A 57,671-nucleotide genomic window follows, 5' to 3' on the forward strand; every position below is an offset into this window, starting at 1 on the left:
CGTTGATGCTGATGCCAAAAAACTGTATGAACTCATTTGGCGTCAGTTTGTGGCATGTCAAATGACGCCTGCAGAGTATGATTTAACCACGATGTCTGTTGCCGCAGGTGAGTATACATTGAAGGCCAAAGGCCGAGTGATGCGTTTTGATGGTTGGACTGCGGTTCAGCCTTCGGTGCGTAAAAAGAATGAAGAAGATCAATCATTACCAGCAGTTGCAGTTGGCGATGAGATTAATTTAGTCGCGTTAGATCCGAAACAGCACTTTACTAAGCCACCGGCACGTTTTAGTGAAGCAAGTTTAGTAAAAGAGCTAGAAAAGCGCGGCATTGGTCGCCCTTCAACCTATGCTGCGATTATTTCAACCATTCAAGACAGAGGGTATGTGCGTGTTGAGAATCGCCGTTTCTTTGCTGAGAAAATGGGCGAGATAGTGACAGACCGTTTGGTTGAAAACTTTAATGATCTAATGAATTTTGACTTTACTGCAAAAATGGAAGGTCGTTTAGATGATATCGCAGAAGGCGAGCGTGTTTGGACGCAAGTGCTCGATAAGTTTTATGCAAACTTTTCTCAGCAGCTAACAACAGCTGGTGGTGAAGAAGCAGAAGGCGGTATGCGTCAAAATGTCATGGTTGAAACTGATATAGACTGCCCAACGTGTGGCAGAAAAATGGGTATTCGTACTGCGTCTACAGGCGTGTTCTTAGGCTGTACAGGTTATAACTTACCACCAAAAGAGCGCTGTACAACGACGATGAACTTGGTGTCTGGTGATGAAGCCGTTGCAGCTGATGTGGAAGATGTTGAAACCGAAACCTTAATGCAAATGAAGCGTTGCCCAGTGTGTGAAACTGCGATGGATTCATATCTTATTGATGAAACACGCAAGATACACGTTTGTGGTAATAATCCGGCATGTGACGGTGTGGTTGTTGAGCAGGGTACCTTTAAAATTAAAGGGTATGACGGTCCAGTTATCGAGTGTGATAAATGTGAATCAGAAATGCAATTAAAGTCAGGCCGTTTTGGTAAGTACTTTGGATGTACCAATGAGGAATGTAAAAACACCCGTAAATTGCTTAAAAGCGGTGAAGCTGCGCCACCAAAAGAAGATCCTGTTCACCTGCCTGAATTGGAATGTGAAAAATCTGAAGCCTACTTTGTGTTGCGAGATGGTGCATCGGGGATCTTTTTAGCGGCGCATACATTCCCGAAATCTAGGGAAACCAGAGCCCCTAAAGTCGCTGAACTTAAGCGTTTTAGAGATCGGATCTCACCAAAGTTTTACTATTTGGCAGATGCACCTGAACAGGATGATGATGGTAACTTGGCCGTTATTCGTTATTCTCGAAAAACGAAAACTCAATATGTTATGACTGAAGTTGAGGGCAAAGCCACTGGTTGGAAAGCGACGCTTGATAAAGGTAAGTGGGTGATCGAACAAAAAGTGACTAAAAAGAAAAAGAAGTGATTTTAGTCATTAAAAAATAAAGCCGGGTTTATCCCGGCTTTATTGTATCTGATATAGGTTGGCTTTTGGCAATGTATTAAAGTGCAGAGTGAGAAAAAGTGCGAGGAGCTTTGGGTGGTTAAAAGCGAGGTGCTTAGCTATCAAGTTGACATTGTGCAGAGGCATCATTACTCTCATGTTTCTGTAATGATACACAGACCAAAACTAAAGCCAACTAAGCTGATGTTTAATGCAATTAGGAAAAATTAATAATGCATTCAGTAAAAAAATTCAAATCAGGTCTAGCACCGTTATCTATACTTTTTACCTGTTTAGGTATGAATGTGGGTGTGTTAGCAGACACGCATATTGACGAAAAGCCGACATTAACACCGTGCTACGTAGAAAATCTCGCAGATAGGTTACTTTGTGGCAGTATTAAACGGCCACTCTCAGATGATAAGGCAGATGCTGGCGAAATTGACATTCATTTTGCAATTATTCCAGCAATTAAACAAAGTAACCCCACGGAAGCGGTGCTAGGTTTTGCTGGTGGACCAGGACAATCCGCGATTGAATTGGCTGCAATTTTCAATCGAAATTTGCGTTACGCACGTGAGAATCGAGATATTTTATTAGTAGATCAACGTGGTACTGGGAAATCGTATAAACTTCAGTGCGAATCAGATGATTTAGTTGCTCAGTTTGCTTTTAATGATATGACAGCAGACCTGAATCGTTTAGGAAAAGAAGATACACTCCGTTGCAAAAGCGAGTTGAATATCGACTTAAGTTACTTTTCTACCCCCATAGCAGCGAAAGACTTTGAAGCGGTTCGTAAAGCATTAGGTTATAAAGGCCTGCACTTGTACGGTGTTTCTTATGGGACGCGTATTGCGCAAGAATATACTCGGCAGTTTCCTGATGTGGTATTAACTAGCACATTAGATGGTGTTGTGCCGATGCAGCAAAGCTTATCAGCGATAGGCAGTGCAATTGACACATCAATGGCTGCGCTTTTTACGCGTTGTGCATCAGATAAAGCGTGTACAAAACAGTTCCCTAATTTGGATAAGCAGCTTGAGGTGTTGTTAACTCGGCTCGATGAAGCACCGGCAAAGGTTACAGTGAGGCACCCTCGTACGCATGAAAAAGTTCAGCTGGTAGTTACAAGACTAAAACTATTTTCAGCGCTTCGGATGGCACTATATAGCCACAGCACACGTGCTTTGATCCCTTTGACGATAAAACAAGCTTTAGCTGGTGATTATTCACCTTTGGTTGGGTTACTGTCATCATCCGATATGAGTGACAGCATGGCACTTGGGATGCATAGCGCTATTGTTTGTGCTGAAGATTGGCCTCGGCTAACCGCCGCGTCAAGACAGCAATATGAACAGAATTATTTTGGCAAACTGATGATTGAAGGGCTGGATGTTAGTTGCCCAATTTGGCAGGCTCAAGCTGTTGACGAGCGTTTTTATAAGCCATTAAATAATGATACGCCGACTTTGTTACTCTCTGGAGGAGTCGACCCTGCAACACCGCCTAAGTGGGCGGACTTGACGATGGCTGAAATGAAAAATGCGCGCCATTTAATCGCTCCGACTGCAACCCATGGCGTGGTATCACAAACATGTGCGGCAAAACTGGTCAGCGAATTTATTAATAAAAAAAGCGCTGAGACATTAGATGCCAGTTGCTTAGAGAAAAATAACACAAAACAATTTTTTATGAATTTAAATGGCGCGATACCGCACGTAGATGTAAGCAATGATCCTGAGAAAAAAGGAGATAACTCATGATATCAGTCAATAATTTAACGAAGAAAATTGGTTCGGTGAATGCGTTAAACGGTCTGAGCTTTAGCGCCCAAAATGGCAAAATAACAGGGTTGCTAGGGCCAAACGGTGCAGGAAAAACAACCTGTCTTCGTACGGTGTTTGGGTTATTAAAAGCAGATAGCGGTAACACAGAAATTGATGGGATTGATGTTGCTAAAGATCCAATGCAAGCAAAGCAGCAGTTGGGTTTATTCCCAGATCCATGTGGTTTATATGAGCGTTTAACACCTCGTGAATATGTCGAGTTTTTTGCACAACTCAGTGGTATGGATATCGATGGTGCCAAAGAAGCAACAACTGACGTGTTATCGAAGTTGAAAATGGAAGATATTGCAGATAGGCGTTGCCAAGGTTTCTCGCAAGGGCAACATATGAAAACTGCACTTGCCCAAGCAATTGTGCATAAGCCCACCAATATTATCTTAGATGAGCCCACTCGAGGACTTGACGTAATGAGTACACGTATATTGCGTGATTTGCTGCAGATGCTAAAAGAGCAGGGGCACTGTGTGCTTTTTTCGAGTCATGTGATGCAAGAAGTCGCGGCTTTATGTGATCACGTTGTGGTGATGGCGAAAGGTAAAGTAGTCGCAGAGGGATCTCCCGAGTCTTTATGTGAACGCACAGGCAAACAAACGTTAGAAGAAGCATTTATAGAACTGATCGGCAGTGATGAAGGAATAGCAGCGTAATGAAGTTACTTACTGTATTGTTTAAAAAAGAAGTGCTGGATGCAGGCCGTGATAAACGCTCAGTGATGGCTGGATTATACTATGCGATAGGCTCGCCTATTTTGATGTGTGTGTTATTTTCGATAATGTTAAAGCAATTTGCATCTCCGGACGAGCTCAAGATCACAATTAGTAACGCAGATGTGGCACCATCCCTCATTCAATATCTAGATGCTAAAGAAATAAAGCATAGTACAGATGAAGATGTTAAGGCTATAACCTTAGAGATCAGCGAGAATTATCGGCAAAAAATGAGTGAAGGGCGCAGTGCCCAAGTGACGATTATTGCGGATAAATCTGATGATAAGTTACGCAAATCGATTGCTCAATTAGAACGATCACTGATGCAGTACAACAGCGAAATTGCGAGTCTTAGACTATTGTCGAGAGGGATTGACCCAACAGTAATGCGAGCCGTTAATGTGCAGGTGAATGATCAGGCAACCCCAGAGTCAAAAGGGGGGATGTTTCTAGGTATCGCGACCTTGTCTATTGTTCTTACACTGTTTTACGCGGCGATGAACCTTGCGATTGATACCAGTGCAGGTGAAAGAGAGAGAAATTCACTGGCGCTGCTACTGAGTCATCCGTTGAGTAGTATGCAAATCGTATTGGCCAAGTCAGGCGCAATTGCAACATACTCAATGTTAGGGTTAGCACTCATTCTTGTGGTGTCTAAATTTGCTTACGCCATGGTGCCATGGGAGCAATTAGGGTTCAGTGTAAACCTCGGTATTGATTTTATATTGCTATGTATGGTGATTGGATTACCCATTGCGCTCATGTCTGCCAGTTTACAGGTATTTGTTTCTTTTATGGCTAAGTCATTCAAAGAAGCGCAAACGTATGTGACGATGGTATTGTTTGTGCCAATGGGGTTGAGTATGGTAACGACGTATGACATTGGTACTGAGGTTGTTCAGTGGTTACCGATTGCCGCCCAGCAACACGCTATGATTGAGTTTATTAAAGGTAACCCGTTACCGGTGCCACAGCTAGTTATATCTACTATAGTGACTTTGGTACTCTTTGCTCTGTTTAGCTGGCTAAGCAGTCGTATGCTAAAAAGTGAGAAGGTGGTATTTGGCTTATAGCTGACTTTATTTGACATAAAGCATGAAAAAGCACTGCAATTGCAGTGCTTTTTCATGCTTGGTTATCCACAGAAAAAGTGGATAACTTGTCATTAAGTTGGGGTTGGTTAAGTTATATTGTTAATTGTATCAGCGAAATATTGGGGATTGAGGCTAATCATAGATTATGAGCATAGACAGTTATTCCACCAATCGCTTAAATTTGCTGCAAGGGCTTAAATTATTTTGTTAAATATGCACGCTAACTAGTTTTGTAAATGGAGTGGTTGAATGATAAAAATTAAGCTGGGTGTTGCTGTTATTGTACTTTACAGTATAACAATCGGGATGTTGTCTTTTAGTACTGCAGCGCTTGAAAAGCGAGAAGTCTACGTTCAAGCTTCGGCTGGTAGCTTCAATGATGCCGCAATAAACCAATTATTTGCGCAGCAGAGTGCTTTAAAAATGCCAGTGAATTTTGCAGGTACGCCCAGTCATACCTTTGAGCAAGCACATAATACAAATACATGGGCATTTAGTGCTGTTGAAAACTCAACGATTCCAGGAAAGTTGGTGGATGCGACTATAACAGCGGTACAGCAATACCGCATAGTTGATGTCATTGGATTTATAACGACGCCAATTGAGATGTGTGCACTGATGCATATTGATGATGTTAATAATAATAAGGAGATCAGTGTTATTGCATCACACCCAGCAGCACTGAAACAAATTAAAGAGTGGAAAGCCAAGGTAGGTGTACCTGAGCTGGCCGTACCAAACGGAACATCTGCAGCGGCTGAACGAGTGTCAAAACGGCTATTGGGTATAGGCGGTGTCGCAGTTGGTTCTTGTGTTTTGGTGGAAACGTACCCGCACTTATCTGTCATAGCAAAGGGCATTCAAGACAACAAACACAATGAAACAAGTTTCTTATTGATGAAAGTTAACAAGCGGACTGAGATGATCACCATAAACCAAGCACGGAAAGCGCTAAGTCATGCAATTACCCTAGGTAGAGCACTCTAAGCAGGGTTAGGTACTATCAATTCATGACTCAATCCATGAGTTACACGTAATAAATAGGGGTTAAGCTGTGATTCTGGTAAGATTGAAAATATCTCACAATCGTGTCGATTGTGAAGAACTAATTGAGTGATCAGGATCTGTTTTGAATAATAATGATGTTTTACGACGTGTACGTTATACCTTTGATTTAAGCGATAATCAGGTAATAGAAGTGTTCTCCCTGACGGATGTTAAAGTGACCAATGAACAAGTGACAGGCTGGCTCAAACAGGACGCTGAAGAGGGTTTTAGTGTGTTGGCTGATCTAGAGTTATCGTCGTTTCTTAATGGCTTTATTGATTTGAAGCGCGGTAAACGAGCAGGTGAGCAAGCAAAGCCAGAAAATAGCTTGAATAACAATATGATTTTTCAAAAACTGCGGATTGCACTCAACTTGAAAGCAGAAGATATATTAGACCTTCTGCAATTGGTCGATGTTCAAATGAGTAAACATGAGCTGAGTGCATTTTTTCGTAAACCCGGTAATAAGCATTATCGAGTATGCAAGGATCAGATGCTCCATCACTTTTTACAAGCACTTCAGTGTCAATTTAACCCATCGGTTGACAATGTAGAGTGAATGAACAGCGCAGAGGCGATACACCTCTGCTACTGCAATAAACTTCATAGATATTCAATACCTGATTACAAATCTCCATACTGATGACGCGTTGTGTAGTATGGGTGTGGTTTTGCTCTTAAAGCCGAGGTTATAGGTCCCAAAAAGGTTGAGTCATTGATAAGTCAAATTGATTTAATTTCGTCGTGTGATTTTTTGTAACGGATAGAGTTATTAATTTTTCTTGCGCTGCCTTCCCATATAGCAGGTTATGAAATTGGAGCGTGTTTTTCTGATAAGTTACGGGAAACATACCCATAATTATAATGTCTGTAATTTCAATCAGATCACTATTATTTTGATATTTATGAGGGCGTTGTGGTGCAAGCACGATGTTGTTTAAGAGAATCTTTTGCGTATGCGCCATAGTGAATATGGCGTTTTTTATTTGTGCGATCAATGATGAACGATGATTGTTGAACTCAATCAGTGTGACTTTACCGTCTTTATCACTATCCAACCCATCAAATGCTGAAATGGGTAATGACAGGACCAAGTACGCCCCCGCATTGTTAAAATTTAATGTTCCATTTTGCGCCACCATTAAGTGGGCCGAGGACGTTTGAGGTACAAATAGGCTCGTAGAGAATATCAGTATGGCGAATAAGTTAAAAGGCAGTGGTATATTCATGAGTGGCTCCTTAATCGAATCACTTAAGTGAAGCTATTTAATTAACACAGGCGTATTTTATAAAGCGCCTTTAACACAGCGTTGAAAGTATGGGTAACTATCTGTGGCGTAATAGTGATAAATACCATTGGGGAATTCAGGCGTGACACCTTCTCGGCCGTTGCACTCATCTAAATCACCAGAGCCCGCCACGTAAACCCAATCCTCGGCAAATGTACCCAAAGGGTACGTATCAACGGAAGGGCGGGTGCTACTTATGTTAGTGATCAGCTCATAACTTCCTTGTAGTGTTTTTAACGACGATGAGCTGTCATTTGCATCTGTGTAACCATATCTTGCGTATATAGGGAAGCCATCAGCAGCCCAGCCAATTAACGTCATGGTGGTTTCACTTCCGCCACGCAGTGCAATAAACCCCTCAGGCATGCCATGGTAGTGATAAGCGCCATTGGGTTGTACATGTGCATTGTTTTGGTCTGTACCAAAGTTAAAACTCGTTTGACCGAGTGCTTCAATATGCCAACTTCCGGTGTTACCAACCAAACTACAACTATTACCTGAATCATCACAAGAGCCAGCAGTGTTTGCGTCAATTTTTACGCCGTTGAGTACATACCCTGTTGCGCCTTGTGGTCCCCCTAATGTCGTTGCTGTTACGGTATGTGCTGGGGTTAAGGTATACGCAATGGAAACAGACTGCTCAGTTATTTCATTAGGGTTGTTTTGATTTGGAAAAGTACCGACGATATGATCTGGAATACCGTTTGCGACCAGCGTTCGTTGTGTGCCAGTACATGCCCAGTCGGCGTTACTGGAGGTAGACACCGATTCTGAACTATTAAACTCATTGTAATGATAATCACACAAAATGGCGTCTGTTGAGTTGCTGCTTGATGTACCTGTGTCTGTTGATATTGGGGTTGTAACTGTGGTGTCGGCACTTTGGGTTGCGGTGCTGCTTGCGCTAGTAGAAGGTGTGTCGCCACTACTGGAACCACACGCAATCAAAAAGACAGATAGGCTACCTATAATGGCGTTTACGATACTATGTTTGGGAAAGTATGATTTTTTCATGTAATAAAATCCTCTGCAAAGTGGGCATAAGCAAACAATAAAAATGAAATGTGCAAATAGTATGCAAGGGCATTTACTGATTGTGATTTATTTCTATCCAGTAGATAGTTATTTTCACTCGTAATATGTTTTGTCTGATTATTGATAGTATTTGTCATATTGGATAAGTGACGGGTGAGCTTGTTTAGTTATTATCATGCTAATTAAATCGAAATGGACGATGGGAACATACATGCACATTCACTTTTTGATACATGAATCATTCGAAGGACCTGGCGCTTTTGAACATTGGGCTGTCGATAATAGGTTCCATATAACGCGTACAAAATTTTACGAGGGGGAACGTTTACCTGAGCAGCTTGATTTTGATTTTTTGGTGATTTTAGGTGGACCACAGTCACCAAAAACAAGCGTCAGTGATTGCGCACATTTCAATGTCATTGAAGAAGTGCGTTTTATACGTGAATGTATTGCTTTAAATAAAGCCATTGTGGGTATTTGTTTAGGCGCACAATTGATTGGTGAAGCGCTGGGCGCTAAGTATGAGGTTAGTCTTTACAAAGAAATAGGTTACTTACCAGTCACAATGACAGCGGCAGGTGAAAACAATGTATTATTTGATCATTTCCAATCAACGGAAGTGGTTGGGCATTGGCATAATGATATGCCTGGGTTATTACCAACCTCAAAAATACTGGCGAGTAGCTTGGGCTGTCCAAGGCAAATCGTTGAATATGCAAATCTAATTTACGGTTTTCAGTGTCATTTAGAGTTCACCCAACAATGTGTAGAGTCGCTAATTATCGCGTCCTATGACGAGTCGCTATCGAGCACGCATCAGTGGGTACAAAAAGCAACAGATATACTGACCTTTGACACACAGCATATGAATAATTTACTCAGTGAGTTTTTAGATAAGTTATCATTGAAATACCAACGCACGCATGGTGATTAAATACTCGCAAAACTCAGCGTAATAAAGGGAGGATTAACGGAAGTGGAAGTATTACTATATATTGCAGCATGTTTACTTATTGCAGTTGCAGGTGCACATTCTTATTTGGGAGAGCGCTACATTTTAAGTCGACTATTCAAGCGAGACAATCTCCCTACACTTTTTGGTGGCACTGAATTTACCAGACATACATTGCGTTTTGCATGGCATTTAACCTCTATCGCATGGTGCGGTTTTGCTGCCATTTTATTTGTATTGGCGCAGCCTAGCATTACTAAAGCAGCCATAGCGAACATTATAATGGTGACGTTTACCTTACATTTTTTAATGGCTTTGCTTGGTTCAAAAGCAAAGCATCTATCTTGGTTGGTGTTTTTGTTAGTTGCGCTATGTTCAACGCTTGCAGTGCAAATAGGTTAAGTATTTTCAACGACGCATGAGTAGCACGAGCATATAGCTAATCTTTTTATTGCTTCCTGCAATAAGGAGCGTTTTTTAGCGAATATAATATGGTAGACAACCTTATTTTCAGTCACTTAGTTTGCTTTAATTACTGTATTTAGAGTAAATCAAGCGCCTGTTTGATAAACGCGATTCAATTATAAACACACCATAAGGATGATGAATGCGCCTCTTTTTATTACTCGTAAGTTTATGTTTTATATTGCTGAAAACTTCGTCAGCAAATGAGCCTGTGCAAAATGCGGGTCAAAAACACATTCAGCAATTGAGTGCAATTCAAACAAAAATGGCTGTGTTAGATGAACAGTTAAAACAGCAAAAAAAACATGCCAAAGGGATTAAACAACAACTGGGAGGTGACTTCAAAAAGTTGGAAGAAACACAAACTAATTTAAAAATACAGTTAGCCAACATTAGTAATCAGATCATTCAGCAAGAGAAGGTTTTAAATTTTCAACTTGCTAAGCAAGAACAAAGTCAAAATAAAGAATTGAACGTTTTTGATGGGCGTATATCCGATTTATCTTATGAGTTAAATTTTTACAGTATCCTGATAACGATAATAGCTCTGATTTTAGGTTTTTCTACTTCATTTATTGCCATTTATAAAGCGAAAAGCGAAGCAAACACCGCCTCAGAAAAACATATGTCAGAATGGTTAAAAAACAACAGTGATGAATTAATAGCGCAAGCACAAGCAACATTCCAAGAAATCAATCAAGAGCTAAAAGGCAAGTTTGATAAATTTGAACGTGATGAAAGTGAGCGGATGCAAAAATTCTCTGAAATCAGACAGGTGAAAGCAAAATTTATCGATTCTTTAATGCTCGATACACAGTATTTAACGTATAAAAGTTTCGAACATACCAATTTGAGTGTGGGTGACTGGCTTGAGATTGGTACTGAATTTTTCTCTAACAATCAATTTAGCCTTTCTATCATCGCATGGGATGCCATAACTTCAAATATTTTTGAGGAAGTCGATGACTTAACCCTTGCAAGTGCGCTGTCTTATAAATCAGCATGTCTTGATAAACTAACGCAGCCTGAAGCAGAAATTAAGACCTATGATGAACTCATTACTCGATTCATTGATTCAGAGCATGAAACAATACAAGAACGGGTTGCAGCGGCGATTCTTAATAAAGGAGTGACGCAAGGTCAATTAAATCAAGCAGAAGAAGAAATTAAAACCTATGATATTCTCATCGCTCGTTTCAGAGAATCAGGCTATCTTGAAGTGCAAGAACAAGTTGCTAAAGCGATGCTTCATAAAGGAACTACACAGAGTGAATTAGCGCAGTTTGACGATGCAATTAAAGCCTATGAAGCGCTCATCACTCAGTTTAGCAAGTCTGAGAACGAAGCTGTGCTAGAGCAAGTTGCTAAGGCAATGCTTAATAAAGGGGTAGTACACGGCCAATTAGATCAATCAAAAGAAGAAGTTAAAACCTACGAGGCACTCATCGCTCATTTTAGTGAATCAGACAACGAAGCCGTGCAAGAGCAAGTGGCTAAAGCAATGCTTAATAAAGGGATCACACTAGGCCAATTAGATCAGTTAACAGAAGAAATTAAGACCTATGAAGAGTTAATCGCCCATTTTAGTGAATCAGACAACGAAGCCGTGCAAGAACGAGTGGCTAAAGCAATGCTTAACAAAGGGGTTAGGCAAAGTAAATTAAACCGACCAAAAGAAGAAATTAAGACCTACGAAGAGTTAATCGCCCATTTTGGTGAATCAGACAACGAAGTCGTGCAAGAAAAAGTTGCTAAAGCAATGCTTTATATAGGGGTTTCGCAAGTTCAACTAAACTTACCAGATGATGCAATCAAAACCTATGAGGAGCTCATCTGCCGCTATGGTGATTCAAATAACCCAGAAATAACGGCAATAGTGGCACAAGCACAAAAGCGTTTAGATGAGTTATAACCCAACTAGCGCTATCAATGTAGGGCTTAGTAAGTTTGATGAAAATAAAGGTAAAATAAGCCTATTTTTTAGGTTTTAAAGGCACAAGTGATGATGTAAACAGCGAATGTGAGCCGAGAATGTCTGAAGTTATCCACAGATTTTGTGGGGAAGGTGTGCATTAAATAATTTATCTATCTAATAAATAGAGTGTTTACGATGCTATATTTGTACGAGATAATAAAGTGATTGCTACACAAGATATATACTACAAACTTAACAGTGACACTAACTGTGACATTTTAAAATAAAAAGTATAAAGCTTGTTCATTGTATTTTGTTTTATAAGGAGTTTTTATTTAATGTGTGAGCTATTGGGTATGTCTGCGAATGTACCGACAGATATCTGTTTTAGTTTTTCAGGCCTATTAGAGCGCGGTGGTAATACGGGGCCGCATAAAGATGGCTGGGGGATCACGTTTTACGAAGGCAAAGGCTGTCGTACATTTAAAGACCCTGAACCAAGCTGTCAATCTGAAATCGCCAAATTAGTAAAAGCTTACCCAATTAAGAGTGTGTCGGTTATTAGCCATATTCGCCAAGGCAATCGCGGCCGAGTGTGTTTAGAAAACACTCATCCTTTTACCCGTGAGCTATGGGGAAGAGAGATCACCTATGCACACAATGGGCAGTTATCTAATTACACTGATCTGAAACCATCCTTTTATCGCCCTGTGGGTAATACAGACAGTGAATTGGCTTTTTGTTGGCTGCTAGATAAAATTAGAGAGAAGTATCCTAAAAAACCCTCAAATATGGCGGTGGTTTTTCGATATGCGGCTAAGTTGGCGGCGACATTGAAGGACAAAGGTGTATTTAATATGCTACTGACTGATGGAGTATACGTGCTGGCATATTGCACCAATAACCTGCATTGGATCACTCGTAGAGCGCCATTTGGCAAAGCCACTTTGATTGATGCTGATATGGTGGTTGATTTTAAAGAAGAAACCACGCCAAATGATGTAGTGAGTGTAATTGCAACACGGCCACTCACCAATGATGAGCAATGGCAAAAAATGGAGCCTGGTGAGTTTGTGTTGTTTAAACTGGGTGAAAAAATATAACGGCTATCATGGCGTATATCTTTTTAGCTAAGTGTAATTAGAGACAATAAAAATAGGCGATACCGCAACTCAGCAAGTTACGGTATTAATGTTGAATCACTTACTTAATGTCGTACTTGGTCATTTGAACTTGAAATTGTTCAATGCCTTTTTTCCCTTTGTACATCTTTACCAACATATAATCATATTCTGGCGCCAGCCATACCGTTGCTTGACGTTTATCGTTGTCATATAACCTTTTTATTCTGATGGTTTTGACATTGCCTATGGGCAGGGTGATGGTTTCTTCACCCTCAACTTCAAAGTCATAGTTGCGCTGATTGCCTTTTTTATCCACAATCGGGTAACTCAGCTTAGTTTTTCCCGCTTTAATATCACGACGTAGTTGAATTTGATAGGTTTGCGCATCTTGTTGCTCGGTTTGCCACGTAATATCAAGTGGGTACTTCTTTTTGTTTGACGTAATGGTTTTCTTTGTGTGGTCGAAACTGACTGTATATTCTTTATCAGGCCCCGTACCGCTGCGAGTCATATCATAATGAATGGGCTGGGTGCGGTTATTGTCAAACGTAAACATCGATATTTCTGTGCGTTTATCATTAAAGATCATCCACTTAATATCACTTTGGTATTCTAGCTGATATGTATTTTCATCAATTTTACTGAGGTCGCGAGTGGCGGATCCTTGGACAGAGCCTTTACGAAGAATTTGGTATTCTGCGTGGTACGGAGTGAGTGTATTTGCAAGTAATGAGCATGAAAAGAAAGCGCTTAACCCGACAAGCCAAGCGCTAATTTTTTTATTCTGGGTACGCTGTGCCTTGAATTGGAAGGGGTTGGTCATCAAAAACGGCATAATCTGCTTCCATTGTTAGTCTGTGTTCGCTGAACCATTTGACCACCAAAGGATAAATAATATGCTCTTGCTCATGAACGCGCTTAGCGAGTGTGTCTGCTGTATCATTGTCTAAGATAGGTACCTTAGCTTGTAATACAACGGGTCCACCGTCTAGCTCTTCCGTTACAAAGTGTACGCTTACACCATGAACATCGTCTTTAGCATCTATTGCTCTTTGATGGGTATTCAGCCCTTGATACTTAGGCAACAAAGAAGGATGAATGTTCAACATTTTTCCCTTAAATTTTTGCACCAAGTGTGGGGTTAGAATACGCATAAATCCAGCTAATACAACTAAATCTGGATTAAAAGAGTCAATTAATGCGGCCAGTTCAACATCATAGTCTTCACGCGATGGATAATCTTTATGGCTCAGAATGCAGGTTTCTACTCCTGCATTTTGAGCACGAACTAATCCATATGCATCAGCTTTATTGCTGATCACAGCGCAGATCTCGCCATTAATATCGTTGTTTTGGCAAGCATCTATGATGGCTTGTAAATTAGAGCCACTGCCAGAGATCAATACAACTAAGCGAGATGGTGTCATTAGTCTTTACCAGCAACGATTTCTACTTGTTCTTCACCAGCAGTCGCATCTTGAATTTCACCAATATGCCATGCTTGCTCACCTTGTGCGTTAAGTATGTCAAGGCTTGCTGCTAATTTGTCGGCAGGAACTACTAAGATCATACCTACGCCACAGTTAAATGTACGGTACATCTCGTGTGTACTGATGTTGCCGTTTTCTTGTAACCAATTAAAGATTGCAGGCCATTCCCAGCTATCGCCTTTTACTACCGCTTTTGCTGATTCAGGTAACACGCGTGGGATATTTTCCCAAAAGCCACCACCTGTAATATGCGAAAGCGCATGAACGTCAACGTCTTTTAGTAATTCAAGAATTGATTTTACGTAAATACGGGTTGGTTCAAGAAGGTGTTCGCCCAGCGTTTTACCTTCAAATTCGGCATTCGTATCGGCACCAGACACTTCAAGTACTTTACGAATTAAAGAATAACCGTTTGAGTGAGGGCCACTTGAAGCAAGTGCGATTAATTGGTTGCCCGCAGCTACTTTAGTACCATCAATGATTTTAGACTTTTCAACAACACCAGTACAGAAACCAGCCATGTCATAGTCTTCGCCTTCGTACATGCCAGGCATTTCAGCAGTTTCACCGCCGATCAGTGCGCAACCTGACAGTTCACAGCCTTTACCAATACCAGTTACTACATCGGCTGCTGTATCAACATCTAATTTACCAGTTGCGTAGTAGTCCAAGAAAAATAGGGGTTCAGCACCTTGGACAATCAAATCGTTTACACACATGGCAACAAGGTCGATACCTACAGTGTCATGTTTTTTTAGGTCAATCGCTAGACGAAGCTTAGTGCCAACGCCGTCAGTACCAGCGACTAGTACAGGCTCTTTATAACCAGTAGGAAGTTCGCACAGTGCGCCAAAACCACCGATCCCACCCATTACTTCTGGACGACGAGTTTTTTTCACTACGCCTTTAATGCGCTCAACTAATGCATTACCGGCATCAATATCTACGCCTGCGTCTTTGTAGCTAAGAGACTGTTTTTGATCGCTCACGGGTTTTCCTCAAAAAATTGCTTTATGGATTGCTTAGAAACGCGCGTATTTTACAACAATTGACTAGGGGCGGCTAGCGTAAATATGACAGATCCCACCAGCAAGTGGTTGCACATATTTGTTTTTACTATATTTACTATTAATAACAATGGATTAGCTTGTGAATGCGATTTGGGTGGAGGTGGTAATTTGTAAAGTAGGGACATTGACAGGCTGGTTTCATATGTGTCTTATGGCAGACACAGATGAAACCATTTAATTACAGACTAAATAAAATACGTATGGAGAGAGTTAGCTGGTATTTTATTTAGGTGATTATGCTTTAGCCGTGAGTATTGCACGCAAAGGGGCTGGGTAACCTTCGATGGTTTTAGTGTTATCTTTAGGATCTAAAAAATCGGCTAATGATTCAGTTTCCATCCAAGGTGTTTGACGCTGTTCATCAAGTGAGGTTACATCGTTATTCACCACATTCACGTCTTTGAAGCCAACACGCTCTAGCCATAGGGTCAGTGCTGCGGTACTTGGAATGAACCAGACATTACGCATTTTAGCGTAGCGATCAGTTGGTACAAGTACCGTATTCACATCCCCTTCGATCACGAGTGTTTCTAATACGAGTTCGCCACCGGGACGTAATTGTGCTTTCAGTTGTGATAAAAAGTCGATCGGAGAGCGTCGGTGATACAGTACACCCATAGAGAATACCGTATCAAAACTTTTCAATGCAGGTAGTTGTTCAACCCCTAATGGCAGTAAATGAACACTTGGATCTGGGTTGAAGTGCTTAATCGCTTGAAATTGTGATAGGAATAAATCTGAAGGATCAATACCCACAACGAAGTTTGCTCCCGCACCACGCATACGCCATAAATGATAGCCAGAACCACAGCCAATATCGAGCACAGTGCGCCCTTGTAACGGACTGATATGCTCAACCAGTCGATCCCATTTCCAATCGCTACGCCATTCGGTATCAATATGAATACCATGAATATTAAAAGGACCTTTTCGCCACGGCATCATTTTCTTTAGCAAATGGGTTAATTGCTTGGTATGGCCGTCTGAGAGCTCGTTGGCTAACCCGAACTCGACTTTATCTGTTACATTGATGTGCTGCGTATTTGATTCAGGCAGATTTTTGAGTACTTTTTCCCACTTGGGCCAGTCCCCGTGCTGCGCTTCTTTTTGCCAATGACTTAATTGAGCTGGAAGTGTTTCTAACCAATGACTCAAAGCGGTTTTCGCAATGGCGGCATAAAAGTCTGTAAACCAAGAATTCATATGGACTCCGTTATTTGATGGCCACGAGTGAGCAAAAGTTAAAGCATTGATACCAAACTTGTGTTTGGCTAAAACCAATATTATGTAATCGCTCAATGTGTGTTGATAGGGGATCTGGGCGCATAACATTTTCTATGGCGGTACGCTTTTGACTTATTTCTAATTCGGAGTAACCGTTGTGACGTTTAAAATCGTGGTGTAAATCAATGAGTAAGTTATCAGTTAAATCATTTTCACCTTTCACTTTTTCACTTAATAATAATACCCCACCAGGTTTCAGGCTAGCATAAATGTGTTTAAGCACAGCTTCTCGTTGTTCTTGCGGAATAAACTGTAAGGTAAAATTTAACGCTATTACACTGGCATTTTCTAATGTAAGCTCGGTGATATCACCTAATACCACATTAACCGGCACATCAGATTTAAAGCCTTTTAAATGCAGCTGACAACGCTCAACCATGGCTTTTGAGTTATCGACGGCAATGATTTGGCAATTTTGCTTTTCGATATTACGGCGCATGCTTAACGTAACGGCGCCAAGTGAGCACCCTAAATCATATAGATTCGAATTACTTTGTGCATATTGACCCGCGAGTTTACCCATCGTACTTACGATTGTCGCGTAACCAGGGACTGAACGCTGGATCATATCTGGGAATACTTCAACCACGTTTTCGTCGAAGCTAAAGTCTTTTATTTGTTGCTCGGTGGCATAAATACTGTCTTTGCCAGTCACAATTTATCTCTCTTTCTAAATAATCTCGCTATTTTAGCATTTTATACTGGATAGTCAGTGATAATTTCAGTAGCTTGGCTACTATTAATGATAAGAAGTAAAAAAGAGACTAAAAATGGCGAGAAATAAAGTGATTAGCACAGAAGATATCCTATCCACATTGTGCAACTCGGTGACTGAAGTATTGTCTTCCGCAAGTGGCAATAAAATTGCTTATTCAGCAATGGTTCAAAAAATCACGCGTACGTGTATGCGCCCAGATATAGGCTGTTTTGTGTTGTTTGATGGCGGTTTTACGGGGTTGGTAGTGACTAACTTTACCGCGCAATCGGCAATGGAAATTTATCAAGATTATATGCGTAACATGGGTATGCCTGAAGAAGAAATAGCACATAGTCACTTATCTGATGATGTATCAAATGTGATGGGTGAGTTGATGAACCAAATTGTGGGTGATTTTACAGGTAAAGTGCGTACGCAGCTACACACATCTATCACGCAAAACCAGCCAAAAATGATGGCAATAAATAAACAAGTGCAAATTTCTGTTGATACAACCATGGATAGACCGCAAGCACGTCGCGTGACATTTACCACACAAAACCAAAATATATTTTATTTAGAGCTTGCGATGGATAAAACTGAGTTTATTAAATTACATGATTTTGATATTGCTGAAGCTGCGGACCCAGATGCAATTATTGCTAATCAAGCTGCTGAGAGTAAAAATAAAAAGTCGGCGGCGCCTGAAGAAATAGACAGTGATGATGACTTTATGGCGGAACTTGGGTTATAAAGTGGCTCAAGCCCAGTTGTTTGTAAATGATTAACAATTGATTTTTAAGGCAATTTTAATAAAGTTGTTTTTTAACACAAAGGTGAGATGCACTTTTTGTTATCGAGCAGCTTTGTCAGTTTAGGGCTTGTCATTCATTGGTGAATGTGAGCTATGTTCTTGGGGCATGTTGGCTTTTTACGTTAAGTTACTTGTCATAAAAGCTTAAACCTTGTTTTTGTAGTACCAAAAATAAACGTAAGTCCAATTCTAACTGATGGTAATCAGGCTCCATATGACAACATAGCTGATAAAAAGCTTTGTTATGATCTTTTTCTTTAAAGTGCGCTAATTCATGAATAATCAACATTTTTAGGAGCGGCTCAGGGGCACATTTGAGTTGTTCGGCAATGGCAATTTCGTGTTTGGCTTTGAGTTTCCCTCCGTGTTGTTGGCGTTTAAAGGTATGTGTACCAAGTGCGTTTTGTACTAAGTCTTTTTGTTTTTTATAACCGACGCTTGACAATTTTGGTGCATTTTTTAAATATCGTTGTTTGAAACGATTAGTGTACTCAAATAGGTGTTTTTCAGACTTTAGCTGATGCGCAGTGGGGTACTTATTTTTAAAGTAATCCACGAGTTTGTTTGAGCTGATGAGTTGTGCTACTTGTTGCTGAATGTTGTCAGGGTAATGTTGAAAATAATCTAAAAAGTTCATAAAATGGCAGGTTGGCTAAAAGTCAGTGGTATTATATGCTATTGAATATTCAGAAAACGAGTAGTTTTAATTAATATGTATAACGCGAGTTGTTTATGTGGTGCCGTAACAATAGAAATACATGGCGCTATTACCGACATTATTCATTGTCATTGTTCTTTATGTCGAAAGTCTACAGGGAGTGCGTATGCTACCAATGGCTTCGTAGACACTGAACAGTTTAAAATTACGCAAGGCATTAATCACATAGCGCATTTTGAGTTTAAAACTGGTAGGAAGCGCCATTTTTGTCGTCATTGTGCATCACCCCTATATAGTTCTAACGCAGAGAATACGAAGAAGGTGAGGCTGCGATTGGGGATCTTAGATTCACCAATAAGTGAGCGGCCCATATCTCACAACTTTGTGACATCTAAAGCTGATTGGGATGAGATTAATGCGGATTTACCTTTAAATTACAGGTTTGAAGCGACTAGAAGCATAAAATAGCCCACTTGCTGTGAGCTATTTTGGGGTAACATGATTAATGTTCAGTCTCTAATGTGCAGCAATCTGACGCGCGTGAATTACCGCCTCGTTGAATGAGGTGTGCATTTGCTTGTCGTGTTTCATCAGTGCAGCAGATGTGATCAGCGGAAATACCGCCGGCCACCTTTTTCGTCGCAGCACTTGGGAGTAAATTTGTATCTTGAGATAGTGTTTTAATGTTCTTTTTTTGTAGTTTTAATAACATGTCTATTTCCTTGATGTTTTTTTATTCAAGGGCAGTTTATGCATGTTGCACTTAAAAAAGCAATGTTAAATCAGAATAAGTCATTTTGACTGGGTTCCAAGTTTGCGGGGAAGTCCCCTAATATCGCTGCAGGGTGTGCTAAATCGGCGATAAATTGTTTGGCCAACAATGGCGCATCAAAATTATCGGCAGTATGAAAAAACAAATAGGGTGTTTTACCATCGTTTAACCAGCCTCTAATTTTATCTAACCACGGGTGATAGAGCTTTCTATTTGCTGCTAAGTCGGAGCAGCCAACATATCGAATAATAGGGGCATTTGCAGTGGCTATAACATGGAGGGGGACTTTCGGCTTCTTTCTTTGTGCATCAATGATAGCTGCAGTATTGGGTGGTTCGCTAAAAAGTGGGCGAGTATCCATCATGATCCGGTTGTATTTTTGTGTCATTAAAAACTGATTAAATCGCATTTCATTCTCTCCCTTATCAAAAAAGCCGAGGTGGCGAACTTCAATGCCTAACGGTAGGTCGCTAGGTAATAAGCGAGTGAAGCTATTAATGGTGGCGAGAAAATCAGGGCTACAGCTTTTAGGTAGCTGCAGCATAATTTGGCCGATGTTTTGATACAAGGGCTCAAATAGTGTAAGCCACGCGAGTAACTCACTTTGACAATGCTGTAATGCCATATCGTGGGAAAAGCGTCGCGGTATTTTAAAGGTAAACTTAAAGTGCTCTGGTACGTTTTTTTGCCACTTGAGAACTGTCTCAGGGGTTGGATCTGCGTAAAAGCTAGTATTGCCTTCTACGGAGTTAAAAATGTGACTGTATTGCTCGAGCATCTGTTTTGGTTGACAGTCACGTGTGAAAAATCGACCTTTCCAATGTGCTGAACTCCACTGAGGGCACCCAATATAAAGCATAAAATACAAGATCCGTGAACGATAAAGTATATTAATTGTATCAAAACACATTAATCGATGGGAAATTTGCATACTTGTGTCGATCAAGGATGACTTTAAGGGGGAATTTTATATAATTGGCGGTAATTTTTTCAAATTAACCTTATTGGTTGCAGCACGATGCAGCCGACTAACAGGAATACTATGCGCTCGATATATTGTGGGAACTTAAATAAAAGCCATGTTGGCGAAGAAGTAGAACTATGTGGCTGGATAAACAAACGCCGTGATCTAGGTGGTTTAATCTTTATCGATTTACGAGATCGTGAAGGCCTAGTTCAAGTGGTGTTTGACCCAGAAATAGAAGGGTTAATGGACACTGCAAATACACTTCGTCAAGAATTTTGCGTGCAGGTAAAAGGTACTGTTCGAGCGCGCCCTGATAGCCAAGTAAATAAAGATATGGCAACAGGTGAAGTTGAAATACTCGGTACAGGTTTGAACATAATAAACCGCTCAGAGCCATTACCTCTAGATTTTAATCAACAAAACTCAGAAGAGCGCCGTTTAAAGTACCGTTATTTAGACCTTCGTCGTTTGGAGATGAGCGACCGTATTAAGCTAAGAGCAAAAGCCAGTAGCTTTGTCCGTCGATTCTTAGATGGAAATGACTTCCTTGATATTGAAACGCCGGTATTAACGAAAGCAACACCTGAAGGTGCGCGTGACTATTTAGTACCAAGCCGTGTGCATAAAGGCAGCTTTTACGCGCTACCACAGTCACCACAACTGTTTAAACAGTTGCTGATGATGTCGGGTTTTGATCGTTATTATCAAATAGTAAAGTGTTTCCGTGATGAAGATTTGCGCGCAGATCGCCAGCCAGAGTTCACTCAAATCGATTTAGAAACTTCGTTCATGAGCTCAGATCAAGTGCGTGCTATGACAGAGCGTTTAGTGACTGAAATGTGGCAAGATCTCCTTAATGTGGACCTAGGTGCATTTCCTGTTATGGCCTACAGCGAAGCAATGCGTCGTTTTGGCTCTGATAAGCCTGATTTACGGAACCCGATGGAATTGGTAGATGTTGCTGATTTAGTCAAGGATGTTGAATTTAAAGTCTTAGCGGCACCTGCTAACGACGAAAAAGGCCGTGTTGCAGTGTTAACAGTACCTGGTGGTGCCAAACTTTCTCGAAAGCAAATTGATGAATACACTAAATTTGTTGGTATTTACGGTGCGAAAGGTCTTGCTTGGATGAAAGTGAATGACCGTGATGCGGGCATTGAAGGGGTTCAATCACCGATTGCTAAATTTTTAAATGAAGAAGTGATCAACGCTTTACTTGAGCGTACTAACGCAAAAACTGGCGATATTATTTTATTTGGCGCAGATAAGCGTAATGTTGTTAATGAAGCAATGGGTGCATTGCGCCTAAAGGTAGGTCTAGACCTAGAACTTACTCATTTAGATAAGTGGGCGCCACTATGGGTGGTTGACTTCCCGATGTTTGAAGAAGACGATGAAGGCACATTACATGCGGTTCATCACCCATTTACTGCACCAAAAGATATTTCTGCTCAAGAATTAGAATCAGCGCCAGCTGGCGCTATTTCTGATGCCTATGACATGGTAATCAATGGGTATGAAGTGGGCGGTGGTTCGGTTCGTATTCATACTGCCGATATGCAAGAAGCAGCGTTTAGAATTTTAGGTATAGAAGAGCAAGAGCAACAGGATAAGTTCGGATTCTTACTAGATGCACTGAAGTACGGTACACCACCACATGCTGGCTTGGCATTTGGTTTAGACCGTTTAGTTATGCTGCTGTGCGGGACGGATAATATTCGTGATGTGATTGCGTTTCCTAAAACTACACAAGCATCTTGTCTATTAACAGATGCACCAAGCGTTGCAAATCCAGATTCGCTGAAAGAGTTGGCAATTGCAGTAGCAAAGGTTGAAAAAGAAGTAGTTCAATCTGATGGTGAGTAGTCGTTATTAAGGAATACGGGTACCAAAAAAAGGCGACTAGATATAGTCGCCTTTTTGTTGAGGGTTGACGTATTTAACTGGTAATTCATACAGTATTTTGGCATGATGCAAAAAAACGATGTAGGATTATGCTTTGGCAACTATTTTGGGTATTGACCCCGGCTCTCGATTTACAGGTTATGGTGTAATAGTGCATCAGGGGAGTAAATTTCAGTATTTGGGTAGTGGTTGTATAAAAATAGGTGAGTTTGATTTTCCGACCCGTTTAAAAATGATTTATCAAGGTGTGACGCAGTTAATAGAGCAGTTTCAACCAGACAGTTTCTCTATTGAACAAGTGTTTATGGCACATAATCCAGATTCAGCCCTAAAACTCGGTCAAGCACGTGGTGCCGCTATTGTGGCCGCAGCGATGCAAGATATAGCGGTGCATGAATACTCTGCTAGGCAAGTGAAACAAGCTGTAGTAGGTAATGGTGGGGCTAAAAAAGAACAAGTCCAAGAAATGGTAAAACGCATTTTAAAATTGCCAGGTACACCACAAGCTGATGCTGCAGATGCATTAGCAATTGCTATTTGTCATGCTCACTCAGAGCAAAGTTTAATTCGTTTGGCTGGTAGTGCAACAAAAACTGTGCGCCGAAGATTGAGGTAAAGTAAATGATTGGAAGACTAAGTGGGACTTTATTAGAAAAGCAGCCGCCTGAAATATTGCTTGATGTATCGGGTGTTGGTTATGAAGTACAAATGCCAATGACGTGTTTTTATGAGTTACCAAACTGCGGTGAATCGGCTGCGATTTACACACACTTTGTCGTCAGAGAAGATGCACAGTTATTGTTTGGGTTTAATCATAAAAAAGAACGAGCGTTATTTCGTGAATTAATTAAAGCCAACGGGGTTGGGCCCAAACTTGGCTTGGCGATTTTGTCAGGTATGTCTGCAGAGCAATTTATCCATTGTGTAAATAACGAAGATGCAACAACGCTTGTTAAGATCCCGGGTGTTGGTAAAAAGACAGCAGAACGTTTGGTGCTTGAAATGAAGGATAGACTTAAGAATTTTGGTCACGATTTACTAACCCCATTCAGTGATGGTGCGGTTATTGCTCCACAAGAAAACCCGACAGTTCAAGATACTCCGGCAGATGATGCCGTTGCTGCATTACTGGCTTTAGGTTATAAATTAGCACAAGCACAAAAAGCAGTGAAGGCCGTTTCAAAACCAGAAATGGGGACTGAAACACTGATAAAAGAAGCTCTTAAGTCAATGATGTGATAACCCATGATAGAAGCAGACCGATTAATTGAGCCTGAAGCTCAAGGCAATGAAGATAATGTGGATAGGGCAATTAGGCCCAAATTACTTGCCGATTATACGGGTCAAGACCATGTAAAAAAGCAAATGGCCATTTTTATTGAGGCCGCTCGCTCAAGAGAGGAAGCTTTAGATCATTTATTGATTTTCGGTCCTCCAGGTTTGGGCAAAACGACATTGGCAAACATTGTCGCAAACGAACTCGATGTCAATATTAAAGCGACATCTGGACCGGTACTTGAAAAAGCAGGAGATCTGGCTGCTTTATTGACGAACCTTGAAGAAGGTGATGTGTTATTTATAGATGAAATACACAGATTAAGCCCGCAAGTGGAAGAAATACTGTATCCAGCTATGGAGGATTACCAATTAGATATTATGATTGGGGAAGGACCTGCGGCACGCTCTATTAAGTTAGAATTACCGCCTTTTACATTAATTGGTGCTACAACCAGAGCTGGTTCATTAACGTCTCCTCTACGAGATCGATTTGGTATAGTTCAGCGACTGGAGTTTTATTCAGTTCCTGATTTGTCTACTATTATTTCTCGCTCTGCATTTTACTTAGATTTAGGAATAAGCCCTGAAGGTGCCGATGAAGTCGCGCGTCGCTCCAGAGGGACGCCTCGTATTGCGAATCGCTTGTTACGACGTGTAAGAGATTATGCACAGGTTAAAGGTGATGGCAAAGTAAATGCCGATATTGCGAATTTAGCATTAGAGATGGTGGATGTTGATAAGCGTGGTTTTGATTATATGGACCGCAAGTATCTGATGTCCATAATTGAGAAGTTTATGGGGGGCCCTGTTGGCTTAGATAATTTAGCGGCAGCCATTGGTGAAGAGCGTGAAACCATTGAAGATGTTATAGAACCATTTTTAATTCAGCAGGGTTTTATTCAACGTACGCCAAGAGGGCGTATTGCCTCCAATGCGGCATACTTACATTTTGATTTGGTTATACCTGATAGGTAAAGGTTTACGAGGCAAACACTAAACAATGGAAAACTCAGCTATTTGCTGAGTTTTTTGGTTTTAGACATGGGTTAGCTACCTTTGGGCTTAATTTTTAATTTTCAGAGGTTTAAGTATGAATATAGGGGAGTTGAGCCAAAAAAACGGAATTTTGGACAAAAAAAAGCCCGCAAAAAATGCGGGCAAAACAACAAGTTGAAGGAAGTAATCCAGGGGTTGATAAGTTAACTCAGGTTTTATCCTTAGCGCTCTTATCACAGCAATACGACAAATCAGAATCCTATTGCTAGCAACTGTGCTTTTGCATATATAGATGCTGTGTGCTCAGTACAGGGTGTATATTAAAGAGGTTTTAGGAATACATCAAACTAGAAAAATTATTTTTTCACATTAGATTTTTTAATCTGGTTGTTTTTTTAATTTTGTTTAGTGGTGAATGATTAATCAATAAATTAACTTAACATATTGATAGTAATGTATTTTATTATATTTGTTTTTTGTTTTGTATATTAGTTTATTTGTTGTTAATTGGTCTTACCATTGTATTTTTGGTGGTTTATTCTTATTAAGTGCATAAACTAAATGTTTTATGCAGCTAGCATTCATAAATACGCGTTTATTATTCACGGTACATTTTGATTAAATTAACTACCTGTAGTGTCTTTATGTAGTAAATGTTATTTTTCGGTTGGTTTATCGCCAATTAGCGTAATTTCATGGTAATGAGATTGTCAGCGTAACTATGTGTGGGTAAACTAACTGAACCTTTATAGTCGCTTACAGTCAATGTTGTAACGAATTGTACGGGTATCTATATCCGACACACCATTTCTTAGGAGTATAATAACGTGGAATCGGGACTAAATTTTGTTGATCTTATTTTAAAAGCCAGTGTGCTAGTTCAACTTGTGATGTTGGCACTTGTAGGCATGTCTATTGCGTCTTGGGCGATTATATTTCAGCGTAGGTCAATTATCTCAAACGCGATGATAGATGCGAAAAGGTTTGAACAAAAATTTTGGTCCGGGATGGACTTGAGCAAGCTTTATAATGAAGTGACGGCGAGAGTAGGGAACCCTGAGGGGTTAGAAGCGTTATTTGTATCTGGCTTTAAAGAGTTTGCAAGACATAAGAAAAACAGCACTCACTCGACTGGGCTTGTAATTGAAGGCACGCATCGCTCGATGCGGGTGGCGTTATCTCGTGAAGTGGAAAAGTTAGAGTCAAGTTTGTCTTTTTTAGCCACAGTTGGCTCTATTAGCCCCTATGTTGGCTTATTTGGTACTGTATGGGGGATCATGAATGCGTTTATTGCATTGGGTGAAGTAAAACAAGCCACTTTGCAAATGGTTGCACCGGGTATTGCAGAAGCACTTATCGCAACTGCAATGGGTTTATTCGCGGCAATTCCTGCGGTTATGGCTTATAACAAGTTTGCAAAAAATGTTGAGAAGCTTGAGACTCAATACATTAACTTTATGGAAGAGTTTGCCAATATACTGCACCGCCAAGCTGCAAGCTCTGCTGAGGTAAAGCAACATGTATCAGCGTAAAAAGCGCCGCCCCGTCGCAGAGATTAACGTGGTGCCCTACATCGATGTGATGTTGGTCCTACTGATCATATTTATGGCTACGGCCCCCCTTATTACCCATGGTGTTAAGGTCGATTTGCCTCAAATGCAAGAGTCTGATTTAGTTGAAACAAAAGATGCGCCACCGATTATTGCATCGATTGACGCTGAAGGCAGATACTTTGTAAGCGTGGGCACTGATCCAGAAGCGCCGATGGACGCGGTTGAAGTGGCGGCTGTTATTAAACTAAAGCTACAACAAAACCCAGATACACCGGTCATGATTAAAGGTTCTGGGCATGTATCTTATCAAGAAGTGTTATTGTTGATGGACTTTCTTAAAAATGCAGGTGTGCCGTCGGTTGGTCTTATGACGAAATCTTTTGAGGAAAGCTAATGGGTGCATTGCAAAGCGGAATTATAAAATCAGTGTTACTGCATTTTGCTTTGGCGGGAATGCTTTTTGCGTCCGCCAACTTTCATACCCCAGAACCAACGGTAATGGAAGTGACTTTAAACCCTGAGCTGAGTGAGCCTAGGGAAGAGAAAGTCGTCTCAGCAATTTCTGTTGATCAAAGTGCTGTGGAAAAGAAAATTGCTGAGTTGAAAAAGCAAGAGCAGAACAAAAAGCGCGCTGAAGAAAAACGTATCAGAGATTTAGAGCGACGGGCAAGTCAAGCAAGAAAAGACAGAGAAGCAGAAGCTCGCAGAATTAAAAAGCTAGAACAGCAACGCAAAGCAAAAGTGGCGGAAAAGAAAAAAGCGGAAGCGCAAGCGAAGAAAGCCCGAGAAATTGAGAAAAAGCAACGTGCTCAAGCAGATAAAGCGCGTGCTGAAAAATTAGCGGCAGAGAAAGCGGCTAAAGCGGCATCAACCAAGCGTAAAGCTGAAGAAGATGCACTGAAAAAAGCAGAAGATGCCCGTAAACTTCGTGAAGCTCAAGAGAAAAGAAAAGCAGAAGCTGCAGAAAAAGCACGTCAAAAGGCATTGCAAGAGCAGTTAATGCAGGAACAACTAGCACAAGAGCAAGCTGCACGTAATAAATTACGAAAACAACAAGTATTATCAGAAGTTGATAAATATCGCGCACTCATAATGCAACGTATTCAAGCTAATTTACTGATAGACGAAAAAATGAAAGGCAAGCAGTGTCGAGTGAATATTCGACTAGGGTTTAACGGCCTAGTTACAGATACACGCTCACTTGGTGGCGATAAACTGGTTTGTGAAGCGGCACTGCGCGCGGTGCGTATGGCTGATACATTACCAGTTTCGAAAGAAAAAGATGTTTTCGAGCAGCTTAAGAACATTAATCTAACAATTAAACCCAATTTATAAAGGAAGTCTATGTTCAACCGGATAAAAGCATTATTAGTTATTGTTGCTTTTGGCATGCAAGGGCTGGCAAATGCCGCGCTTGAAATTGTGATAACCGAAGGCGTTGATAGTGCGCGGCCTATCGCTGTTGTGCCTTTTAAATATGAAGGTGTTGGTGAAAAACCGATGCGAGTGAGCGAAGTCATTGCAGCTGATTTAACACGCAGTGGTAAATTTAAGCCTCTGTCGTTTACTGAACTACCTCAATTGCCAAGCACAGATGAAGAAGTGGACTATAGCGCTTGGGTAAATAAAGGGGTTGAAGCGGTTATTGTTGGCACTGTGACACAGCAACCCGGTGGGCGTTATTTGATCAAGTATGAATTAATTGATGTGATCCGGGCACAGATCACCGGCGGAGAGACACGCATGATGAGTAATGGTCAACTGATGAAAAGCCAAGATCATGTGCAAGAAGCACGACAAAGTGTGATATCCAGTGACGGTTTTAGGCAATATGCGCATCAAATCAGTGATGTTGTGTATGAGTCACTTACAGGAGAGCGAGGTGCATTTCGGACTAAAATTGCCTACGTGATTGTGCGCGACGAGGCAGATAAGCCTTACCAGTTAGTTGTTGCGGATTATGATGGGTTTAACGAGCAGGTGTTATTACGTTCTAAAGAGCCTTTGATGTCGCCGTCATGGTCACCTGATGCCAACAAATTAGCATACGTTACGTTTGAAAATCGCCAATCACAAATTTATGTGCAAGATATTTATACTGGTAAGCGAGATCTCATCACGAGTTACCCTGGTATTAATGGTGCGCCACAGTTTTCTCCTGATGGAAAGCAATTATTAATTGTACTATCTAAAGATGAGGGAGGGGCCACAGAGGTTTATCAATATAACTTGCAAACACGCACAGAACGCCGTTTGACACGTCATCGTAGTATAGATACTGAGCCAAGTTGGCACCCAAATGGCAAAGATATTGTGTATACGTCTGAAAGGGGTGGTAATGCCCAGATTTATAAGTTAAATTTACAAACTGGTAGGTCAAAGCGTATTACCTTTGACGGCGATATGAATTTAGCCGGTTCGGTTACCCCTGATGGGAAGCATCTGGTCATGGTAAATCGAACAATTGGTAAATATCATATTGCTAAAAAAGAATTGAGATCTGGACTGTTTCAAGTATTAACGCGAACCCGTTTAGACGAATCTCCGAGCATAGCGCCAAATGGCTCGATGATTATTTATAGTACGCTGCATAACAATAAGCAGGTATTGGCTTTGGTGTCTATGGATGGGCGGTTTAAAGCGCGACTTCCGGTTTCTGATGGGCAAGTGAAAGCTCCTGCCTGGTCGCCATTTTTACAGTAATTTTGCTGGTTAGAATTTAAGATATAGGAATATACTCGATGCAACTTAACAAAACATTAAAAGCTTTATTAGTGGCTTTGCCAGTAATGACGCTGGCCGCGTGTAGCTCATCTTCAAGTGTAGACGAAAGTGCTGCAAATGAAAGCAACCAAGCAGCAACACAAGAAAATAATAACGTTGACGTGAATACTATTTCACGCGTTAAATCAGCAGAAGAAAAGCTTCGTGAAAAATATGAAGCGCTTCGTCAAGAGCAGATCATCTACTTTGATTTTGATAAATCAACAGTGCAGGGTGCGTATGCTGAGCTTTTACAAGCACATGCTGATTTCTTGGTTAAAAACCCAAGTGTAAAAGTATTGGTTGAAGGTCATGCTGATGAGCGTGGTACGCCAGAGTACAATATTGCGCTTGGTGAAAGCCGTGGCAAAGCGGTTGCTAAATACCTACAAAGCTTAGGTGTGTCTGACAGCCAAATTTCAGTTGTGAGTTATGGTGAAGAAAAACCAATGGTTAAATCTCGCACTGAAGAAGCTTTTGCTAAAAACCGTCGTGCGGTTTTAGTTTACTAATTTGATAAGAGATATTATGAAGCCAAATCATATTTTGGCAGCCATAATGATTCTGAGCGGGAGCACCCAAATTTTGGCTGCTCCCGCTCCTGTTTCTACGGCTGCAAATACGCAATCTTCGATTGAGCAACGTATCGCACAATTAGAAAGCATGATGAAGACTCGAAACCTGCTACAAGTTGAACTACAGCAGCAGTTAGGGCAGCTACAAGATGAAGTAAGCCAAGTTCGTGGCGTAACGGAAGAACAAAGTTATAAGCTTGAGAAAGTATTACAGCGCCAACGAGAGCTATACCAAGAAATAGAAAACCGTGTTTCAAAGGTGTATGAACAAGCAAGCACGGTGGCGGTGACTGAAGAGGTTGTAGACACATCTCAAGCCATTAGTAATGACTTGTCTGAAAATGAAGCGTACGACAAAGCGGTTGCGCTTATTATGAAAGATAAGCGTTATGATGCAGCGATCCCTGAATTTCAGTCATTTTTGACGAACTTTCCCACATCGGTATATATACCTAATGCGCACTATTGGCTAGGGCAGCTATTATCTATTAAGAATGATGATGAGAATGCCATAGTGCACTTTAAAACGGTGGTTGATAATTTTTCAGAATCGAATAAGCGACCTGAAGCGATGCTTAAGCTGGGCACCTTGTATGAAAAGCAAGGAAAGGCAGAATTGGCGAAAACGGTATTAACTACTTTATTGAATGAATACCCAAGTACCACTGCTGCAAAAATGGCCACAGAGCGTTTGTCGAAGATCTAAAAGCTCGATTTTTTGCCACTATGGTTTAAAATTAGGCGCTTAGGCATAAAAACTGAAAAAAACTACGTATTTAAGTTGCACTCATTTTTTAAATAAGTATTATAAGCGCCCGCAGCAGGCGATTGGTTCAAACCAAACTGCTGCAACTAAGTGGGTCATTAGCTCAGTTGGTAGAGCAGTGGACTTTTAATCCATTGGTCGATGGTTCAAGTCCATCATGACCCACCACTTAGTTTGCAAAATAGTCAGTAGTATAAGAGCGGGTCATTAGCTCAGTTGGTAGAGCAGTGGACTTTTAATCCATTGGTCGATGGTTCAAGTCCATCATGACCCACCATTTTGCAAGTTAACTTAAGTGATATTCAGAGCGGGTCATTAGCTCAGTTGGTAGAGCAGTGGACTTTTAATCCATTGGTCGATGGTTCAAGTCCATCATGACCCACCATTCTTTGAAGATATTGATTTCCCGAGCGGGTCATTAGCTCAGTTGGTAGAGCAGTGGACTTTTAATCCATTGGTCGATGGTTCAAGTCCATCATGACCCACCATTCAATATTAACAAAACTGATATCCAGAGCGGGTCATTAGCTCAGTTGGTAGAGCAGTGGACTTTTAATCCATTGGTCGATGGTTCAAGTCCATCATGACCCACCATTTAAGTTAGCAGTACTGATAGTTCGAGCGGGTCATTAGCTCAGTTGGTAGAGCAGTGGACTTTTAATCCATTGGTCGATGGTTCAAGTCCATCATGACCCACCATTTTGCAGTTAAGTAGTTTGATATCAGAGCGGGTCATTAGCTCAGTTGGTAGAGCAGTGGACTTTTAATCCATTGGTCGATGGTTCAAGTCCATCATGACCCACCATTCACTATGTTAACAATCCTGATATCTAGAGCGGGTCATTAGCTCAGTTGGTAGAGCAGTGGACTTTTAATCCATTGGTCGATGGTTCAAGTCCATCATGACCCACCATTTTATGTTAACAGTCAAGATTTCCAGAGCGGGTCATTAGCTCAGTTGGTAGAGCAGTGGACTTTTAATCCATTGGTCGATGGTTCAAGTCCATCATGACCCACCATTTCTAAAAAATTTCATATATTCTTAATTTTTCTATACCAAAAGCGTCATTGACTATGATTGTTGCGTCTATTTACGTATAATTCGCGCTAATTATGCAATGTGGACTATAGTGGTCGAAAAATGAGTCTAGCTGAACAAATCATGCCTGAGGATTATATCTTTCCTCCAAAACCTGCGCCATTAACTACTCAAGAACAAGATGAGTATAAAGCGAGGATCAAAACCTTACTAAAAGAAAAGAATGCGGTACTCGTAGCGCACTATTATACCGATCCTGAAATTCAAGCCTTAGCTGAAGAAACCGGTGGGTGTGTTGCTGATTCTTTGGAGATGGCCCGTTTTGGTGCAAAACATGACGCTGATGTGATTGTGGTTGCCGGTGTGCGTTTCATGGGGGAAACAGCAAAAATATTGACCCCTAACAAAACGGTGGTGATGCCAACCTTGGCGGCAACGTGTTCGTTAGACGTTGGTTGTCCAATTGATGAGTTTTCGGCATTTTGTGATCAACACCCGGATCGTAAAGTAGTGGTGTATGCAAATACCTCTACAGCGGTAAAAGCGCGTGCTGATTGGATTGTAACATCGTCATGTGCTTTAGAAATTGTTGAACACTTAGATGAGCAAGGCGAGAAGATCATATGGGGCCCTGATAAGCACCTCGGCGCTTATATCCAGAAGAATACCGGTGCAGACATGATCATGTGGAATGGTGCCTGTATCGTTCATGATGAGTTTAAAACAAAAGCACTCAAAGATATGAAAGCCTTACAGCCTGAAGCCGCCGTGTTAGTGCACCCTGAATCGCCGGCAGAAATTGTCGACTTGGCTGATGCAGTAGGCTCTACAAGCCAGTTGATCAAAGCCGCGCAAACAATGGACAACAAACAGTTTATTGTTGCGACGGACCGCGGTATTTTTTATAAAATGCAGCAGCTTTGCCCAGATAAAGAGTTTTTCGCGGCACCAACCGCAGGTGAAGGTGCAACGTGTAAAAGTTGTGCCCATTGCCCGTGGATGGCAATGAATGGCTTAAAGGCGATTGAAGAGTCATTGATCAGCCCGGAAGGCAAAGAAGTGTTCGTTGATATGTCATTGCGTGAAGGCGCATTGCGGTCATTAGATCGTATGTTAGACTTTTCAGCGTCATTAAAGCGTTAAACTGACTGTAAGTTGAGCAGTTAGTTCAGCTAAAGCAAAAAGCGCTTGCTAAAGTGCGTGGCTTTTCATAGTATTAGCCCCGCACTTAGGTGTATCGGAGAGGTGGCTGAGTGGCTGAAGGCGCACGACTGGAACTCGTGTATAGGCTAACCCCTATCGAGGGTTCGAATCCCTCCCTCTCCGCCATGTTTTATAGAAAAGCGCTGTATAGCGCTTTTTTGCACTTTAAGGTCTACCTCAGCATTTTTAAGAAACTCCCACCTACGCAGCAGGCTTTGATTCATCCAATTCGCCAGCTTACCATGTATGTCTTTTAGCAGTTTTCAGACCGTATTTAGTTAAATTTCATCGGGTAAATTTATAAAAAGTACTACAGCGATAGTATGGCTCTGATCCGAAGAAAACGTGATGTTGAACTCAGAGGATGCTTCACTTTTTTATTAAAAGACTTAAAAGTAAGTCACCTCAGGTTTGGGTAAGGGTTTTGGAATAGAAAATGTTTTGAAAACACACTTACGTACAATCCAATGATAATATTTTTTTCAATATCAAGGCGCTTTTATGCAGTCATAGCGGGCTATTACAAATGAAAGCAACGCCGAGAGTGAGATAAATAGCTTTATTGGGCAAATTCGCTTATCCGGAGCTGAGGTTAAGTAACAAAGCCCCACTTTTTACAAAGTAGGGCGCATACACTACCTAGTTGTACTTGATGAGAATACAAATGAATAATATGACGCATAGGACACACTATTTGCGGTGCCTGTGGACAACAGGGTTCTTGGCGCTTTACTACCAGCGAGCTTCAGCTTGTTGAACGCATCAACAACAGCAGTTTGAGTTTGCGAAGCCGTCGCGGCATATTTGTGGCAATCCATGCAGCTGTCCTTGTTTTGCACAAATGTCTCCAACGTGGTATTTGCAACAATGCGTGTTCCATTGCTAGGGGTGATGTCTCCAGTTGTCAATGGGGGTGTTGCACCCGCTTGAATCGTACTTGGGTTATTAGGCCATTGCACATCAATAAGGCGATAATAGTTAAACACAGAATTAGCTGGTAATAAGCTCCAAGCGTAAGCATTGACATTGTTAGCCGTTGACTCAACAGGAGTAACCCGATTGACCTGCAAGGGAGCCGAATAAGGTATACAGTTATCTGGACTGCGCGCAGAGGTCGTGTCACATGGGATTTGTGGGGCCATATTGGGCGTCCAATTAGGCTTACACTGATAGTAAATGTCTTGCTTAGGATCACACTCAGGGTTATACAAAGTATAAGACGGGCGTGGCTTGCGATTTGGGTTACTAGGTAAATTAACCGTATGTTTACCGGCATCAGGTGTGTTATCAACCTGCTCGAAGGTTGTCCAAAGCATTTGGGGCGCGCCAGGTAGATGTCTAATAATATGTAGTCCAATAAGACCGACGGTGACAGGTCTGTCTTGCTTTATGGTATTTTCGTCTGCGCCTGGTGTAAGTAGCACTGCCTGAGTGGTTAAGTAGCGATAATTCAATGAACCATCTTCGGGTAATTTGATCCAAGCTGCTTTGATTTCCATCGCACCAACATTACCGCCAAATATCTTAGCTTTGCCCTCACAGGTCTTATCATTGCTATAGCCCGAAGGTAAACGAAATCCGCCAGCCCCTTGCGCACATGCGATTTGACCGGCCGCCCAGGTTAAGTTTTTACCAGTTGGATTAGCATTGTAAATATAGTCCACTTCGTCGGGGTTTAAACGAATATCATAATACACGAGGTTGCCACGTTGATCAGTTAACCACTCGCCGGTTGCTTGACCTATTGAACTTAAATCAAGGGCCCCTGTTTTTGACACTCGATGCAAAACCAACGGGCGTTTTTGCTTGACCTTTTTTGCTAAGCTATTGGTTTGCGTACTGCTAAAAATTTCTGTTGATTGCAAATAGCTTTCCCATACAGTTAAGTCACTGAGGGTGGGGTTACCAAATGCACTGGCTGTTGAACTGGCGTTTGGATAACCCGGGTTATTAGGGTCTGCTGGCCAGTTTGCATAAATGAATTGCTGCCACGCCGTACAATCGGCGTTAGTTTGATTGCGAGAATTAAAATTATTCGGGAGCTGTGGAGTAAGCGTTACTTGGTTTGTACCAAAAGCAGTGCATGGATTAGTAACGGGATCAGCCATGGCTGTTTGTCCATTTACACCAAGTATGGCGAGTAAGAAACACAGCCTGCGCATAAAGGCCCTTGCGGGCCTGACATATCGGTTATGCATTACCTGGCTCCTTGATTTTTGGCTGCACGTGTATCAAGGACGCCATGGTTTGTGGTGGCACGCCTGTATAACTCACTTCTATTGCTCTTAAGCCAGCCACTGATGATTCTTCAGTGGTAACAGCAAGTGAAAGCGAGGTATATGTACCTGGACCTGAGTTGCCTGGGACGGCGTAGGTCACCGTATTTTTATCTACTACGCTGACAGTGGTCGTTGGATCATAACTCCCATCACTTGATCCGGTTAGCACTTTGACGATTGGCTGAACACCCGCTGGAAGTTTATTGACTGTGAGTGCAATATTTACAGTAGTGCCAGCCGTTGCGACAGCTGGTACGATAACACTGTTGCTCGCTAATGAAAGCTCTGAGCCTGCGGGGTTGGTTTCATTTACAGCATAATAAGCATCCCACACATGTTGCTGCATTGCTTGCAGTGGCGCACCAGCGGCAGATGGACCTGCACAAGGAACCTGAGGGGGCATTGTGCTCGCACTTAGAGGTCTTGCAAATAAACCGATGTCTATTTGTTCCGTTATTTGTGATCCCCATTGAATTGGCGCGCCATTAATCTCAATATCTGCAAGCGTCAGTGTTGGGTCCATTGCTAACCATGCTGATGGTATTTGGCAAATAGCATGCAAAATTAAATTACCTGGAAATGCAGAGCTTGTAATAGGGTCGTTAACTTGTGTACTCCCCCTGATTATTTGCCAAATGTCAGACGCTTTTGCATCAGCAGGGACATTAACCCCTTTCTTTACTCTGCTTGAAAATGTCCATGAGTCTAAACTTTGTGGTTGCTGAATATATAAGCCAAATGGATTGGCTAGATTAACCTTAAAATATTCGTTCTCAATGAACTGTCCACCGACTATCTGGTTAACCGTTTGGCCGATATGTGGATCGCTATGGCGATATGCTTGACCGAACTGACCGCAACAAAGGAGTTGTTGTTGACTTTCGTTGCCGCTCTCATATTGTGGTGTTGAGAAGCCAGCCAACCCTATTTCTGTTTGCAGCGTATTAGGTGTACTTGTTAAGTGCATAACCCCACCATTCATATTGGTACTCTGACGGTTTGAAATAGGACTATTGTTCCACTTGTTCAAAGGGTTATAAACCGGGTGGCCACTAACAGGGTCAACTACTATATGGCCGTGTTGATCTTTTAGTGTTAAGTCATCAACCGATACTGTGATCTGGCAGCTTGCTGGGGCGTCAAAGTTAAGTGTGTCTTGATAAAGTCTGGCAACAGTGTCAGGGCTTACTGACCAAAGCGCATGCCAGTATTCAGGGTTTTCACAGGCAAAATCTACTCGTGTGATGTTACCCTCCTCATTTTTTTGAACAGCCCATTCGCAATACTCATCTTGCCAGCCTCTAGGACCATAAGGCAAAAATGGGTTTAATGTACCGCTCCAGTCTGCTTCTGGACAGAAAACGGCGGGGATATCTTGTAATGCTTGAGGCTGGCCGTTGCTTGCGTAACTTCCTGTATCTGCTAACTCTCGTAGTTGAGTTAACGACAAATTGTATGGGTTAGGCGGACTTACAGGCGTGGAAGCCGAAAAGTATTGCTGTAAACGCCCGGGAAAGGCATTCCAAGTTACGGGTGCAGAAGCGGTGCCATTTGGAATTGTGGTTGTCGCTGGGTTATAAAAGTAAGCCTCACTACTGGGCGTTGCTTGCTCCACAAATGCATATAAGTAGGTGTTCCAAATAGCGTTAAGTTGTGCTTGTTGAACAGGGCTATTGCTTAAATCTTGTATAAAAGCGGGTGTGTTAAAGGTTAAGTTGATGGAAATATCATCATCATTATTGCTGTGTAATTTAGTATCAGTCATTGCAAATCTCCTTATTGAAAGGGGGGGCTACGTTGTATTTTCAACCTGTAAAACAACGACAGTTGAAAATTAATAAGCTGTTTACGTGCCTACTACCGTAGTAGGTAAATTACAATTTGCGTATTACACGGGATTACAGTAATGCGACTAAGGGTTGGGCGTTGCTATTTAAAGGGGAGTCAGGTTCCCAAAAGCTTAGTAGCGATGTTTACTCATAGATTGCATCTTAAGAAAATGTGCAGTTGAACTCTGTTGATGACTAAATAGTTACGTCAATAAAAATACAGCTAAAACAAAGCTCACATGCACAACAGGTTTATCACACAAGACCCACATATTGCAGACTCGCTGATTTGGCTGAGCATATTACAAGCACTTATCACGCGTTTTAGCTGCGACAGTGCAGCGAATATGTTTAAGTGTGCGATCTCGATATTTAGAGCGTAAGTGCAGTTATCTTTGGTAGGCTAATATTTTGGATTACATAGCGCATTGACGGTGGAACCGTGAGGTATACTGCGTTCCTTAAGAACTACGCTATGAGTGATTGTTAAGAAGTATTAAATTCTTTCTTGTTTATTCGGCCGTTTAAGGATAATAAATAAGAAACACGTAGTGTACTCTGTGTCACGGGTTTTGATTAATCAGTTAATAAATTAGCCAATTAAAAAAGGATATAATGTGAAGTGTTTAGTGGTATTAGCACACCCTTTAGATAACAGTTTATGCCAGCATTTAGCGGACAAAACAATCAGTCACTTAAAATCAAAGGGCTATACAGTCACGGTAAAAGACTTGTATGCAGAGCACTTTGATCCGGTATTGAGCAAAGAAGAACGCGCAAGTTATTATCAGTCAACATTTGACACACAACAACTCACTACAGATATTGCACAGCTTACTGAGGCTCAGTCATTGGTGCTTATTTTTCCAACTTGGTGGTTTGGATTTCCTGCTATTTTAAAGGGGTGGTTTGATCGTGTTTGGGCGCCAGGTTATGCCTATGAGCATGCATCAGATTTCGGGCCAATCAAACAATGTTTAACTAACTTAAAAGAAATGAAAGTCGTCACCACATTAGGCTCTCCCTGGTGGGTTGATACATTTATTCTAAGAACACCGGTGAAAAAAGTGCTTAAGTTGGCTTTATTGGGGGCATGTGCGAGTAATTGTAAATTTCAAATGTTGTCTTTATATAAAAGCGAGCAATTGTCTCAACAAAAAATTGATAAATTTATAATGAAAATACGATCAAAATTCTAATCGGCGATATGTAAAGAGGTGCAGCGGTAACCTAGTAAGGCTACATGTTTTCATACCGCTAAAGGTTGCAGTATACTGGCGGGCATCGACATTTAGAATGAGTAGAACATGATTGTCTTCAAAACGAACTTTGGTGATATTGAAATTACGTTAGATTTTGAAACCACGCCAATTACAGCAAAAAACTTCTTACAATATTGCCAAGACGGTTTTTATCAGGGCACTATTTTCCATCGGGTTATTAAAGGCTTTATGGTACAAGGCGGTGGATTTACCGCTAAAATGAAAGAAAAACCGACACGTGATACCATCGTTAATGAAGCAAATAAAGGGTTGAAAAATACACTAGGTACCATCGCAATGGCACGCACTGATGCTCCACATTCAGCTTCTGCGCAATTTTTTATTAATGTTACTGATAACGCGTTTTTAGATCACTTCGCGACGACCAATGAAGGGTGGGGGTATTGCGCCTTTGGTAAAGTAACAGCGGGTATTGAGGTGGTCCACGCGATTGAAAAGGCAAAAACCGGCATGGTTGCAGGGCATGATGATGTACCATTTGACCCAATAGTGATTGAAGCAGTTGAAATTAATACGTGATCATTGACAGGCTTCACAGCAGCGCATGGCGCTATGCGACGTGAAATGAGTTGCAAGGGATATAAATACAACCGGTTTATATCCCTTATTCTTTGTGTGTTAAAAGAGGGTTTTAACACATGTGCTTGCTACAGAACTCTTAGTGCCCGTAGAAGCGAATACTCCAGCCGGTTAAGTTTCCAGGTTGTGTATTGTTTGATTGAAATTTATCAGCACGTTGTGGCAAATTTACAATTGAGTTATCAATAAATGTCCCACTGGGAACATCATACGTTCTTTCACTCCAGCTGTCTTTTGCGTTGGTATCAATAATCCGCAATGTCCAATCCCCTTTAGCAGACTCGCCATAAAAATGGTTTGATAGCAGTAATGTGTTTTCAAACTTAGACCCTTCAAGGTCGGTGCCTGCATGCAATAACACACTGCGTGTGTTACTTGGAGAGATGAGTTCAACAGATAAGTCACCAAGGCGTTCGTGGTCTAGATTGAGACGTACTTGAACCCCTTCAATCGTTAAGCTTTCTGTTTGTGTATGGACTGAATCTGTGGCACTAAAATCGTCATCAATTGTTGTGTCAGACGTGGTCGCAACATCATATTCTCGTATTTTCAATGCAGGTAAAATAGGACCTGTTTGCAGTGCTTTTTCTACAGCTGCATCTACATTGACTAGGCCGAAACCGTAATCGTTATGAAACGCTAGACCAGCCCCGTTCACTTGCCAACTAGGGATAGCCTCGAAATCAGCGATCATACGGGCTTCACTATCAGCATGTACTTGTGTTGCCGTCGTTATCATAAGGTGTTTAACGTCACGCCATGATAATTGGTGATTCGCTGACATGATCAGTGCTGTGGCTCCTGACAAGGCTGGCGCTGCGGCTGACGTACCATTCATGCCATTCGTATATACCGGGTATTCACATTGGTTTTGAGCTTGATCTTTACACCATTTTGGTAAGTCAGTGGTAACAATTGCAGGGCTATGATCACCGTATTCGCCTGCCGGTGCAGCCAGTAATACAGCAGAACCGCCTGAAGAGTAATTCGCTAATGTGCCATTGGCATTCAGAGCAGATACTGTGACATTCCAAAAGTTAGCATTACCAGGGTCGGCAACGGACGTGTTATAAGCCGGTAAGGCATAAGCATTAGGATAAACCAACGTCAGCTCACCTTTTTCACGGTCGCTCCATCGGCCGCCAATGAAGTGATCGTTCCCCGCAGATTTAATAGAAATAGCACCGCGCCCACCGTGGCTTTGAGTTGCAGCAGTTTGTTGTACACTGGAGATATTGTCGAAAAAGCCACGATATGTATTGTAGATTGTCGGATCACTAAAGGTATATCCAATACTTTGGTTAATAACTCGTGCATCAGTGAATTTATTCATTGGGTGCACAGCGCCATCCATGTCCATAACCGATCGGATGGCTAAAGCTAAGCTCGGAACATTTGCTTGGTTACCAATTAAATTTGCACCGGTTAAAGTCGCATAAGGTGCGACACCACGTCCTCCTTTATCATTGAACGCTGATGCAGCGGCAATACCAGCCACCATGGTGCCGTGGTTATCGACTCGGTTTCGTCCAGCTGAAAAATATTGGAATAGGTATGGGTTAGGATTAGCTGTGTCACCTTGGGTGACGTTTGCAGTAAGGTCTGGGTGATATGTTGCAAGTCCATCGTCTATGATTGCAATGTTAATGCCTTGGCCAAAAATACCGCGTCGATGAGTAAAATCTAGGTTTAGGTCAATACCTGCTTTACCAGGGTTTGCAGCCCCAGCGGTTTGCCCTGTGTTTTGTAAGTGCCATTGCTGGAATACGAGCGGATCGCCCTCGGCTAATTGGTAGGTGTATTCCCATACATGTTTAGAGGGGTCATAGCTCTCATCATTATTATTGAAGTTTTGTGCATGGGCTTGACCAAGCGCTAATATCATCCCGGACACAATTAAGTTGAGCTTATTTTTTAAGATCATGGTAATTTCCTGTCTACGTTTTATTATTGGTTGTAGTTAAAAACGGTAACTATTTTAAGAAATAACAGAAATCGGGAAAATATGAGGTAATTTTTAATTGTTTGGAACGATTTTAGGTATAGTATGGACGAAGACTGTTTGCTGAAAGTACAGCTGAGTAAGTACTATTCATTGATACGATTGGTGCCAAATTAGCATTCAAGAGACTGCGGTAACAGTGTTTAGCGTTGTGAATATGGCCAGGGTTAAGGAAAGTATTATCAAGCCAAATATAGGTTTGTGATTTGATTGGAGAGTGGAGTATGTCATTGGGAGAGTTATTCGCGCTTTTTGGTGCGATGTTAGTTGTTGCACTGGTACCGGGGCCAGCGGTATTTGCAGTTGTGGCAAGAACGTTTTCATCTGGGTTTAGCCGAGGTTTGATGATGATCATTGGGATCACATGCGGTGATTTCATTTTTATATTACTGGCGTTATATGGCTTGTCTGTGATATCCGAAATGATGGGGACTGCTTTTTTATTTATTAAATATGCCAGTGCTGCGTATTTAATATGGCTAGGATGGAACTTGTTAAGGTCTAAGCCCACAGAGCAAGATACGCATGAGTTGCCAGAATCTTCCCTGTTCACAAACTTGATAACGGGTTTAATGATAAATTTGGGTAACCCAAAGGCGATCGTTTTTTATGTGGGACTGTTTCCTGCATTTATCAATGTCAGTCAGGTAAATACCGTTGATGTTTTATCAATAATGGCCGTTGCAACGGTTGCTTTTGGCAGTGTTAATTTATGCTATGCATGGTTGGCTTTAAGGGCGAAAGGGCTGATAAAAGCTCCTAATGGGGTATCCCTAATTAATAAGTTGGCAGGTACAGTTATGGTGACAACGGGTGGCATAGTTGCTGTTAAAGCCTAGTTAACCTCAGCTCTGGATAAGCGAATTTGCCCAAGAAAGCCATTTTTCTCACTCTCGGCGTTGCTTTCATTTGTAATAGCCCGCTATTACTGCATAAAAGCGCCTTTATATTGAACAAAATATCATCGTTGGATTGTACGTAAGTTTATTTACAACAATATTTCCTATTCCAAAACCCTTATCCAAACCTGAGGTTAGTTAAAAATACAGAGGTGAGGGTAACGAATACAATCGCGTCGGTTGATAGTATAAAACCATTCACCTTAAGCAACAGCGGAGCCACTTATTCATTATGACTAAGTGGCTCTGTCATGTTAGTTAAATGTTTTGCTGAAGCCCATATAGTAAAAGCGGCCTCTAAACGAATAGAGGTTGTCATCTGTTGATGTACCATTGGCTTTTAAAAATGGCGGGTTTTTATCAAATAAGTTGTGAACACCAAAATGAATGTCAACATCGAGATTATCTACATAATAGCCAGCTTGGAGATTATGGAATAAGGTTGAGTCCATTATATCGTCAGAGGCAGCTTCAATTTTTGAATTATAGGTTGCGTCCCAAGTAATTCGGTAGTTGTCTATAGACCAGTCAACTTGCGTATTTACTTTATATTCAGGAATACTGCCAAATGCAGAGTCATACATTCCTACAACATCTCGAAATGCGGTATCGCTGGTATCTTGAACCTGAAACTCGTTCATATAGGTTGCATCTAGGTTGAATCGCCAAGTACCAAGGTTGTTTTCCAAGAGATAATTGATATTTAAATCAAAGCCAGACAAATTGCGTGATGCAATATTGTTGGATGAAGAATAAATGGTTTGAATATATCCAGTGCCATTATTACTGCGAATAACAGCATTCGCAAACTCTGGGTTACCGCTGACAAATTGATCGACAACATAGCGAGAACTGGAGAATACAACGTTAGATTGCTCTATCTCAAAGTAATCGAGCGTAATCGAAAGGTCATCTAGCGGCGCTAAAACAAGCCCTAAGGTCATGTTGTCAGACTCTTCAGGCTTAAGTGCTAGATTTCCACCGCCGATAATATCATTACTTTGAATTTCATTTTTGCTGAACGCGGGGTTTAAGTTGGCACACCCTGCAATACTGGTGTTAACGTAGTTTGAGTCGTTATTTGGGTTGCATGGGTCGTAAATATTGGTATTGATGCTGGATGTTCTGCCTTGATACATTTCAGCCATGGTTGGCGCTCTAAACCCTGTACTGTAACTTCCGCGTAATTTTAAGGATTCTATAGGCTGGTAAATAATACCAAACTTAGGATTAGTGGTAGTTTGGTCTATATCACTGTAATCACTATATCGTACAGCAGCTTCCAAATTGAGATCTTCAAAAACGGGAATAGCCAGCTCCATATAATACTCTGTAATTTCTCTGACTGGTGATACAACCGGTGTCACAGAGCCGCCCCAAGACACATCGAATGTCGCTGTACGCTGAGCTTGGTCAACGGTGAGAGAGAGTTGATCTTCGCGATATTCTGCACCAGCCGAAAACATCATTTCGCCTGCAGGTAGCTGCATTACAGGGCCTGCAATACTCGCTTGAATAAAGCTTAGATCATTTTTGTTTGTTCGTGACGGTGCAGTCGTGTTGATAAAATCTAACATTTGTGGAGTCACTGAGCCTTCAGGGCCAAAGACGTTGAGCGCGACACAATCAGGGTCGGCAGCAGTTTCACACTCGTTCGACAGTGCGCGTTCAATTTGTATTAATGAAGGCTGCGGGCCTCCTTCTTGAACTAGTTTTGCGCTTTGACTTGAATATACTAATTCCCAATCGTAGTCTTCAGCGACCATGCCTTGAAGGCCAAAAGTGTACCGTTGAATCGTATTGTTTGATTTATATATGCGAGACCCATATTCACTAAAGCGTTTAGCGACATTACCCGCAATGCCAAACGGGTTGTATTTTTGCTGCGCACCAACACCAAAGTGGTTGCCATCAGCATCAGGGTAGCGTTTAAAGGCATTTGGTGTATCTACATTGGTACTATACCAACCAGTATCAGTGCCCGGAGGCGCTTGATTACCTTGCACAAATCCATCGTGAAATGACAATTCAGAGAAAAAAGTGACATTGTCGGATAGCTGATAATCGACAAAAGCGTAAACACTGGTTGTTTTGTTGTCGTTGGCACCAGATTGCGCTTCTCGATAGTTATAACCTTCTTTTGTGTAATCCCATGCGATAGCTTGGCTTGGATTCGCTGCATCGGGCACGGTCCAAGTGCCATCACCTAATCCAAAGCCCGTTAATTTTGGATTGGGTGCTGTTCCAGAGCGACCATTACCACCACCAAGATAACTTTGATCCGCATCTTTTGTCATGTAGCGGTCTTTTTCTTCCCATCCGTTGTTATTACTTGTGGATGCTGCAATTAAGATGCTGGCTTTGTCGGTAGATATACCTGTCACAAAGCCGACTTTTCGCTCGTCAGCATCTCCACGCGATGAACGACCATAATGCCCCGTGATTTTAAAACCCTCATACCCTCGACTGGTGATGATATTAACTACGCCCGCAATGGCGTCTGAACCATAAATAGCAGACGCCCCATCTTTTAATACTTCAATTTGTTGAATAGCTTCAAAAGGGATGGATGAAAGATCAACTAAGCCGTCTTCATCAGAGCCTACGAGACGTCTGCCGTTTAGGAGGACAAGTGTATTAGTGGCTTCGATACCACGTAAAGTGGCTGTTTGAATGTTGTTGCTGCCTGCGCTACTTTGATTGTTTTCTGTTCGTCCTGTCAGTGCAGGAAGACGCCTTAAAGCAGAGCTGACATCGCTGATCCCAAGGTTCGTTAAATCCTCTTTACTTACCACGGTGATTGGTGATGTTGACTCAACTTCTGCTCGCGCAATTCGGGAGCCTGTAACCATTATTTTTTCAATTTTTTGCGAGTCTTCTGCTGCGATAGTCGGTGTTGTCATGCTCGCCAGTATGGCTAAAGAGAGCGATGATAGTTTAAATATTTCAGGTTTTTTCATAGTAAGCCCCAATTCCTTGTTTTGTTATGCAGATTGCTTTTTATTGTTTTGTTTCACATCGTTTTGTTTGTTAGGTGTCGATAGTGAAGTTGCAATATGACATATTGAATACAATATACACAAGTAATAATGAGCTTAAAATATGACCTGTTGATAGAGTTTATCCGTTCTAAATACAACTAAATAAAATAAAATCAGTATGTTAAGGTTTATTTGTTTTCCTTGTGTTTACGTGGAGAAAATGAGAGTTGTGCATCTTGCCCTGCGGGCACCATCTGGTATTGGGGCTTAATGAAGTTAGTATGGACAACACCTAAGCTTTTGGGAAAGCGAATATTTAGCAGATGAATGGATGAGAGTGAATGTTCAGCGCTTACGATAAACTCTTTGAATTTAGGATGTGATGGTGCGGTTTTAGGATGTGATATTGAGACTTGTTTTAACGTAACAGCTTGGTTATTAAGTATCAGTGATGTTTGTGATGTTATGATTTCCCCTAAAAAAGTATCTTGTTGCTTTTTATTCAATTTTAACGGCATGATGCGTTCGATGTCGCCTAATAACCATGCTTCGCTGTTTTGTAATTTCGCTGTCCAACGTGCTACATCGACCCAAATGCGGATCTCAAGGTGTCCATCTCTGAGCGTGACTCGGGCATTGGTTTCGTGTAATTCATGAGTCGTCACAGAGGGGGAAAACAGCACCGAATAGCTGAAAATGAAAAAAAATAACCACACTGAAAAACTGTGTTTAATATAAAAAGTGGCGCTTTTCGTCATAGCTACCTCAGTTGTAGGTGTTTTTTATAATACGTTAGTGGAACTGATGCACGGCGATATATATAAGCATCACATAAAACAGAGATCCGCGCTTCAATCAAGCTCTGCTTGGTTGATATGCCTAGTTTGTGGAGCTCGGCAAAAGGTACCACTTTCAACTATGCCACCATTACTGACTGTTTTCTGCTCAAAATCATAGCAATAGGCTTGTGTACTTGAAGGGGTATACGTTACATAATATTGCTGCCCATTATAGGTATAACTCATGGTGCGGCTGCCGGTGTTACTGATTGTATGGGTTAGGTTTTCAACACCCCCTTGTGGGGGGGTGAGGTTTGCTCTTATGGCGCTATTAGGGCCACTTAGTGGGGCAACTCTAGGTAGAATATTGGTATTAATTTCGCCAATAAGGCACTGAAAAATGTAAGGTGGTTGAATAGATGTGTGATATCGATACCCAAAACTCTCATCATTTTGTCCGTTACATACATCTAGAGTGCCTGAGCTTATCACACTCCCATCAGGGTTATTATGACCATATAGGGGATAACCATCATAGGCCCATCCAATAATTGTTTGATCAGTGATACCTACAATACTATTCATCATACAAGTGGGGGCGGTGTGGTAGTGGTAATCGTCTCCTCGACCAGCATGACCACCACAGTTATCAAGTTGACCCGTAGCAACGGTGTCTTTGCTTGGATCGTAATTATATACATCTAATTCTCCAGCGCTCGAGTAATCATAAATGGGCACACCGTTAACAGCGACTCCTAACGCGGCATCCATAGTGGTTAACTTGCTTGCACGTTGTGGCAGCAGTTTTATCGGAGCCGCATAATTCGTTGCTGGTACGGGGATCTGCTCATTGGTGCCCGTAATACCATTCATTAAATCATGAGTTGGATATGTATCAGATGATATATACGCGTGGTCAGTATCACAGGTCACATGTACTTTACTATTAAATCCAGAATTAACAACAGACTGCTGAATCATTTCGCATCGGGTTAGATCCGTCTGTATATCCCGTTCGTAGTTGACTGAAAGTTCACTTGACACCAGTGTGATGTTACTGATTGCACTAAGTAGCGTAGAGCGGTCGACCGGTGAGCTATTACTAAGTTCGGGTGCAGCTGATAACGCATAAAGTGTAAATTTATAAGATTTTAGACCTGTTTCCTGCGAACAAGGTGCTGCGTATGCATTGAGGTTATTAATATTATTAACCCCAAGGCTACCCTGGGTTTCATTTGCAGATACACCGTTAATGTCTTTGTCTATATTGTACATAACCCAATGTGACTGAATATCGTCTTGTATGGCGGTATGGTGCATAACCAGTGCAAGCTCTACGGTATTGTCTGGTATTCCTTGCCAATTTAGAGGAGGAGAGATGCCTTCACCGTCGCAGGTATAAGTGTTGGGCAACATTCCCCCGTTCTGCATAGCAGAACTCCCGAGCGAAAAAGAAACTGGATCTGTGACTGTAATATTCGCTTGCTCAGCGATACTAGAGTTGCTGGTAGTTACGGTAATAACCGCTTTACCAGATGAAATGCCGTTGACTACCCCTGTATTAGAGACTGTTGCAATCATCTGGTCGCTCGATGCCCATGTGATATTTTTATTGGTCGCGACACTCGGTAATATCGTCGCGATTAATGTTGTAGTTTCACCTGTTGATACATTTAGTTCATTGTTTGAAAGTGTCACGCCGGTTACAGGGATTGTTTTAGTGGTAACCGTGATATGAGTTTGCGCGGTAAATTCGCCATCATTGGTGGTGACTGTTATCGTCGTACTTCCTTCTTTGTGAGCCACAAGCGTTCCGTTAGCAGTAATTGAGGCGATAGCTGTATTACTCGAAGACCATAACACACTTTTATTTGAAGCATTATTTGGCGAAATATCCGCCTCAATGGTTAAGGTATCATTAATGCCTAATGTCGTATCGCTGAGAGTCAGCGAAACCCCTGTCACTGGGACAAATGACGCAGGTACCACAATATTTGCTTGTGCCGTGAAAGCACCGTCTTGCGTGCTGACGGTAATAACAGCACGACCAACAGAATTAGCTGTGACAGAACCATTATTATCTACGCTGGCAATTATTGAACGACTTGAAGACCACGACACATGTTTATTGGTGGCGGTGCTGGGTGAAACCGTTGCAATTAATTCAACGGATTCACCGATTGCGACAGTGACATCGCGTGTTGATAATGCGACCCCAGTGACAGGTGTTATCTGCTCAACAACGACGAGATTCGCGTGGGCAACAAATTCACTATCATTGGTTGTCACTGTTAGTATCGCACTGCCTGCTTTATTTGCGGTGACAAGCCCTTCATTTGAAATTGAAGCCACGCTCGGATCGCTTGTAGACCAGATCACACTTTTATTCGACGCATTGCTTGGTGAAATAGTGGCTTGCATACTGAGGGTATCGTTGATAGCCAATGTTGTATCATTGGTGTTTAATGACACGCCAGTGACGGGAATTGTTACTTTAGGTACGATGATATTGCTTTGAGCTGTAAAGGCGCCATCGTTGGTGGTGACACTAATAATCGCACTACCTTCAGAATGAGCTGTAACTAACCCGAGGCTATTTACATTAGCGACTGCAATATTACTTGAGGACCAGAATACATTTTGGTCTGACGCATTACTTGGTACCACAAATGCGCGTAAACTGAGGGTGTTATTAATATTTAGAATAGCGTCGGCTAAAGACAGGGCAATTCCGCTTACTGAGATTGTGGCAGCAACTACGGTTATCGTTGTTGTGGCGCTGAAAGAACCATCGTCGGTTGTGACGGTGATAACCGCACTACCTTCTGCAATTGCGGTTATCAACCCTGTGCTGGCTATGTTTGCCACACTCACATTATTAGACAACCAGCGTATATTTTTATTGGTAGCCGTAATGGGTGTAATAGTCACTGGAAACGCAACAGTTTCGCCTACAGCCAATGTGGCATTGTTGGTTGATAAAGCCACACCCGTTACTTTAACGACGGAACTGCTATCGTTCGAGTCTCCTGCTGGGCTATTAGAGGCCCCACCACAAGATATTAATAATACGCTAATAATTATGCAAAAAATAGGATAAGTCAGCTGCGCCATAGTAATACCTTTTGGTTTTGCAATTAAGTTTAGTCGGGTTACGACAGTTGCGGTAATTTACTTATGTACACTGTGATTCATAAATGCGGAAAAATAATGAAACAGTGCGTTGCGTTATTTACATAGGGGGTCTTAATCCTTAAAAAGATACGGTTTTAATAGCTTGTATTTATAAAATACGAGCTTTATTTCTGATAAAAGCTTTACTGTCTTTTTTGCAAAGATGGATTCGCTAAATAAAACTAATTTTGATATGTTTACCCGTGATATTTCGCGAGGTAGTAATATGTCAAATGTAGTCAAACGATTCTTAAATGACCCTGAGCTGTTATTAAATTCAGTGGGAGAAGGTATTTACGGCTTTGATCTTTCAGGAAACGCCGTATTTATTAATCCAGCAGCCGAGAGAATGACTGGATGGACTGCTGACGACTTGCTGGGAAAGAAAATTCACCAGTATCACCATCATAGTCATGCAGATGGTACACCATATCCAGCAGATGAATGCCAAATCTATTGCACAATGTTTGATGGAAAGCATCGACATATTAAAGATGAAGTGTTTTGGCGAAAAGACGGAAGTTGTTTTGCTGTGGAATATACATCTACACCGGTTTACAGAGAAGGCGAATTAATTGGAGCAGTCGCGATATTTCGCGATGTATCTAAGCAGCATGACACTGAGCGAGCATTGCGTGATGCTTTGTCACAAGTACAGTGCTTAAGTGAGCAGCTAAAAGATGAGAACTCCTACTTACTATCGGAACTAAATGCTGATTGGCAAGATTCAGGCTTGGTCGGCAGTAGCCATGTTTTTCAAAAGATGCTTGAGCAAATTAAGTTAGTTAGTAAAACAGACAGTAATGTATTGATTTTAGGAGAGAATGGCACAGGAAAAGAGCTGGTGGCGAGAAATCTGCACCGACTAAGTAATCGTGAGTCTATGCCGTTTGTGAAAGTAAATTGTGCTGCCTTTACCCCAAGTTTACTTGAATCTGAGCTATTCGGACATGAGAAAGGTGCGTTTACGGGAGCGAATGATAAACGTAAAGGTCGTTTTGAATTGGCAGATAAAGGGACCATTTTCTTAGATGAAATAGGCGAGTTACCCTTAGAGGCACAAAGTAAATTACTACGGGTATTGCAAGAACGAGAATTTGAACGGGTAGGAGGAAGTGTCACATTAAGTGTAGATATTCGTGTCATTGCAGCAACCAATCGAGATTTATGGTCTATGGTTGAAAGCGGTTCATTCCGTATGGACCTATATTATCGGCTTAATGTTTTTCCTATTAAGGTTCCTGCTTTACGTGAGCGAAAAGAAGATATTTCGGTGTTATGTGCTAACTTAATTTCGCAACTCAATATACGCTTAGGTAAGCAGCTTAAGGGGGTTGCGAAAGAAACACTTAATAAACTCCAAGCATATGATTGGCCAGGAAATATTCGAGAGTTACAAAATATATTAGAGCGGGAAGCAATATTGGGTAATCACAGGCTGTTGCATTTAAGTCAGCCGTTATTGAGTGATGATAATATTCATCAAAATGGCAGTTTATTACTGGCAGATGCAGAGCGTTCTCACATTTGTTCTGTATTGAAATTGTGTGAGTGGCGTGTGGCTGGAGAAAAGGGGGCAGCGAGTAAGTTAGGTTTACCTGAAAGCACACTCAGATCAAAAATGAAAAAGCTGGGTATTGCCCGAAATTCGTGATATATCGCGATGATGTGTTAAATATCGCGACTTTAGGTGTTGTTAATTTTTAATTTTCAAAATATATCAATAACTTACTGAAGTTTCAGTTTGGTCTGAAACTTGCAAATATCAAGCTGTCTATTGTCAAAGTAAAGCAAGTACTATGAAGTTTGATATAAAAGAAGAAGATATGATTATTAAGCCCTATAAAACCGATGGGCCAATCTATATTCGAGAGCAAAAAGGTTTTTTTCAAAAGATCCGTCGTTATTTGAGTTGGGTGTTAATGATTGCTTTTATTGCAATACCCTTTATTCCATATGATGGAAAGCAAGCCATATTACTGGATGTGGCAACGCAGCAGTTTAGAATATTTGGGGCAACATTTTTACCTCAAGACTTTATGATTTTAGCGTGGATATTTATGTCAGGGGCTTTTGCGCTATTCTTTGTCACTAATTGGTTAGGTCGAGTCTGGTGTGGTTACATATGCCCTCAAACGGTATGGATGCTTTTGTTTACATGGGTTGAGCACAAAACGGAAGGCACTCGAAATCAACGTATAAAGCTGGATAAATCTGCTTGGTCTATTGGGAAAGTACGCAAAAAAGCAATCAAACACAGTTTATGGTTAGCGATCTCATTGTTCACAGCAACCTCTTTTATGGCTTATTTCATTCCAGTAAAAGTGCTTTATTCAGAAATGTTTACCCTGCAATGGTCGGGAATAACAAGCTTTTGGGTTTTCTTATTTGCATTTTGTACATATGGAAATGCTGGTTTTTTGAGGGAAAAAATGTGCACAGTGGCATGTCCTTATTCACGCTTCCAATCAGTCATGTTCGACAAAGATACGTTAGTGGTGACATACGATAGTGTCAGAGGAGAACACAGAGGACCTCGTAAACGTAAGGACGAGCCAGCTAAAGTAGGGCTGGGTGATTGCGTAGATTGTAATTTGTGTGTTGACGTATGTCCGGCCGGTATAGATATTAGAAACGGTTTGCAGTACGAGTGTATTAATTGTGGTTTATGTATTGATGCGTGTAATGACACGATGAATAAGTTTGGTTATGCGAAGAATTTGATCAGTTATCAAAGTGAAAACCAAGCTGAAGGTAAAACCACCAATCCATTCAGGCTCAAACTATTAGGTTATGCCTCTTTAACCGCTTTGCTTCTTGTTACGATGGTTATTTGGGTGTTTAATCGCACGCCAATTGAAGCATCAGTGATCAGAGATAGAAATGCATTGTATAGGATGAACTATGAAGGTTTAGTTGAAAACCCATACACACTGAGCATTATAAATAAAACCCAGCAGACGATGAGTTACCATATTAGTTTGAGTGGATTGGATAGTGCTGAGTTAAAAGTTCCCACACGGATAACAATTGAAGGCGGGCAAATGGATTTAGTGCCAGTTACTGTTATTGCCGATGGTTACGAGTTAACGAAAAAGTCGACTGCGATTAAATTTACGATTGATGCGCTTGAAGATAGCAGTATAACGATTACGAAAGACAGTTACTTCTACAAAAATTAGTTTCTAGTTAATACTTCCCCCCAAAACTTTGCGCGGTTACTTCGGTACCGCGTTTTTTAATTGTGCGCTTATGCACAGTAGGTTTTCTTTTATGTGCATATCAATAACTAAAAATTATCGGTAAGCTTACGTCAACAGTTAGAGTTTAATTAGAGGGTTTTCATGATCCGTAATTCAAGAAATAGCTATGGCTGGATAGCCATTGTGTTTCATTGGCTAAGTGCTTTCGTTATTCTTGGTATGTTTGCATTAGGGTTATATATGGTGGATTTAAGTTATTACGATCCCTGGTATAGGGATGCATTAACGTTGCATAAGTCGATTGGAGTGCTGGTGGCTGTATTAATTATACTGCGTTTAATATGGAAATATTGTAATGCGCAAGTTGGCGAAATTGAAAGTCATAGAAAATTTGCAAAGCTGCAAAGTAGGTTAGCATCTTTAGCACAAGTGGCGATGTATCTATTTCTGTTCGTATTGTTTGCTTCTGGCTACTTAATTTCAACCGCTGATGGGCGGGGCATTGACGTATTTAATTTATTTATGCTGCCGAGTATGGGCGAAATATTTGATCAACAAAGTGATATAGCAGGGTTAGTTCATTTATATGTGGCGTGGACATTGATAAGTGTTGTGTCTATTCATGCATTGGCTGCGCTATATCATCATTTTATCTTAAAAGATTTAACATTAAAAAGAATGTGTATTCCACAAACGGAGAAATAATATGAAGAAATTAATTATAGTTGGTGCTATAGCGAGCTGTTTAGCATCCAATATGGCGAGTGCAGCAAATTATGTGATTGACACTAAGGGTGCTCATGCTTTCATTAATTTCAAAATTAAGCATTTAGGTTACAGCTGGTTACACGGTCGTTTTAACCAATTTGAAGGCGAATTTAATTATGATGCTAAAAAACCAAATGACTCCGCGATAAAACTTGTTATCGATACTGGTTCAATTGACTCAAATCATGCAGAACGCGATAAACACTTAAGAGGGAAAGATTTCTTAAATGTAAGTAAATATCCCAAAGCGAAGTTTGAAAGTACAGATATTACGTTTAATGATGCAACGAAGGGCACGGTAACAGGTAATTTCACTTTACATGGGGTAACAAAGACCATTCACTTCGATATTCAAAAGTTAGGAGAGGGGAGTGATCCGTGGGGGGGATATCGCACTGGTTTTGAAGGGAACACAAAAATTAAACTGGCAGATTATGGGATAGAGTATGATCTAGGGCCAGCGTCAACACATGTCGATCTTGGTTTATATATTGAAGGGATCCGAAAGTAATTGAGTTAGTGTAAATGGCTGTTCAGTTGTGCTTTGAGCTCATTGGGCAGCCATTTTAACATTACATCATTGAACTTCTGGTTTGCATAGAGGTGTTTCAACGCAATGTTGAGGTGTGATACTAACTGTGCGCCGGCGCTGTTTTTTGTACAACCAACATAGCCATGTGTAATCGCATTGGTTTCTGCAATGATAAGCTGTGCTAACTGATCTTTATCTTTAAGTGTTGTTTGTAAATGGTAGTGTTCACTTGGATATCCAATAATGATATCTAGCCTTTGTTTTAGAAGCATATAAGTTAAGCTTTTTAACGGGTCTTTACCAGGGCGCAAAAGCAATTGTTCGCTCGGCAACTCCGATAAAATAGTATCAATTTTCTTGCCAAAAGATCGATTTAAGGCAACGCCTACTGTGAGCTTATGTTCTTTTAATAAATCAATAAGTGACACTTTTTGACCTGGTTTTAAGTTGAGGGCTTTAATAGTATCTTTTCTGAGTGATATTGATGGTGAGAGGCCAATGGTTGAGTAATGGTCTGTAAATTGGATGAATTGTTGTCTTTTTTTCGTTTTATATAATGACACTATACAGCGCGTTTTACTTGGATTTGAAAGCTCGTGAATTGCTCTGCTGGCTGGTAAAACGTCCGATACAAATTGGTAATTTGGCATCGCAGTTTGTAATAAGCTAATAATTTGCTCATCTCGCCCGGCGCCTTGTAGTTCACCGTTAAGTATATAATATGGGGCAAAATCAAGTTTTATCCAGTTGATTGTGTTGGCATTTGTAGTGCATACCCAGCAAAGTATTATAATAGCAATTGTTCGCAATGCTTCATCACTAAACTGTTTGACATAAAATAAGTGTAGCAAAAACAAATTTTTGAATATGAGTAATTTTGTAAACTTGCTGTAATAAAAACCTGGAAAGAAATTTACAAACAAAAAACCACTGCTAAGATTAACTATACCAACCTAATTATATTACGCTGAAAGCACACTTATATGTTTGGTTTTAATGGATTGATAATGATTAACCGTTTATAAGTTTAGTGTGTCAGTTGCTTTGAAGTTATATTTTTCGATAAAATCGGAGGTTGGCGTAACAGATTCTAAATATAAACTCACAAAAAATAGAGTACATAATATGGTTACGCTTATTGTAAGTGACATTTTTGGTCACACCCCAAATCTTAATGCGTTCGCTGAAGAGCTTGATTCTAAAGTTATCATTTGTTCCCCCTATACGAATTTTCAAACCTCAGTTGGTCAGACAGAAAAGCAGGCCTATGATTTATTTATAGCGACAATGGGCCACGATGGCTATGCGTCGAAAGTGAAGGAAGTACTGATCCATGAACAACCAGATTTTATTATTGGATTCAGTGCCGGTGCGGTTGCTGCATGGCGTGCGTTAGCGGCGACCCCATTGAAACGGGTTCAGAAAATGATAGGGTTTTACCCTGGGCAAATTCGGAACTACACAAATTTACGACCTCGATGCCATGTCGATTTGTATTTTCCACATAAAGAAACACATTTTGATATTTCACCAGTGATCTCACAACTCAAAACAGTTTCAGGTGTCCAGTGTATACGAACAAGATACAGTCATGGATTTATGAATGCACTTTCACAAAACTTCAACAAATACGCTTATCTTCACTATACTAATTTGTGCGACCAAGAAGTAGTTGTCGTTCAAGACTCACTTGCAAATCATCAAGTGGAAGTTACATTATAACGAGAGAAAAAGGACATCAGGCAATGACTGAATCACTGTATGGGCGTTATCAACACTTTCCTGGGAACCCGATAGCGAAACCCCCTTGTAGAATGCTAAACGCGATGATGTACGGCTTTTTTATTGAAGGGTCATACGGAAAAATTAATGAGTTCATTAATACAACATTAAATAGTGTCCCTTCCAGTGAATTTTATTTTAAAGCCCTTTCTTCATACTGTTTGCTTACGTTTACTGATATTGAAAATATCGCCTCTAAGGTTGCTCCGTTTAGTAATTACGGTTGGATGCAAGAAACGGATATTATTGTGTGGTTACCTGTTGCACAAGTCACAAAAAACAATCAAAAAGTAACGCATATTTACTGGTACCCAGCCTTTATTGCGGTCAATAATATTAATGCATTGGTTAATGGCAGAGAAACTTGGGGGTACAATAAATATCAATGCCGTTATGAAATGCCAAGCAGCCATCAGCAAGCCAACTATTTCTCAATTAGCCTTGATACATTCCATCCATTTACCCCAGAAACACAAATGGGTTGGCATGAGCTGCTCACTGTTAAACGGGTTGCTGATGATGACACATGGTTTGAGGAATTGGTTGAAATTGGCCATGAAATATCCCAATTATTACATTCTAGTTGTGAAGACGTAAGTATCAGTGCTGATTTGATAAAGCAGTTTTTATCTGGTTTTAAAAACCCACAAATGGATCAGGTTTTATTTAAACAGCTTCCAGATGGGTTCGCGAATGAAGCTGTTTACAAGGCCGTTGTTCACTCACCATCAGCCGTAAGAAAAATTCATAAAGTCGGTTTTTTAAAGGATGAGTATCAAGTAACGATTAATCGTTTAGATGCATTTCCGTTTGACGAAATGTTTGGTATTGCACTTGGAGCGCAACAGGCGATGTTGCCTTATTACGTGTGTATGGATTTTGATCAAGATGGTGCTTATGAAATTGTAACGTCTCGCCAATAAACATTTCAATTACTGCTTACAAGGAAACCTGATTATGACTCAGCAAAAAGTTGCGATTTTGGGTGGAGGGGTGGCTGCCATGACTGCAGCTGTTTATCTAACTGAAAAAGACAATTGGCAAGATAATTATGATATTACGGTATATCAATTAGGATGGCGTTTAGGGGGAAAAGGCGCAAGTGGTAGAAACGCTGATATAGCAGAACGCATTGAAGAACATGGATTACATGTTTGGTTTGGTGCTTATGTAAACTCATTTAAGACCATTGAAACAGTTTACAATAAGCTAAATCGGCCCCCTGAAGTTCCATTAAGCTCTTGGCAAGACGCATTTAAGCCGCATAGTTTTGTCGTGTTACAAGAGTACATAGAGAATGAATGGCAAACTTGGCCTGTGGACTTCCCCGTCATAGATGGCAATCCGGCTGACGGTACCTTAGACCTACACTTTTGGCAATTAGTTGAAATGTTAGTCGCTTGGCTACGTAAGTTTATTGACACTATCGAATTTGAAGTAAAGCAGGCAAATAAGCAAACAAAACTGCAAACAACCAAGCGTCGAGATAGAGGACTCTTACAGCATTTAGCATCACAAATACGTGATGCGTATGATGATGTCGAAGAGGAAGTTGAAGAGTTTTTTGAAAGTGCTCATGATGAATTAAAAGAGATTTGGTCAACCCCTGCAATTTTAGGCCAACAGCTACAGCGATTATTGACATTACGTGCAAATGATAAAGAGTTAGGTGAACCAAAAGACAGGTTAGTTGTGTGGTACTTGGTACGGAAGCTGAAGCGTTGGCTCAATAGTGAAGCAGTTGAAATGTTGGATGACAATGAAAATATTAGACGTGCTTACATTTGTGCAGATCTAGGTATTGCTATGGTAACTGGACTGATTAAAGATAAGGTATTTTCAAAGGGCTTTGGCTCAATTAATCATTTAGATTTTAAACAGTGGCTTAAACAAAATGGTGCGAATGAAAAGTACAGTGTTGAGTCGGCACCTGTTAGAGGGTTTTATGATTTGGTATTTGGCTATGTTGATGGTGATTTTGATAATGGGAATGTAGAAGCTGGCGTAGCATCTTTGGCGATGTTGCGTATCATATTATGCTATCACGGTGGGGTAATGTGGAAAATGCAAGCGGGCATGGGAGATGTCATTTTCTCCCCTATATATGAACTGTTAAAACAGCGAGGGGTGAAGTTTGAATTTTTCAATCAGGTCGCAGCATTGGTACCAGAAACTGACCCAAATGGCAGCCAGTATATTGATGAAATACAAGTAAGTCAGCAAGTCGCGCTGGTCAATGGGCGTTATGAACCATTGGTCGATGTAAAGGGACTACCTTGCTGGCCTTCACAGCCACAATTACATCAAGTAGTACCAGAACAGGCAGCATTAATACGCGAGCATAATATTAACTTGGAATCATTCTGGACCAATTGGCCGCAAATATATGAAGCTGAATTTGGCCACCCAATTCCGAAAAAAAACCTGAAACGTGGTATTGACTTTGATCAAGTGGTGTTTGGTATATCGGTAGGGTCGTTAGTGCATTTATGTCCAGAGTTACTGCAACGGGATAGAAAATTAGCTGCTCAAGCTCAGCACGTTAAAACGGTTGCAACGCAGGCCTTTCAAGTTTGGATGAATAAAACGGATGAGCAATTGGGCTTTAATTATACTCCACCAAGTGAAGAACGACCTATTTTGAGTGCCTTTTCACAACCGTTTGATACATGGGCTGCAATGTCGAACTTATTGACGAAAGAAGATTGGCCTGAACCTGGTCCGGTAAATATTGCATATTTTTGTAGTGCATTTAGCTGTGATACTTATCCACCATCAACG

At 41.1% G+C, this 57,671-nt stretch carries 50 protein-coding genes and 10 tRNA genes (2 of these 60 cut by a window edge); 43 read left to right on the forward strand and 17 right to left on the reverse strand.

Features of this window, described 5'->3' with window-relative positions:
• The 6 genes from topA to J8M01_RS15680 form a co-directional block, all read left to right on the forward strand.
• Window positions 1-1,474, forward strand: partial view of a type I DNA topoisomerase gene (gene topA / locus J8M01_RS15655; protein ID WP_211058626.1) — the 3' portion only. The gene continues 1,169 nt to the left of window position 1, outside the view; the window shows 1,474 of its 2,643 coding nt (coding positions 1,170-2,643); its start codon lies beyond the left edge, outside the window; it ends in the stop codon at window positions 1,472-1,474.
• Between the two features lie 251 nt (window positions 1,475-1,725).
• Complete coding sequence (locus tag J8M01_RS15660; protein WP_211058627.1) at window positions 1,726-3,258, forward strand: alpha/beta hydrolase; 1,533 nt, start codon at window positions 1,726-1,728, stop codon at window positions 3,256-3,258.
• Entirely contained in the window at window positions 3,255-3,989 is a 735-nt protein-coding gene (locus J8M01_RS15665; RefSeq protein ID WP_192507885.1) for an ATP-binding cassette domain-containing protein, read from the forward strand. Before J8M01_RS15660 ends, J8M01_RS15665 begins: the two co-directional genes overlap by 4 nt.
• Complete coding sequence (locus J8M01_RS15670; protein WP_211048081.1) at window positions 3,989-5,122, forward strand: ABC transporter permease; 1,134 nt, start codon at window positions 3,989-3,991, stop codon at window positions 5,120-5,122. Before J8M01_RS15665 ends, J8M01_RS15670 begins: the two co-directional genes overlap by 1 nt.
• Before the next feature lie 270 nt (window positions 5,123-5,392).
• A complete protein-coding gene (locus tag J8M01_RS15675; RefSeq protein WP_211058628.1) occupies window positions 5,393-6,130 on the forward strand; it encodes a prephenate dehydratase domain-containing protein in 738 nt (245 codons plus the stop codon).
• A 142-nt stretch (window positions 6,131-6,272) separates the two neighbouring features.
• Complete coding sequence (locus J8M01_RS15680; protein WP_210996910.1) at window positions 6,273-6,749, forward strand: DUF1456 family protein; 477 nt, start codon at window positions 6,273-6,275, stop codon at window positions 6,747-6,749.
• Window positions 6,750-6,879: 130 nt separating this feature from the next.
• Here J8M01_RS15680 and J8M01_RS15685 read toward each other — a convergent pair whose 3' ends face one another.
• Both J8M01_RS15685 and J8M01_RS15690 read right to left on the reverse strand, forming a co-directional pair.
• Complete coding sequence (locus tag J8M01_RS15685; RefSeq protein WP_211058629.1) at window positions 6,880-7,419, reverse strand: hypothetical protein; 540 nt, start codon at window positions 7,417-7,419, stop codon at window positions 6,880-6,882.
• Between the two features lie 57 nt (window positions 7,420-7,476).
• Window positions 7,477-8,493: a YHYH protein gene (locus J8M01_RS15690; RefSeq protein WP_211058630.1), complete on the reverse strand. Its 1,017-nt coding sequence runs from the start codon at window positions 8,491-8,493 to the stop codon at window positions 7,477-7,479.
• Window positions 8,494-8,725: 232 nt separating this feature from the next.
• Between J8M01_RS15690 and J8M01_RS15695 the strand changes: the two genes are divergently transcribed.
• The 4 genes from J8M01_RS15695 to J8M01_RS15710 all read left to right on the forward strand — a co-directional run bounded on the left by J8M01_RS15695 (window position 8,726) and on the right by J8M01_RS15710 (window position 12,949).
• The gene (locus J8M01_RS15695; RefSeq protein ID WP_211058631.1) at window positions 8,726-9,448 is read left to right on the forward strand and encodes a glutamine amidotransferase; all 723 of its coding nucleotides are present in this window, start codon (window positions 8,726-8,728) and stop codon (window positions 9,446-9,448) included.
• 42 nt (window positions 9,449-9,490) lie between these two features.
• Entirely contained in the window at window positions 9,491-9,868 is a 378-nt protein-coding gene (locus J8M01_RS15700) for a hypothetical protein (protein WP_211058632.1), read from the forward strand.
• Between the two features lie 205 nt (window positions 9,869-10,073).
• Window positions 10,074-11,843 (forward strand): tetratricopeptide repeat protein, encoded by a 1,770-nt coding sequence (locus J8M01_RS15705; RefSeq protein ID WP_211058633.1) that lies wholly within the window; start codon window positions 10,074-10,076, stop codon window positions 11,841-11,843.
• 341 nt (window positions 11,844-12,184) lie between these two features.
• On the forward strand, window positions 12,185-12,949 hold the full coding sequence (locus tag J8M01_RS15710; RefSeq protein WP_192507877.1) for a class II glutamine amidotransferase: 765 nt from the start codon (window positions 12,185-12,187) through the stop codon (window positions 12,947-12,949).
• Window positions 12,950-13,049: 100 nt separating this feature from the next.
• On the opposite strand, the gene J8M01_RS15715 is transcribed toward J8M01_RS15710, so the two are convergent.
• The 5 genes from J8M01_RS15715 to cmoA all read right to left on the reverse strand — a co-directional run bounded on the left by J8M01_RS15715 (window position 13,050) and on the right by cmoA (window position 17,469).
• Window positions 13,050-13,805: a DUF3108 domain-containing protein gene (locus J8M01_RS15715; protein ID WP_210996904.1), complete on the reverse strand. Its 756-nt coding sequence runs from the start codon at window positions 13,803-13,805 to the stop codon at window positions 13,050-13,052.
• Window positions 13,750-14,397 carry a phosphoribosylglycinamide formyltransferase gene (gene purN / locus J8M01_RS15720; RefSeq protein ID WP_192507875.1) on the reverse strand — a complete coding sequence of 216 codons (648 nt, stop codon included), beginning with the start codon at window positions 14,395-14,397 and terminating at the stop codon, window positions 13,750-13,752. Before purN ends, J8M01_RS15715 begins: the two co-directional genes overlap by 56 nt.
• Window positions 14,397-15,449 (reverse strand): phosphoribosylformylglycinamidine cyclo-ligase, encoded by a 1,053-nt coding sequence (purM, locus tag J8M01_RS15725; protein WP_192507874.1) that lies wholly within the window; start codon window positions 15,447-15,449, stop codon window positions 14,397-14,399. Before purM ends, purN begins: the two co-directional genes overlap by 1 nt.
• Window positions 15,450-15,764: 315 nt before the next feature.
• Complete coding sequence (cmoB, locus tag J8M01_RS15730; protein WP_211058634.1) at window positions 15,765-16,733, reverse strand: tRNA 5-methoxyuridine(34)/uridine 5-oxyacetic acid(34) synthase CmoB; 969 nt, start codon at window positions 16,731-16,733, stop codon at window positions 15,765-15,767.
• A 10-nt stretch (window positions 16,734-16,743) separates the two neighbouring features.
• A complete protein-coding gene (cmoA, locus tag J8M01_RS15735) occupies window positions 16,744-17,469 on the reverse strand; it encodes a carboxy-S-adenosyl-L-methionine synthase CmoA (protein WP_210996902.1) in 726 nt (241 codons plus the stop codon).
• A gap of 115 nt (window positions 17,470-17,584) precedes the next feature.
• Here cmoA and J8M01_RS15740 point away from each other — a divergent pair, with 115 nt between their 5' ends.
• Window positions 17,585-18,265 (forward strand): DUF3334 family protein, encoded by a 681-nt coding sequence (locus J8M01_RS15740; protein ID WP_192507871.1) that lies wholly within the window; start codon window positions 17,585-17,587, stop codon window positions 18,263-18,265.
• A gap of 187 nt (window positions 18,266-18,452) precedes the next feature.
• On the opposite strand, the gene J8M01_RS15745 is transcribed toward J8M01_RS15740, so the two are convergent.
• Window positions 18,453-18,962 carry a YgjP-like metallopeptidase domain-containing protein gene (locus tag J8M01_RS15745; protein ID WP_192507870.1) on the reverse strand — a complete coding sequence of 170 codons (510 nt, stop codon included), beginning with the start codon at window positions 18,960-18,962 and terminating at the stop codon, window positions 18,453-18,455.
• A gap of 75 nt (window positions 18,963-19,037) precedes the next feature.
• On the opposite strand from J8M01_RS15745, the gene J8M01_RS15750 reads away from it, so the two are divergent.
• Window positions 19,038-19,451 carry a GFA family protein gene (locus J8M01_RS15750; RefSeq protein WP_211058635.1) on the forward strand — a complete coding sequence of 138 codons (414 nt, stop codon included), beginning with the start codon at window positions 19,038-19,040 and terminating at the stop codon, window positions 19,449-19,451.
• Between the two features lie 34 nt (window positions 19,452-19,485).
• Here J8M01_RS15750 and J8M01_RS15755 read toward each other — a convergent pair whose 3' ends face one another.
• Window positions 19,486-19,695, reverse strand: a complete 210-nt coding sequence (locus tag J8M01_RS15755) for a hypothetical protein (RefSeq protein WP_192507868.1) — start codon at window positions 19,693-19,695, stop codon at window positions 19,486-19,488.
• 70 nt (window positions 19,696-19,765) lie between these two features.
• A complete protein-coding gene (locus J8M01_RS15760; RefSeq protein ID WP_211058656.1) occupies window positions 19,766-20,614 on the reverse strand; it encodes a DUF72 domain-containing protein in 849 nt (282 codons plus the stop codon).
• A 183-nt stretch (window positions 20,615-20,797) separates the two neighbouring features.
• Between J8M01_RS15760 and aspS the strand changes: the two genes are divergently transcribed.
• The 21 genes from aspS (at window position 20,798) to J8M01_RS15865 (ending at window position 32,926) form a co-directional block, all read left to right on the forward strand.
• Window positions 20,798-22,588: an aspartate--tRNA ligase gene (aspS, locus tag J8M01_RS15765; protein ID WP_211058636.1), complete on the forward strand. Its 1,791-nt coding sequence runs from the start codon at window positions 20,798-20,800 to the stop codon at window positions 22,586-22,588.
• 133 nt (window positions 22,589-22,721) lie between these two features.
• Window positions 22,722-23,243 (forward strand): crossover junction endodeoxyribonuclease RuvC, encoded by a 522-nt coding sequence (gene ruvC / locus J8M01_RS15770; RefSeq protein WP_192507866.1) that lies wholly within the window; start codon window positions 22,722-22,724, stop codon window positions 23,241-23,243.
• A 5-nt stretch (window positions 23,244-23,248) separates the two neighbouring features.
• Entirely contained in the window at window positions 23,249-23,866 is a 618-nt protein-coding gene (ruvA, locus tag J8M01_RS15775; protein ID WP_192507865.1) for a Holliday junction branch migration protein RuvA, read from the forward strand.
• A gap of 6 nt (window positions 23,867-23,872) precedes the next feature.
• Complete coding sequence (gene ruvB, locus J8M01_RS15780; protein ID WP_211058637.1) at window positions 23,873-24,880, forward strand: Holliday junction branch migration DNA helicase RuvB; 1,008 nt, start codon at window positions 23,873-23,875, stop codon at window positions 24,878-24,880.
• A gap of 848 nt (window positions 24,881-25,728) precedes the next feature.
• On the forward strand, window positions 25,729-26,433 hold the full coding sequence (tolQ, locus tag J8M01_RS15785; protein WP_192507863.1) for a protein TolQ: 705 nt from the start codon (window positions 25,729-25,731) through the stop codon (window positions 26,431-26,433).
• On the forward strand, window positions 26,420-26,848 hold the full coding sequence (gene tolR / locus J8M01_RS15790) for a protein TolR (RefSeq protein WP_192507862.1): 429 nt from the start codon (window positions 26,420-26,422) through the stop codon (window positions 26,846-26,848). Before tolQ ends, tolR begins: the two co-directional genes overlap by 14 nt.
• A gap of 8 nt (window positions 26,849-26,856) precedes the next feature.
• Complete coding sequence (tolA, locus tag J8M01_RS15795) at window positions 26,857-27,789, forward strand: cell envelope integrity protein TolA (RefSeq protein ID WP_192508563.1); 933 nt, start codon at window positions 26,857-26,859, stop codon at window positions 27,787-27,789.
• Between the two features lie 9 nt (window positions 27,790-27,798).
• The gene (tolB, locus tag J8M01_RS15800; RefSeq protein ID WP_192507861.1) at window positions 27,799-29,157 is read left to right on the forward strand and encodes a Tol-Pal system beta propeller repeat protein TolB; all 1,359 of its coding nucleotides are present in this window, start codon (window positions 27,799-27,801) and stop codon (window positions 29,155-29,157) included.
• A 38-nt stretch (window positions 29,158-29,195) separates the two neighbouring features.
• Entirely contained in the window at window positions 29,196-29,729 is a 534-nt protein-coding gene (gene pal / locus J8M01_RS15805) for a peptidoglycan-associated lipoprotein Pal (RefSeq protein ID WP_192507860.1), read from the forward strand.
• A gap of 16 nt (window positions 29,730-29,745) precedes the next feature.
• A complete protein-coding gene (gene ybgF, locus J8M01_RS15810; protein WP_211052436.1) occupies window positions 29,746-30,498 on the forward strand; it encodes a tol-pal system protein YbgF in 753 nt (250 codons plus the stop codon).
• 152 nt (window positions 30,499-30,650) lie between these two features.
• Window positions 30,651-30,726: transfer RNA gene (locus tag J8M01_RS15815), tRNA-Lys, on the forward strand.
• A gap of 33 nt (window positions 30,727-30,759) precedes the next feature.
• Window positions 30,760-30,835 (forward strand) — tRNA-Lys (locus J8M01_RS15820).
• Between the two features lie 32 nt (window positions 30,836-30,867).
• Window positions 30,868-30,943: transfer RNA gene (locus J8M01_RS15825), tRNA-Lys, on the forward strand.
• A gap of 27 nt (window positions 30,944-30,970) precedes the next feature.
• Window positions 30,971-31,046, forward strand: a tRNA-Lys gene (locus tag J8M01_RS15830).
• Between the two features lie 30 nt (window positions 31,047-31,076).
• A tRNA-Lys gene (locus J8M01_RS15835) sits at window positions 31,077-31,152 on the forward strand.
• 29 nt (window positions 31,153-31,181) lie between these two features.
• Window positions 31,182-31,257: transfer RNA gene (locus J8M01_RS15840), tRNA-Lys, on the forward strand.
• A gap of 30 nt (window positions 31,258-31,287) precedes the next feature.
• Window positions 31,288-31,363 (forward strand) — tRNA-Lys (locus J8M01_RS15845).
• Window positions 31,364-31,395: 32 nt separating this feature from the next.
• Window positions 31,396-31,471 (forward strand) — tRNA-Lys (locus tag J8M01_RS15850).
• A gap of 30 nt (window positions 31,472-31,501) precedes the next feature.
• A tRNA-Lys gene (locus J8M01_RS15855) sits at window positions 31,502-31,577 on the forward strand.
• Between the two features lie 122 nt (window positions 31,578-31,699).
• Window positions 31,700-32,740: a quinolinate synthase NadA gene (nadA, locus tag J8M01_RS15860; protein ID WP_210996894.1), complete on the forward strand. Its 1,041-nt coding sequence runs from the start codon at window positions 31,700-31,702 to the stop codon at window positions 32,738-32,740.
• Between the two features lie 96 nt (window positions 32,741-32,836).
• Window positions 32,837-32,926 (forward strand) — tRNA-Ser (locus J8M01_RS15865).
• Window positions 32,927-33,435: 509 nt separating this feature from the next.
• On the opposite strand, the gene J8M01_RS15870 is transcribed toward J8M01_RS15865, so the two are convergent.
• Complete coding sequence (locus J8M01_RS15870) at window positions 33,436-34,998, reverse strand: hypothetical protein (protein ID WP_211058638.1); 1,563 nt, start codon at window positions 34,996-34,998, stop codon at window positions 33,436-33,438.
• A complete protein-coding gene (locus J8M01_RS15875) occupies window positions 34,991-36,844 on the reverse strand; it encodes a hypothetical protein (RefSeq protein ID WP_211058639.1) in 1,854 nt (617 codons plus the stop codon). The genes J8M01_RS15870 and J8M01_RS15875 overlap by 8 nt, the downstream gene beginning before the upstream one ends.
• 681 nt (window positions 36,845-37,525) lie before the next feature.
• Between J8M01_RS15875 and J8M01_RS15880 the strand changes: the two genes are divergently transcribed.
• Entirely contained in the window at window positions 37,526-38,107 is a 582-nt protein-coding gene (locus J8M01_RS15880) for an NAD(P)H-dependent oxidoreductase (RefSeq protein WP_192507855.1), read from the forward strand.
• Between the two features lie 108 nt (window positions 38,108-38,215).
• On the forward strand, window positions 38,216-38,710 hold the full coding sequence (locus tag J8M01_RS15885) for a peptidylprolyl isomerase (RefSeq protein WP_192507854.1): 495 nt from the start codon (window positions 38,216-38,218) through the stop codon (window positions 38,708-38,710).
• A gap of 139 nt (window positions 38,711-38,849) precedes the next feature.
• Here the strand turns inward: J8M01_RS15885 and J8M01_RS15890 are convergent, their stop codons facing one another.
• Window positions 38,850-40,694 (reverse strand): S8 family peptidase, encoded by a 1,845-nt coding sequence (locus J8M01_RS15890; protein WP_211058640.1) that lies wholly within the window; start codon window positions 40,692-40,694, stop codon window positions 38,850-38,852.
• 284 nt (window positions 40,695-40,978) lie between these two features.
• Between J8M01_RS15890 and J8M01_RS15895 the strand changes: the two genes are divergently transcribed.
• Window positions 40,979-41,611 (forward strand): LysE family translocator, encoded by a 633-nt coding sequence (locus tag J8M01_RS15895; protein ID WP_247671167.1) that lies wholly within the window; start codon window positions 40,979-40,981, stop codon window positions 41,609-41,611.
• 314 nt (window positions 41,612-41,925) lie between these two features.
• On the opposite strand, the gene J8M01_RS15900 is transcribed toward J8M01_RS15895, so the two are convergent.
• From J8M01_RS15900 to J8M01_RS15910, 3 genes are all read right to left on the reverse strand, one after another.
• The gene (locus tag J8M01_RS15900; RefSeq protein ID WP_211058641.1) at window positions 41,926-44,631 is read right to left on the reverse strand and encodes a TonB-dependent receptor; all 2,706 of its coding nucleotides are present in this window, start codon (window positions 44,629-44,631) and stop codon (window positions 41,926-41,928) included.
• A 209-nt stretch (window positions 44,632-44,840) separates the two neighbouring features.
• Window positions 44,841-45,410: a hypothetical protein gene (locus tag J8M01_RS15905; protein WP_211058642.1), complete on the reverse strand. Its 570-nt coding sequence runs from the start codon at window positions 45,408-45,410 to the stop codon at window positions 44,841-44,843.
• Between the two features lie 93 nt (window positions 45,411-45,503).
• Window positions 45,504-48,545 (reverse strand): Ig-like domain-containing protein, encoded by a 3,042-nt coding sequence (locus J8M01_RS15910; RefSeq protein WP_211058643.1) that lies wholly within the window; start codon window positions 48,543-48,545, stop codon window positions 45,504-45,506.
• Window positions 48,546-48,831: 286 nt separating this feature from the next.
• On the opposite strand from J8M01_RS15910, the gene J8M01_RS15915 reads away from it, so the two are divergent.
• The 4 genes from J8M01_RS15915 (at window position 48,832) to J8M01_RS15930 (ending at window position 53,087) form a co-directional block, all read left to right on the forward strand.
• Entirely contained in the window at window positions 48,832-50,259 is a 1,428-nt protein-coding gene (locus J8M01_RS15915) for a sigma 54-interacting transcriptional regulator (RefSeq protein WP_211058644.1), read from the forward strand.
• Between the two features lie 145 nt (window positions 50,260-50,404).
• Window positions 50,405-51,787 carry a cytochrome c oxidase accessory protein CcoG gene (gene ccoG, locus J8M01_RS15920; RefSeq protein ID WP_210996885.1) on the forward strand — a complete coding sequence of 461 codons (1,383 nt, stop codon included), beginning with the start codon at window positions 50,405-50,407 and terminating at the stop codon, window positions 51,785-51,787.
• 162 nt (window positions 51,788-51,949) lie between these two features.
• The gene (locus J8M01_RS15925) at window positions 51,950-52,513 is read left to right on the forward strand and encodes a cytochrome b (protein ID WP_192507847.1); all 564 of its coding nucleotides are present in this window, start codon (window positions 51,950-51,952) and stop codon (window positions 52,511-52,513) included.
• A 1-nt stretch (window position 52,514) separates the two neighbouring features.
• A complete protein-coding gene (locus J8M01_RS15930) occupies window positions 52,515-53,087 on the forward strand; it encodes a YceI family protein (protein ID WP_192507846.1) in 573 nt (190 codons plus the stop codon).
• Between the two features lie 5 nt (window positions 53,088-53,092).
• Here J8M01_RS15930 and J8M01_RS15935 read toward each other — a convergent pair whose 3' ends face one another.
• On the reverse strand, window positions 53,093-53,959 hold the full coding sequence (locus J8M01_RS15935) for a TIGR02285 family protein (protein WP_247671168.1): 867 nt from the start codon (window positions 53,957-53,959) through the stop codon (window positions 53,093-53,095).
• A gap of 274 nt (window positions 53,960-54,233) precedes the next feature.
• On the opposite strand from J8M01_RS15935, the gene J8M01_RS15940 reads away from it, so the two are divergent.
• The 3 genes in view from J8M01_RS15940 to J8M01_RS15950 are tightly spaced (at most 34 nt apart) and all read left to right on the forward strand, a layout consistent with a single transcriptional unit that may run on beyond the window.
• Entirely contained in the window at window positions 54,234-54,830 is a 597-nt protein-coding gene (locus tag J8M01_RS15940; RefSeq protein ID WP_192507845.1) for a hypothetical protein, read from the forward strand.
• Between the two features lie 23 nt (window positions 54,831-54,853).
• Entirely contained in the window at window positions 54,854-55,813 is a 960-nt protein-coding gene (locus tag J8M01_RS15945; protein ID WP_211058645.1) for an acetoacetate decarboxylase, read from the forward strand.
• A gap of 34 nt (window positions 55,814-55,847) precedes the next feature.
• Window positions 55,848-57,671, forward strand: the 5' portion of a protein-coding gene (locus J8M01_RS15950) for an NAD(P)-binding protein (RefSeq protein WP_211058646.1). 420 nt of this gene lie beyond the right edge of the window; 1,824 of the gene's 2,244 nt are visible here — the first part of the coding sequence; it begins with the start codon at window positions 55,848-55,850; its stop codon lies beyond the right edge, outside the window.

This window comes from Pseudoalteromonas sp. MMG005 (assembly GCF_018101015.1).
GTDB lineage: Bacteria > Pseudomonadota > Gammaproteobacteria > Enterobacterales > Alteromonadaceae > Pseudoalteromonas > Pseudoalteromonas aurantia.

Excerpts from the sequence above, each read along its gene's own strand:
- ruvB (WP_211058637.1), top strand. The coding sequence starts at position 23,873 with ATGATAGAAGCAGACCGATTAATTGAGCCTGAAGCTCAAGGCAATGAA.
- J8M01_RS15945 (WP_211058645.1), top strand. The coding sequence starts at position 54,854 with ATGACTGAATCACTGTATGGGCGTTATCAACACTTTCCTGGGAACCCG.
- J8M01_RS15905 (WP_211058642.1), bottom strand. The coding sequence starts at position 45,410 with ATGACGAAAAGCGCCACTTTTTATATTAAACACAGTTTTTCAGTGTGG.
- J8M01_RS15915 (WP_211058644.1), top strand. The coding sequence starts at position 48,832 with ATGTCAAATGTAGTCAAACGATTCTTAAATGACCCTGAGCTGTTATTA.
- J8M01_RS15685 (WP_211058629.1), bottom strand. The coding sequence starts at position 7,419 with ATGAATATACCACTGCCTTTTAACTTATTCGCCATACTGATATTCTCT.
- aspS (WP_211058636.1), top strand. The coding sequence starts at position 20,798 with ATGCGCTCGATATATTGTGGGAACTTAAATAAAAGCCATGTTGGCGAA.
- J8M01_RS15870 (WP_211058638.1), bottom strand. The coding sequence starts at position 34,998 with ATGCATAACCGATATGTCAGGCCCGCAAGGGCCTTTATGCGCAGGCTG.
- pal (WP_192507860.1), top strand. The coding sequence starts at position 29,196 with ATGCAACTTAACAAAACATTAAAAGCTTTATTAGTGGCTTTGCCAGTA.
- J8M01_RS15930 (WP_192507846.1), top strand. The coding sequence starts at position 52,515 with ATGAAGAAATTAATTATAGTTGGTGCTATAGCGAGCTGTTTAGCATCC.
- nadA (WP_210996894.1), top strand. The coding sequence starts at position 31,700 with ATGAGTCTAGCTGAACAAATCATGCCTGAGGATTATATCTTTCCTCCA.
- J8M01_RS15890 (WP_211058640.1), bottom strand. The coding sequence starts at position 40,694 with ATGATCTTAAAAAATAAGCTCAACTTAATTGTGTCCGGGATGATATTA.
- J8M01_RS15885 (WP_192507854.1), top strand. The coding sequence starts at position 38,216 with ATGATTGTCTTCAAAACGAACTTTGGTGATATTGAAATTACGTTAGAT.
- cmoB (WP_211058634.1), bottom strand. The coding sequence starts at position 16,733 with ATGAATTCTTGGTTTACAGACTTTTATGCCGCCATTGCGAAAACCGCT.
- tolR (WP_192507862.1), top strand. The coding sequence starts at position 26,420 with ATGTATCAGCGTAAAAAGCGCCGCCCCGTCGCAGAGATTAACGTGGTG.
- J8M01_RS15760 (WP_211058656.1), bottom strand. The coding sequence starts at position 20,614 with ATGCTTTATATTGGGTGCCCTCAGTGGAGTTCAGCACATTGGAAAGGT.
- J8M01_RS15710 (WP_192507877.1), top strand. The coding sequence starts at position 12,185 with ATGTGTGAGCTATTGGGTATGTCTGCGAATGTACCGACAGATATCTGT.
- ccoG (WP_210996885.1), top strand. The coding sequence starts at position 50,405 with ATGAAGTTTGATATAAAAGAAGAAGATATGATTATTAAGCCCTATAAA.
- J8M01_RS15670 (WP_211048081.1), top strand. The coding sequence starts at position 3,989 with ATGAAGTTACTTACTGTATTGTTTAAAAAAGAAGTGCTGGATGCAGGC.
- J8M01_RS15875 (WP_211058639.1), bottom strand. The coding sequence starts at position 36,844 with ATGACTGATACTAAATTACACAGCAATAATGATGATGATATTTCCATC.
- J8M01_RS15750 (WP_211058635.1), top strand. The coding sequence starts at position 19,038 with ATGTATAACGCGAGTTGTTTATGTGGTGCCGTAACAATAGAAATACAT.
- purN (WP_192507875.1), bottom strand. The coding sequence starts at position 14,397 with ATGACACCATCTCGCTTAGTTGTATTGATCTCTGGCAGTGGCTCTAAT.
- J8M01_RS15675 (WP_211058628.1), top strand. The coding sequence starts at position 5,393 with ATGATAAAAATTAAGCTGGGTGTTGCTGTTATTGTACTTTACAGTATA.
- J8M01_RS15665 (WP_192507885.1), top strand. The coding sequence starts at position 3,255 with ATGATATCAGTCAATAATTTAACGAAGAAAATTGGTTCGGTGAATGCG.
- J8M01_RS15690 (WP_211058630.1), bottom strand. The coding sequence starts at position 8,493 with ATGAAAAAATCATACTTTCCCAAACATAGTATCGTAAACGCCATTATA.
- J8M01_RS15755 (WP_192507868.1), bottom strand. The coding sequence starts at position 19,695 with ATGTTATTAAAACTACAAAAAAAGAACATTAAAACACTATCTCAAGAT.
- tolB (WP_192507861.1), top strand. The coding sequence starts at position 27,799 with ATGTTCAACCGGATAAAAGCATTATTAGTTATTGTTGCTTTTGGCATG.
- ybgF (WP_211052436.1), top strand. The coding sequence starts at position 29,746 with ATGAAGCCAAATCATATTTTGGCAGCCATAATGATTCTGAGCGGGAGC.
- ruvA (WP_192507865.1), top strand. The coding sequence starts at position 23,249 with ATGATTGGAAGACTAAGTGGGACTTTATTAGAAAAGCAGCCGCCTGAA.
- J8M01_RS15940 (WP_192507845.1), top strand. The coding sequence starts at position 54,234 with ATGGTTACGCTTATTGTAAGTGACATTTTTGGTCACACCCCAAATCTT.
- J8M01_RS15925 (WP_192507847.1), top strand. The coding sequence starts at position 51,950 with ATGATCCGTAATTCAAGAAATAGCTATGGCTGGATAGCCATTGTGTTT.
- J8M01_RS15740 (WP_192507871.1), top strand. The coding sequence starts at position 17,585 with ATGGCGAGAAATAAAGTGATTAGCACAGAAGATATCCTATCCACATTG.
- J8M01_RS15705 (WP_211058633.1), top strand. The coding sequence starts at position 10,074 with ATGCGCCTCTTTTTATTACTCGTAAGTTTATGTTTTATATTGCTGAAA.
- J8M01_RS15715 (WP_210996904.1), bottom strand. The coding sequence starts at position 13,805 with ATGCCGTTTTTGATGACCAACCCCTTCCAATTCAAGGCACAGCGTACC.
- J8M01_RS15910 (WP_211058643.1), bottom strand. The coding sequence starts at position 48,545 with ATGGCGCAGCTGACTTATCCTATTTTTTGCATAATTATTAGCGTATTA.
- J8M01_RS15695 (WP_211058631.1), top strand. The coding sequence starts at position 8,726 with ATGCACATTCACTTTTTGATACATGAATCATTCGAAGGACCTGGCGCT.
- J8M01_RS15660 (WP_211058627.1), top strand. The coding sequence starts at position 1,726 with ATGCATTCAGTAAAAAAATTCAAATCAGGTCTAGCACCGTTATCTATA.
- J8M01_RS15900 (WP_211058641.1), bottom strand. The coding sequence starts at position 44,631 with ATGAAAAAACCTGAAATATTTAAACTATCATCGCTCTCTTTAGCCATA.
- J8M01_RS15745 (WP_192507870.1), bottom strand. The coding sequence starts at position 18,962 with ATGAACTTTTTAGATTATTTTCAACATTACCCTGACAACATTCAGCAA.